This is a genomic window from Kineothrix sp. IPX-CK, assembly GCF_039134705.1.
Classification (GTDB): domain Bacteria; phylum Bacillota; class Clostridia; order Lachnospirales; family Lachnospiraceae; genus Kineothrix; species Kineothrix sedimenti.
In genome coordinates this window covers 115,343-173,013 of the sequence record NZ_CP146256.1, presented here as the reverse complement: position 1 = coordinate 173,013, position 57,671 = coordinate 115,343, and the positions used below count along the sequence as shown (strand labels likewise).

Here is a 57,671-nt window from a genome sequence, read left to right as displayed (position 1 = left end):
TATCATGAACGACTGCCGGAACGTTTCCAACCAACAGCTTCTGGATATTGTTTGTGATTTGCGGGATTATGCCTCTTATCAGTTCTATACCGAAGAAAGTCTCATGGATAAGTACAAATATCCTTATTCTTCCAAAAACAAACAATCTCTCAACGACTTCAAAAACAATATTTTATCCATAGATATGAATGAACTGAGCAAGCGCCCGAAAAAAACTCTTACTCAGTTGAAGGAAGATTTGCAGTCGTTCCTATTTAATCACATTTTGGTGGAAGCTCTGGATTTATGTAAATTTCTGAATTCACGCGGTGTATATTAACAAGTATTAAGTCCCTCAGGGACTTTTTTTATCGCTATTTTTCTATTTTCAGACTTCTATATCGGTTAAAGCAGGCGAATACCTCCTGCCTTCTGGGAAGTGCCAGCCCTGATGGCAGGTATCCTCCCTGCACTACGGCTGCAAGGCCCTTTTCCTCCACTAGTGTCATCAGCTTATTCACGATATCCCTAAGGTTCTCTTTTCCATCGAACATGTTCTGCTCCGCGTAGGCAAGCAAATAGCCTAGCGCCAAGGCCTGCTCTGAATCGGCAAGCTGCTCTACATAATGGAGATGAATCGTTTCTTTATTGAGAACAACTCCTTCTTTTCCCATTCCTTTAATTTTTATGCGCTCCGACTCTCTCACACTGCCTTCATCGCTTTCCCCATATCTATTCTTTCCTCCGCGGCCGTATTTCTCTGCATAGCGGTTACTCCCTCTGTGCTCCTTCACAGTTTTGGCGGCGCGGATAGGAATCCTCTCAAAATCCGGCATGAAGGGGGTATCCTTTGGAAAGGATACGGGAGGAAAAGCCTTCGCCTCTTCCTTTGCGAAGCCCGTGATTTCCTCCGGCCTATAATGATCCATCTGAATAATGCAGTCCGCGATATTGAAATAGGAGCCTGAACTTCCCGCCACGATGACACAGGATATACCATTTTCTTCATACAGGAACCTTGCCCTCTCTATAAAAGGGGTAATGGGCTCCTTATCCCTGTGAACGACACGCTGCATCAGTTCATCCCTCACCATGAAGTTCGTCGCACAGGTATCCTCGTCTATCAGTAAAAGTGTGGCTCCGCTTTCTATGGCTTCCACCACGTTCGCTGCCTGAGAGGTGCTTCCGCTGGCGTCTTCTGTATGGAACCGCTTGGTATCCTTACCCCCGGGAAGGTTATTTACAAATAAAGAAATGTCGTCCCCGGTCACGCTGCGTCCGTCCTCCGCGCGTATTTTTACCGCATCGGACTCCGTAACGACATATTCTCTGCCATCGTCTGCGATATGGTCGTACACCCCAAGCTCCAGGGCCTTTAACAGAGTGGACTTCCCATGATAGCCTCCTCCTACAATGAGGGTTATTCCTTTTTTGATTCCCATACCGGATATTTCGCCTTTATGAGGTAGCTTCATGGTCACTTCCATAGATTTGGGGGAAACGAAAAGTATGCTGTTTTTCATGGGCCTGTCCGAAATGCCGGATTCTCTTGGGAGTACAGAACCGTTGGCAACGAACGCCGCAAGTTCCATTTTCTCTAATTGCTCTCTGATGTAGTGCCTGTCATCCGCAAGAAAAAGAGTTTTTTTCACTTCCTCTTTATTTAACATTGGGTAAAATAAAACGCCTTGTATACATCTTGGGAGAAAATCGAATAGGATTTTTTCCAGCTCCGGAGCACAAATCGTTCTACCGTTGGCAGGAAATCCGATTTCCAGACGCAAGATAATAGATCCGTTTTCGGGCAAAATAACACATGCCGTTCTCTCAAGCACCTCCTGCCCGCAGCGGGTCACCGATAAAAGGCCGCTTTTGCCGGAGCCCTTCGCTTTAAAATTATATTTATCTACTTCCTTGCCGAACAGGCGAAGCAGATAATCCTGCATGGCAATTCTGCGTTCCTTTTTCTCGAAGCATTCCTTCGGGAAGCCTGCCGCTTTGCCCTCCACATGTATGCTCACCTTGGAAGGCGATGCAAAGGGGTCTCCCTGTACGTGATCTATGGATAACTCATATTTGCCGAAGGAATAACTCCCCCGCGTATCTTTATAGGCCGGATAGCCTTTTCTGTCTATCGCCTTAAGAATACTTTGCAGGTCTGTTGATGCTTTCATTTTCTGTACCTCTTCTAATCTGTATTATTTCTTATATTATAATCTCATTTACTTTTTATCCGATTATAAACGCAGAGCTTTATTTATACACTATCATATAACCTTTTGTCCTAAATGAAAACTGTAAATTCCCAAATATGGATCCAAGTATTCATTCCTGTTTTATTTCCCATTGAACTAATCTTAATTTTTTATGATATAATATAAAAAAGCAATTCACAACAGATATCCATCATATAGTAATGAACACGATGACATGAAATATAATTAATTAGAAGTAAGAAAGGAAGGATTGTTATTATGGACTTTATGCAGGCAATAGAGAACCGTCATTCCGTACGCGACTATACGGACAAAAAAATTGATAAAGACATTGTCTTAGAGCTTCAAAAGGAAATTGACCGCTGCAATGACGAAGGGGGGCTGCACATACAGCTGGTTACCGACGAACCGGAAGCCTTTGGCGGCATCATGGCCCACTACGGTAAATTTAACAATGTCAAAAACTATATCGCTCTCATAGGAAAAAAGAGCCCCGAACTGGAAGAAAAAATCGGATATTACGGAGAAGAACTGGCCTTAAGAGCACAACAGCTCGGCTTAAATACCTGCTGGGTTGCCTTGACCTTCAGCAAAGGAAAAAGCCGCTGCGAAATAGATAAGGGAGAAAAGCTCATCTGCGTGTTGTCCCTGGGATATGGCAGGACTCAAGGGCTTCCTCACAAAAGCAAGTCTTTACTCGATTTATGCAAAGCAGAGGGAGAAATGCCCGATTGGTTTAAAAGAGGAATGGATGCCGCGCTTTTGGCTCCCACAGCGACGAACCAGCAGAAATTCCTGATTACGCTTTCAGGAAAAAGAGTATCCGCCAAATCGACCGGCGGCTTTTATTCCAAGGTCGATCTGGGGATAGTGAAAAAGCACTTTGAAGTTGGTGCCGGAACGGAAAATTTTAGTTGGGAGTAGCGCGCAAATTCACTTCATCATCCCTGCCAGTATAACGCTAAGAACCACCCCCACTAAGGTACTGATAAGTGCGCCTGGCAGGGTATATTTCGTCTTTGTTACTTTCGCCGCCATATAATACACGGACATCGTGTAGAAAATGGTCTCCGTGCAGCTCATCATGATAGACGTTATCATGCCGATGTAGGAGTCCGGGCCGTAAGTCTTGAAAATATCCAGCACCAGGCCAGTGGCTGCCGACGATGAGAACATTTTGATAAAAATCAGCGGAACGAGCTCCGAGGGGAAACCGATCATGTCTGTCACTCCCTTAAAAAGCTTTCCGATGAAGCCGAGAAACCCGGAAGCTCGCAGCACTCCCACCGCCACCATCAGTCCCACCAAGGTGGGCATAATATCTATTACCGTATGGAAACCATCTTTTGCCCCCTTGATGAATTCCTCATAGACGTTCTGCTTATTTATGACACCATAGGCGACGATATAGAATATTACCACCGGAATAATGATATTTGAAATATTGGATAATACGTTTAAGATAGCCTATTCCCCATTTTACCATGTTAACGAAGTTAACTTTGTTAACTCATTCTATTCAAAAAGTGAAGTTCCTATGACTGCCAACCTCCTTCGGTTCCAGCCTTTAATGGCTATTTCTTACCTATCCAATCGTTGAGGAAATTGACACCCTTTGCCCTATTGATGATATCCGTAGCATTATCTTGCAAATAGGCAGTAAGCATATCGACTTCTTCTTTCGTAAACCCGGAAGATTTTTCAATTACCCCTCTCGGTACGATGCCCTCCGCATAAGCGCCTTTGCCGCGCTCGAAGCTGACGCGCACCATCTTCTCGCCATCCTTCATCAGCAATCCTGAATATGTCATTCGGAGTTCTTCATTTCTTCCCATTCTTCACCCTCTTATTCTGTCTTGAATTTCCTTATTTCACCGTTTACTTTCTGTACCCTGTCATTAGCCTCCTGAACCGCTTTCGTCATCTGCCCGGTCTGTATTACCACCGAGCTGACTCTTCCGGCAATATCCGTAGTTCCTTCGGCTCCTTCGCCCGATGCATTTCCTACCTCTTCGATAGCTTCCATAATACCGGTGATGGAATCCAATAAACGTGACGCTTCTTTACTGAATTCGGTTATCAGGCCGTCCACGAACTGAGCGTCCTCTTCGTATGCCTGCGCCGTTTCTTCAAAGCTGTTGTAGCTCTCTGAAACATCCGTAGATACGAAATCCAGCAATTGCTTTGCATATAGCGAAAGGGCCGAGACCGCTTCTTTGACCTGTCCGGTTATCGTCTGTATATTGGCCACTGCTTGTCTGGACTGCTCTGCCAGCACTCGGATCTGCTCAGCGACCACAGCAAATCCTTTTCCTGCTTCACCTGCCCTTGCAGCCTCTATCGACGCGTTCAGGGCGAGCATATTCGTCTGCGAAGTAATTCCCATGATAGAATCAGTTAAAACGCTTATTTCCTCCACCACTCTTATATTCTCCAGCGCTTGTCCCAGTTCGGCTTTCATTCGATTGTTTATCTTTCTCGCCGCCTCGTGGTCCTGTTTCGTATCCTCCATAGCCTTCTCAGCTCTCATGCGGATATCTGCCACTCTTTGCGCTCCATCCTCAGATTTTCCGGCGATATTTTTCGCGGAAGCTTCTATTTCCTGCGACATTGCGGAAATCTCCTGTGCGGAGGCTGCAGTCTCCTCCATACTCGCAGCCAGTTCCTGCGTGGTGGCAGACACCGTCTCCATCTCCTGATTTACCTCCAATACCTTTTCATTGATATTGGAAGTCATTTCCTTTATTACATGGATATCACCGTGGATCTCCACAATCAACCCCTTAAGGTTGTTCTTCATCCTATCCATGACCCTGGACAGCAAACCGAAATCATCTCTTCTGGCAAGAAAATTGTCCGGCAAAGTGACGGTAAAGTCTCCGTCCCCCAAAACCTCATTATAAGCCAAAGCCGTTTTCAGCGCTTTGATGATTTCCATCGCTATAATAAAGGTAAATAAAGCTACAACAACAAGAACCGCTGCAGTAACGGAAAACAATCTGGCAAGGCTTTCCGTTGCAAAAGCTTTCTGCTCCTGCTGAGTCTCATCCAGTGCTTTATTTATATCATCGATATAATTTCCCGTTCCGATCACCCAGCCGAAAGGCTCGAAGGCTTTACTGTAAGAACGTTTCGGAAACGCCTCCGTGCCTCCCTCTCTCGGAAAATAGTAATCGGTATATCCGCCCTCCGGCTCCCGCCCTACACGAATAATTTCTTTCACCATCTGGAAGCCGTTGGCGTCCTTGGTTTCCATTCGATTCGTTCCTTCCGTCTCATTGCCTAACAGTACGACATTATCGCCCTCATAGGTATCCGCCCAGAAATATCCGCTTTCTCCATAGCGTATTTCTCTAAGAAGGTCAGCGCCCAGGGTTTCTGCCTCTTCTAACGTATATTCACCGGCCTCATATTTGGCATAGACCGCTTCCAGCATAGATATGGCATTTTCTACCTGCTCTTTGATCTTGCTGTCATAATCCGTCGTCATGACTTCTTCCATCTGAACCAGTGATGCCTCGCTTATCTTACCTATGCTGGTAAGAAAGCCGAAGCATATGCCCGTCATAGCCACGACTACCATTAACCCCAATGCGAGCATTTTTGTTCTCACTTTAAAGTTCCTCAGCTTCATATGTATCCCTCTCCTTTATCCCATAAGTATTTCCTATGACATTGCTGTCATAATTCCTTCATCGTATGAAACCCTCACTTTAAAAACAGCCGTATCGCTTTATCTTTCGTATCGGAGTACGGATGGTAGCGAAACGGTACGTCCGGATGATAACCACTTTTCAACACACTTTTACTATGGCTGAAGGTTTCAAATCCCACCTTTCCATGATAGCTTCCCATACCGCTTCCTCCCACTCCGCCGAACGGAAGATGGGAGGAAGCCAGATGCACCAATGTATCATTGATACATCCACCCCCGAAAGAAAACGTTCCAAGTGCCCATTGCTCCATATCCTTATCTTCAGTAAAAAGATAAAATGCCAGAGGCTTTTCAAAGGATAACACAAGTTTCTTTATTTCATCCCTCGTTTCAAATGTGAGTACCGGCAGTATCGGACCGAATATTTCTTCCTTCATAACAGCGCTGTCCAGCGTCACCCCATCCAATAAAATGGGAGCAATTTGCCTCGTCTCCGCATTATAGGTTCCTCCTGTTATTATTTTTTCTCCTTCTGTCAAATGCAGCAGGCGTTCAAAATGCTTTTGATTGATTATCTTCGGATAATCAGAGTTTTCGAGAGGCTCCTCTCCAAGCATCCTTCTCCATTCGGCGCATATACCTTTTAACAGTTCTTCCTTTACATCCTTATGAACCAAGAGGTAATCAGGAGCCACACAGGTCTGTCCTGCATTCAGTATCTTTCCAAAAGCGATTCTTTTTGCCGCCGTCTCCACATTCGCCGTCTTGTCTACGATGCAAGGGCTTTTTCCTCCCAGTTCCAAAGTGACCGGAGTCAGATGCTTCGCCGCTTTCTCCAAAACCATCCTTCCAACCGTCACTCCTCCGGTAAAGAAAATGTAATCGAACCGCTGCTCTAAAAGCTCTGCGTTTTCCTCTCTTCCTCCCTCCACTACGGCTACGAATTTTTCCGGGTATATGGCCTTCAGCATTTTTTTCAAGGCTGACGAAACCGCCGGAGCATAGGCAGAGGGCTTTAACACTACGCAGTTCCCCGCCGCTATCGCATCGATAAGGGGCTCCAGGCAAAGGAGAACGGGGTAGTTCCACGGCGCCATGATGAGCGCAATGCCGTAAGGCTCCTGCAGGATAAAGCTGTCCGCAGGAAACTGCGCAATAGGAGTCGGAACCTTTTTAGGCCCCATCCACCGGTGAAGATTCTTTTTTACATAGGAAAGCTCCGATTTTGTCAATCCTATTTCCGCCATATAGCTTTCGGAAAGAGATTTATTCAAATCTGCCTTCAGCGCCAGCTTCAGCTCTTCTTCGTATTCTTGAAGTGCATTCTCAAGCCTTTCAAGCGCTCTTATACGAAATCTGTATTGCTTCGTCACTCCGGTTTCGTAAAACATTCTCTGCATTTTCATTATCTGTTTAATATCTCTGTTCATTTTTATACCATGCTCCTCTCAGCTTTCCCTCGTTCAGATGTTTGCTAATCTCGTCAAGAATATATTAAATATAATGACTTAATATCTGTTATGAACCCTTTCCGCAAAGCACATCATATTCTTCACAGCAAGCGCCGTGCCATCGTCTAACACCACTCTTCCCGACATGCGCCCGAATACCTGATGCTGGTCGGAGGCAATAATGAGTGCATTCAACTTGGCTGCCCTATCGATGACCGGCACGAAATCCATCTCGAACCTGTCGTCACTTGAAGTGAATTTCCACGGCTTCAGATAATCGTCCTGCGGAATGTGAAAGGTAACATCCTCCAGCTTGTGCGCTTTATAATCGTAAAATATAACATTTTCAGAAGCCGAACCAGTATCTCCAAAGCCGTAGCCTATATTGAAGCCGAAAGCATGCCCCTCCAAATTACAGTTCCCGCTTCCCCAAAACCATACATTATTGTAAGTCCATACGCCCCGTCCCCAATCCAGCGTACCGAAGTCGGTGTCCGGATGAAATTCATATCTTTCACCGCCTGATTCCATCCATCCCTTGGCACGCATGCAGTTGATTTTCTGGTTATAATAAAAGGCCTTCTTCTTTCCCTTCCACGGGGTAGCTATTGCTATCGTATCCATATCCGGCTGTTCTAATTCAATATGACACGCGAAATCTCTACCTTCATAAAAATTATGAAAGAGGCAGTCTATGATCCTCTTTTCCTCTTCCAAGCAAAAAGATATCCTAAGGCGTTTATCCTCATACCGTACGTCTCCCTCACGGGAGCTTGCCGGCATATGCAGTCTTCCCATTGGCAGAAAGTTTAAAATGGTCTCCGTATGCTCCCACTTCTTCTTAAAATCCAGCAATGAGACGGACTGCAACCCGATATATCCGTCATCGGATACGGTAAAGGCGGCACCATAGTCTTCGTTCATCACCAGATAATAGTCCCATTCTTTTATGCGGAACTTCGGGGCCTTTATATCCTCGCGGCGATAGGTCTGGAGCTGCTGTCTGGACCAGCCCCTTTCAGCTATGGAGCCGTCGGCACTAAGAAGTTTCTGTGCCGCTGTAACTTCATGATTTCTTGCTTTCATGACATCCCCCCTTTTTGTATTATTATACCAGTTTCTATGCCAAATACATAGATATATATTACATAATGAACAAAAAAAGATTAAGCAGACCCTGTGCGACCTGCTTAATCTCCTTTTATGCAACATACTTCCCCTTATTCCATATATCCACCCTTCATAGGTGATACAGCTTTTTCTTTAAATAACTCGAGTACTTTGGAGTCTGACTTCTTCGCCTTCTGCTTCCACGTTCTCCTTCTGTTCTCAAGAACCCTTTTTATTTCCTCTTCTTTCATCTCTACTCCGTCTATTCCTATTATTTCCAACCTTCTGGCAGGAATATCAACCAGTATGATGTCGTTCTCTTCCACCAATGCGATCGGGCCTCCCTGTGCAGCCTCAGGGGAAACGTGTCCGATCGCAGGTCCCTTGGAGGCACCGGAAAATCTTCCGTCCGTAATAAGTGCAATGGTCTTGCCCAGCTTTTCATCGGAGGCTATCGCTTCCGTCGTGTAAAACATCTCCGGCATGCCGCTGCCTTTCGGCCCTTCGTAGCGGATAATCACAGCATCTCCCGGTACTATCCTGCGTGCGAGCACCGCTTCTATGGCCTCTTCTTCACTATCGAAAGGTCTTGCACGAAGCACGGCATCGAACATTTCCTCAGGTACTGCGGAATGTTTTACTACTGCGCCGTCAGGGGCCAGATTTCCCGTTAAGACCGCTATGGTACCGTCCGTTCCTATGGGCGTGATGAAATCTCTTATGATGTCCGTTCTCTTTCTGCCCACCTTGCTAAGATGCTCCTCACATTTGTCATAGAAACCGTTTTGCTTTAACTCCTCCAGATTCTCTCCCAGAGTTTTCCCTGTTACCGTCATTACATCAAGATGAAGTCTGTCCTTGATTTCCTCCATTATCCTCGGCACGCCTCCGGCATAATAAAAGTACTGAGCCGGCCATTGCCCTGAGGGTCGGATATCTAACAAATAGTGTGCTCCGCGATGCAATCTGTCGAACAGGTCCGCGTCCATCTCATAGCCGAATTCATGAGCGATAGCTGGAATATGCAGCAGAGAATTGCTGGAGCCCGATATTGCGGCATGAACCATTATTGCATTTTCAAAGGACTTCATCGTCACGATATCCGATGCCTTCCTTCCCTCTTCTGCCAACCCTACCGCCCGGATTCCTGCCTTATATGCCATTTCCTTAAGATCTGCGTCTGTTGCTGGCATAAGCGCACTTCCGGGAATCATAAGTCCTAACGCTTCCGCCATGACCTGCATGGTAGAGGCCGTTCCCATGAAGGAACAGGCACCGCAGGAGGGGCAGGCGTGCTGTTTATAGTAGGTAAGCTCCTCCTCGGATATCTCTCCTCTTTTATACTTGGCGCTGTAAGCACCGATCTGTTCCAGTGTGAGCAGATCCGGCCCTGCATCCATAACGCCTCCGGTAACAACTATGGAGGGAATATTCAGTCTTCCTATTGCCATAAGGTGAGCAGGCACCCCCTTATCGCAGCTTGCGATAAATACCCCTGCGTCGAAAACCGTGGCTCTGGCATGGACTTCAATCAGATTGGCGATGGCGTCTCTGGAGGGCAGGGAATAATTCATGCCGTCGTGTCCCTGAGCCATACCGTCACAGATGTCGGTGGCGAAATACCTTGCAGCCTTTCCGCCGGTCTCATTCACACCCTTTCTCGCTTCTTCCACGAGGCCGAACAGATGAGCACTTCCGGGATGACTGTCCCCGAAGGTGCTTTCTATCAAAATCTGAGGCTTTTCCAAATCCTCCGCAGTCCATCCCATTCCCATTCTAAGAGGATCCATTTCGGGAGCCGATTTTCTGATTTTCTGACTTTCGTATTCCATATCTGAGCCGCCTTCCTTATGTGCTTTTTCTTCTCAATTATAGCACAATTTCCGCCCGGTTTTCTGTTATTGTCACTTTTGCTTCCGGATGGCCTGCCGCTTCCACAAAGAAGCTCTTTCTTCCCTCGGATTGCAATGTATAAAGAACACTTAAAGAGATTTTGCCCTTTTTCGCCGAAACGGAAACCTTCAATGTTTCCTTGCCGTCAATATCAGGTACCATTGTATGAATCTTTGCTCCATCCTGAATCTGGAACAGCTTTAATGTGGTGCCATCCGTATAATCGTAATCCGGCCTTTCATTATTATTTCCTATCGCCAGAACGGTATTTTCCCTTACCATTAGCGGAAGGTGGAAATAGTCAAATATTTCCTTATACCATTTACCTCCTTCTTTCACATCTCCGGTAAGATAATTAGTCCACTTTCCTTCCGGCAGATAGTAAGAAACTTCTCCTGTTTCCTTCAAAACAGGAGCTACCAGCAAGGAATCTCCCAACATATACTGTTTATCCAAGGTCTCGCATGTTAAATCCTCCGGAAATTCCAGGAACATAGGGCGCATCATAGGAATTCCTTCTTTATGTGCTTTTACTGCTTGTGCGTAGATATAAGGCATGAGGGAACATTTCAGCTTCACAAACTTTCTTAAGATATCGCATGCTTCCTCATCGAACAGCCACGGCACCCGATAGGAATCAGAACCATGCAGCCTGCTGTGGGAACTTAACAGTCCGAAGGCACACCAGCGTTTATACACATCGGCTGAAGCCGTTTGTTCAAAGCCTCCTATGTCATGACTCCAAAAACCATAGCCTCCAAGCGCCAGGGACAGTCCGCCTCTAAGATCCTCCGCCATGGAGGGGTAAGTAGCCGTACAGTCACCGCCCCAGTGGACAGGGTATTTCTGTCCTCCTGCTGCCGTAGATCTTGCAAAGACAAGAGCCTTACCCTTTCCGAGCTTTCTTTCTAACAGTTCGAACACCACTTTATTATATAGGTAGGTATAATAATTGTGCATCTTCACCGTATCGGAGCCGTCGAAATACTGCACTCCGGTCACCGGAATCCTTTCCCCGAAATCCGTCTTGAAGCAGTCTACCCCCATATCGATCAGTCTCTCCAGCTTATCCTCATACCACTTGCAGGCCTGCGGATTAGTGAAATCCACCAGCGCCATTCCCGCCTGCCATCTGTCGCACTGCCATACCGATCCGTCAGCATTCTTAACGAAGTATCCATGCTCCATCCCCTCATCAAATAGCGCCGATTTCTGCCCGATATAGCTGTTGATCCATACGCAGATATGAAGTCCTCTTTCTTTATAACGCCCAAGCATTCCTTCCGGATCCGGGAAGGTGTCTTTGTCCCACTCAAAATTACACCATTCATAACCCTTCATCCAAAAGCAGTCAAAATGAAAGGTGTGGAGAGGAATATCTCTGTCAGCCATGCCCTGAATAAAACTCGTTGTCGTTTTCTCGTCATAGTTTGTAGTAAAAGATGTGGTCAGCCACAGCCCAAAAGACCAAGAAGGCACAAGCGCCGGCTTTCCCATGAGCTGCGCATATAACTGCACAGTTCCTTTTGGCGTATGGCCGTTTAAAATATAATATTCCAGCTGTTCGGTCCGCACGCTGAACTGTACTCTTTCTACCTTTTCACTGCCTACTTCAAAATGAACATCTCCGGCATGTCCTACGAATACTCCATAACCTTTATTTGTAATATAAAAGGGAATATTTTTGTATGTCTGTTCAGAAGCCGTTCCTCCGTCTTCATTCCAGATTTCTACAACCTGCCCGTTTTTTATAAAAGGTGTATAACGCTCTCCCATGCCGTATACGTATTCATCCACGTCCAAAAGGAGCTGCTCCGCCATGTAATTTTGCTTTGTTTCTTTATTCTTCATGTAAGCGAGGTTACGGTAACTGCTCTCGGTAAGAAGTCTGTTCCCATCTTTGAATTCCACCTTCCAGGCGTTTGCAGTTTTATAAATAACAGCACTGGTTTTTCCCGAGGTATATGTAATTTTTTCTTTCGTTTCGGAAATGGAAATAAAATCGCCGCTTTGCTCATTTACTTCGTAATCAGGACCCTTATTTAAGGCACCTTTGAAGTGTACCGCAGAAACTTTGATCACATCTTCCATAGGGCTGGAAAAGGTTACCGTAAGCATCGGCTGATTCAGCGTATCACCTCGATCCCCCATATGCCTGGTTGCCGCATATACGGTCAATTTATTGTCTTTTACCTCGCAGTCATAATATTCAACGGCATAAACAGGATCTATCTCTTCCCTGATACGCCAATACCCATTTGTAAATTTCATAATTATTCCCATCTGCGCGTTACAACGCGCACTCAAATCAACAGTTGAATACGTTTTTTATTCAACGTTTTCTCCTATCATCCTATGATGATCTTGCCCTGACTACGCATAGCTGCGTCTCCCAATACCATATTCAGTTCTTCCAAGGACAGCTTTTTATAGATCATGGATCTGACATCAATTTTTCCCGATTCTATCAGGGAAATAGCACGCTGCTGCGTGTAGGGATTAATGAAAGATGCTTTTAATGTAATCTCTTTTCTAAAAAGCTCAAAGGGTTTGATCGCAAGCTCCTCCTCCGGCCTTGTAAGTCCGAACAGCATTATAACCGATTTCTTTCCTGCAATCTCCAATGCCTGTTTCATGCTGTCAATCCTTCCGACACACTCGATTACCGTATGGATGCGGGTAACTTGATTCTCCAAAAGCATTTGCTTTATATCCTGCTTTATCGGATCTATTACAATATCTGCGCCCAGCTTCAGAGCCTGTTCACGCTTGACCTCTACGGGCTCTATGGCAATGATCCTCGCCGCTCCGCTGATGCGCGCAAGCTGCAGCATAAGAAGTCCGATCATCCCCATTCCGAATATCGCCACCGTATCCCCTGGATGTATCTCACACATATCGATTCCATGCAGACAGCATGCTACCGGCTCCGCCATTGCAGCTTCCTCAAAAGTAAGCGCCTCGGAAATAATGTATGCCTGTTCTTCAGGTACCGTACAATATTCTGCGAATCCCCCGTTCACCGTCGTTCCGATACCGATCATGTTTTCACAGAAATGACCGATACCATTCCTGCAATATTCGCATTTGCCGCATAGCTTATTGGGATCCACACATACCCTGTCCCCAGCCTTTATTCTCTTTACTCCTTTTCCTATTTCCTTCACTTCACCGGAAAATTCATGTCCCAGGATAGTTCCGGCAGGACTTTTCGCGGCGCCCTCGTCTCCTTCATAAATATGTACATCAGTTCCGCACACCCCGCAGGCATGCACCTTGATGAGTATCTCTCCATACCCGGGAACAGGCTTTTTCACTTCTTCTATCCTTAGATCTTTCTTACCGTAAAATACCGCAGCTTTCATCATTATACCAATGCTCCTTTCAACCTTACCTCGTGTCTGCGTTCGTCGACGGGAAATCAACAGTTGAAAATATTCATTAACCTAATTACACCTTGTAAATACCGGAAGCTGCGCAAGAGGAGCATCCACTTCGATAGAGCTTCCTCCATCAAACGTTTCTCCGGTCCAATAGCTTTTCCATTTACTGCCGCTTGGCAGATAGACTTCTCTCTTCCTCATATCCGCATACAGGATAGGTGCGACAAGAAAATCCGGGCCAAACATATATTCATCTTCAATTTCCCATGCTTTTGCATCTTCGGAGAAATCATAAAATAACGGTCTCATAACCGGCGTTCCTTTTTCATGGGCCTCTTTCATCAATTCTGTGATATAAGGCTTCATATTCTCCCGAAGCTGTAAATAAGTCTTGCAGATTTCATAGGCTTCATCTCCAAAGGACCATACCTCATTATCCGCACCGGAAACGCAGGCTGCCCCTCCCTCTGTTCCCATAGGCTCTTTCAGCGGTTCTCTATAACCGTGCAAACGCATAACCGGGCAGAAAGTTCCATACTCAAACCATCTTATCAATAACTCCTGAAATGCAGGGTCTTCTGGATCTCCACCGTGAAATCCTCCGATATCGGTAGTCCACCATGGAATTCCTGCAATTCCCATATTCAATCCTGCTGCCAGCTGATTGCGCAGGCTCCCAAAACTGGAATGAATATCTCCCGACCACACGAGCGCTCCATATTTCTGGGAGCCTGCCCATGCACAGCGGAGCAGATTGATGATATTCTCCTGTCCCTGCGCTTTCATGCCGTCAAAAAAGGTTTTCGCATACATAGCAGGATAAATATTTCCAATTTGTACGTTGGGCCCCATATAATAACGGTAGTTGTCGAAATCATAAATACTGTATTCCGGCTCTGCCTCATCCAGCCAGAACACTTTTATACCTTTATCATAATAGTTCTTCTTCGCTTTCTGCCATACATATTCCCTGGCTTCAGGATTAGTCGCATCGAAATGAACAGTATTTCCCTGAAAATCCATAACCATACGAAATCCCCTGTCGGCACGGATTAAGTATCCCTTTTCCTTCATCTCATTAAAATTCTCACTGCGATAATCCACAGTGGGCCATATGGAGACCATTAGCTCGATACCCATATCTTTCAATTCTTTAATCATGGCATCCGGATCCGGCCAATACTCAGGATCAAATCTCCAGTCGCCCTGCAGCGGCCAGTGGAAGTAATCAATAACAATAACGGAAATAGGGAGTTCCCTTCTTTTGTATTCCCTTGCTACCTCCAAAAGCTCCTCCTGCGTCTGGTAACGAAGCTTACACTGCCAGAATCCCATAGCGTAATCCGGCATCATAGGCACCGTGCCCGCCACCCCGGCATATGCCTCTTCTATTTTGGAAGGAGTATCCTCCGCCGTAATCCAATAATCCAGTGCTTTGGTGGAATATGCTTCCCAGGTTGTAATATTCTTGCCGAATATAGTCCTTCCAACTGCCGGATTATTCCAAAGAAATCCATATCCCAGGGAGGAAATAGCAAACGGTACACTGGCCTGTGAATTTCTCTGTGCCAGTTCGAGATCCGCACCCTTAAGATTCAGATAAGGCTGCTGATATTGTCCCATGCCATATATTTTTTCCTCAGGATTGGAAACAAAACGCATCGACAGATGATAATCCCCTCCCGGAATGGGCTTGAATTCTCTGGCTTCAACCTCAAGTGCGCTGCAGTAATCCGCGAATACGTCCAATCTGTTCCGCAAATATTCATCTAACAGCACTTCCCCTTTCTGGTTATAAAATGTGAGCTTTCCATAACGGGAAATCCTGGCCTCAATTTTACCGTTTTTAATTGCCGCATAATCCTTTTCTATTCTTATTTCAGGTACTGTCCTCTCCGGCTCCATCTCAAGCGCCCAACGCTCATCAGGCATTTTAGCCATTTTCGAAGCACGGACACGAAAGCTGTTGGGCCCCCATGGTTGGATCCAAAGCTCCTCTGCGTCATAATGAAATTTCAAACAATTCTCTTCCTGCCTAAATACATTCATCTTACTAATTCTCCTTTCAACAATTTTATGTGCCATTTCATAACTTAGCTAAAACTTTCCACGGTGTGTTTGTTTTTGCCTCCTTTAGTTAGCGGCTTGCATTTTCTTAAGGAAACCGACGCTCTCAGGGGAAACGCCGCAAGGATGCGGCGTTTAGGCAGCGGCGCACATGGAGGTGCTTTGCTGCCGACCCGTCCGGTTATGACTGCTTTGAGGTTTCCTTTAAAAATACAGCCGCAAACGCCGGAGAAAAAAACAAATCCACCGTGGAAAGTTTCCGATAAATTTAATATTTATCCTTTTACGGAACCGCTCGTCATACCTTCCACGATATGTTTCTGCATAGTGACAAAGATGATGCAGCTTGGAAGAATCAACAGGACTCCATATGCCATAATACTGTTCCATTTTGTGCCGTATTGATTCATAAATGTATAGATGGCCGATGTCATCGGGCGCATCACTTCTTTTGTGTTAAAGGTCATGGAATATGCCAGATCATTCCAGGCAAATACGAAGCTGAAGCATGCCGCGGTAATTACCGTAGGCTTTGAAATAGGAATCGCAATGCGGAAAAAGGCGGTAAGTGCATTACAGCCGTCTATTTTTGCGGCATCTTCCAGTTCTTTCGGCATACTAAGGAAACCCGGCCGGAGCATCAGGACAATAAACGGTATGGATATGGTCGCCGTGGACAAAATAGGCGCCCAATAGGAATTCAAGATTCCCAGCTTTGAAAAAATCAAAAATAATGGTGTCAGAACCAGAGAGGCGGGAAGCATCTGCGTAATGAGGAATATCAATACGAACACTTTCATTCCTCTCACTTTGTATCTTGCCAGACCATATGCCGCCGGAACCGACAGGCATAAGGACAAAAGCATAGAACCGGCCGCTATGATGACCGAATTCTTCATTGTGACAGACAGGCTTCCCAATTGGTCTTTATATGCTTTTAAAGTAAAATCTTCAGGCCACAACGTCGGCGTACCGGCAAAGATTTCGCTGTCCAGCTTAAAGGAATTAACTACAATCCAGTATAGCGGAAACAGGAAAATACAAGCGATGATTACGGCTGCCGCACTGAGTAAAATGTTTTTATGTCTATAAGTAAGGTGTGTATTTTTCATATGATAGCTGTTCTCCTTTCTTCCTGTACTTCGCTTATATCACTTCATCCTTTGAAATTGTTTTCAGGTATACTAACGCTACCAGAAACAAGCAGACAAACAATACATTGGCGACTGCCGCTCCTTCTCCGAAATGAAACAGCTGGAAGGACAGCTTGTAAGAATAAGTCGACAATACTTCCGTCGCATCCACCGGCCCTCCCCCGGTCATTACATATACCAGATCAAATACTTTGAAGGTAAGAACAAAGCCAAGAACCAATACGGACATAATTGTCGGTTTCAGAAGAGGAATCGTAATTTTGAAAAACTTCTGTGTTCCGCTCGCTCCGTCGATGGAGGCAGCTTCATATATGTCCCCCGGAATGTTATTCAATCCCGTAGTAAGCAGCAGCATATTGAAAGGAATCCCTACCCATGAATTAGCGATTATGAGTCCGAGCATTGCCGTATTTCCTTGAAGAAGCCATCCGATCGGCTGCTTGATTATATGTAAATTCATCAAAATAGTGTTGATGATACCATTGCTTTCTGCAAACATAAACTTAAATACAAGTGCGGTTACCGTGACCGGAAGCATCCAACTGATAACAATAAACCCTCTGATTGCCTTTGAAAGTGCAAACTTCTTAGCAAAAAACATCGCAAATAAAAATCCCAGCGAAAATTGAATTACCAGGCATCCGATCGTATAAACAAATGTGTGTAATAACGCTTTTCTAAAGGTTAAATCCATAAAAATTAACTTATAATTATTAAGCCCTACAAAGTCTCTTGCTGCGCTGCCCAATGTTTTTGCAGTCACGTCCTGAAGACTGATCATCCAGTTGTATGCAATCGGGTATCCTATAAATGTCAGCATATAAATAACCGCCGGTACAATAAAAAAATATCCGAGTATCTGTTCTCTTCTCTCCCGCTTATTTGACTGCATATTCAACCTTCCTTTCCAATGAGTGTTTTACAGTACAAAAAGTCCCATCACATCACAATTTATTATTGTACATGCGATGGGACTTTATCTTTTTATTTTGAACCTATAGCATCTATCTTAGCCTGAGCATCCGTCATTGCGGTATCCACATCTTTTTGTCCTGTGAACACTTCCTGCTGTGCGGTGTAAATTGCTGCGGAGATTTCCGGCCAATCAGGTGAAGGACCTCTGGACTGCGCACTCGGCATTACCTCCGCAAACACGGAATTAAGAGGATCGTCCGCAAACATTTCCTGTACATTTACATCGGCTCTCGGTGAAAAACGTCCGATGGATTTGCAAATATCCTGTGACTTTTCTTTGCTCGTAATCCAGGTTAAGAATTTCCATGATGCCTCTACATTAGCGCCGGTACAGATAGCAACATTCTCACCTCCGAGTACGGAAGCATATTCTCCGTTATCTGCCTTCGGAACTTTTGCAACGCCGTAAGCAAGGTCCGGAGCATCATCTGCAAGTCCCGAGAACTGCCAGGGACCGTTGATCATCATAGCTGCCTGTCCTGCTGCAAATTGCTTTTCAGCATCTGCCTGCGTCCAGTTCACGCATTCTCTGCTGATATAACCTTTTTCAATTAAGCCATATAAATATGACATGGATTCTTTAGAGCCTTCGGAAGCTAAATCGGTCACGCTTCCGCCTGAAGACAATAACCAGGGCATATACTGGAAGGTGCCTTCCTCATTACCGATTGCCGAAATAGCCAGTCCTTTACATGTATCTGTTGTCAATTTTTCACAAGCTGCTTCCAGTTCAGACCAGGTGGTGGGTACCTCTATCCCTGCCGCATCCAGCATTTCCTTGTTATAGAAAAGGCCCAGGCAATTGTTTCCCCACGGAAGTCCGTATAATTTACCTTCATAATAGCAGGAGTTAATAGAACCCTCCATGAAACTTGCATCTTCCCATGAATTGTAAAGGTCTGTGATATCCTCGAAAACACCCATGGACGCATAAGAATTATGATCCGGGTTATCCACCATGCCGCAATCCGGCAATTCTCCCGATACCACACCGATCGTGTATTGCTTCATGAGCTCATCTCTCGGTAAATATTGCGCTGTTACATAGATTTCATCCTGTGCATTGTTGAATTCTTCTACAGCCTGGTTCACATATTTTCCTTCTTTGTCTTCCGACATATAGTGCCAGAAAGTAATCTCCGTTCTTCCGTCTGCAGATGTCTTGTCGGTACCGGAATCGGTACCCTCGGTATTTTCATTTTCTACTGCCGTATTGTCCGCTGCTTCTGTTACCTTCTCCCCGGAAGCTGATTCCGTGCTGCTCCCGCATGCCATAAGTGTTCCGGCAACCATTGCCATTGCCGTTAATAATGCTATACTCTTTTTCATCTGTTACCCTCCTTCGTTTCTTTGTAACTTTAGTATAATCGCTGGAAAGCAAACAAAAAATTCCAATATTTTAAAAAAAGTGTATAAAATCTTTCTATTTTCTTTTATTTTTTTGTACATCTATTGCAAACTGCTTAGCTGAAACTCCTGTATATTCCTTAAATACTTTGGAAAAATATTTCTGATCCGAATACCCTACACTGCATGCCACTTCATAAATCTTCATATCAGTAGACAAAATAAGCTCCTTGGCTTTTTCTATCCGGACTTTTTTTAAATAGTTGGAAAATGTCATTTTTGTTTCTTTGGCAAACAAATTACTTATATATTCAGGCGTCAGTCTGAATTTATCGGCAAAAGTATCGAGCCCCAGACGCATGCCGTAACTTTCCTCCATAATCGCGATCATTTCCTTCACCATCCCCGAATATTCTTCTTCCGGCCGGCAGGCTTCTTCCTCTCCGTTTCCCGCCAGCTTGATCAGTAATTCCTTGACACTGGATATCGTTGCCGGCTTTAACAGATATTCTTTTACACCAAGCCGTATTCCTCTTCTCGCATATTCGAAATCGGCATAACCGCTCAGTATTACAAATGTACAGACTGCTCCCATTTCCTTTGCCTGCTCAATCATTTGCAGACCGTCAATCTTGGGCATCTGGATATCGGTGATCACAATATCAGGCTCCAAATCCTGAATCATTTTAAGGCCCTCATATCCGTTTTCAGCTTCCCCTATTACCTTACACCCCATATCCACTTTATTAATAAGGCTTCCAAGGCCCTGTCTGATTCTGAATTCATCTTCTACGATAACAATCGTTTTCATCGCCTATCTCCTTCTCTCGTCTTGTCTGTTCGGTATGATCAGAATAAATTCGCTGCCTTCACTAAGCTTACTGTTAACAATAATCTCCGCTTCTTCCTGATAATATATCCTCAGCCTGTGGATGACATTGCTGATCCCTATACGCTTGCTGTTAAGAGGGCCTTTCTCCTCTATTTCTTGTGTAATCTCAGCAACGACCTCGTTCTCCATGCCGCAGCCATTGTCCTTGATACGGATTTCGAGTTTTTCATCCTGGCGGACAAAAGCTTTCACATAGATCATTCCGCCTTCCTTTACCTCTTCAAAAGCATGCAATATCGTATTTTCAATGATAGGCTGCAAGAGCATTTTATAAATAGGAAATTCCATCGCTTGCTCAGTAATATCATAGCTGCAGTCAAATGAATCATGAAAACGGTCTCTTTGGAGAAAAATGTATTTTTTCAACCAGCTGATCTCCGCTTCCAGCACTACTTCCATATCGATGTTGGAAACACTGTATCTCAAAAGGCTTCCTAATGTTCCCAGCATATCGCTGATTTCCACCTCATCATGTTCAATAGCTCTCCAGTTAATGGAATCCAGTGTATTGAAAAGGAAATGAGGGTTGATCTGAGCTTCAAGGGCCTTTATCTCCGCATGCTTCTGGCTGATTGCTGCCGCCTTGATCTCCTCATTTCTCTGACGGAGCATTTCTACAAGGGAATTAACCCTTTCCGTCATCTTATTGAACTGTCTGACGATTACATATAGCTCATCCTTTTCATTCACATCCACATCGATCTTATCTTCGCCTATCCCTTCATAATCATGGATACCCTGTGCTATCTTCTGGACAGTTCCTATATACTTTCTCGATGCAAAAAACACAATCAAAAAAAAGAAACAGGTAACCGTTATCATGAGAATAAAGACCACACTTACCAGATGATAGATATCTTTTCTGTATACGGCGGTATCAATAATATTTACAATTGTCCAATCAGTTCCCTCTATCTTTTTTCTATTCTCCGATATTCTTTTGATATTACCGAATTCATCATCCAGATAGTCGTTATAATTCTTATTTAAGTAAGAGTTTTGAACCCCGGCAATGATTCTGTCCTCACCATTCAATATTACCGTAGTAATTCCGTTTGCTTCTTTTCCGTTCTCCCTGCTCTCATCGCCTTCATCAAACAAAAGTACATCATCATCCAGCGCCATAACCAACACGCCTTTTTGCTCTTTTGTCTTGAGATGTTTTACCGGGTAACCCATCATTATAACATAATCATCTCTTCCTTCCGTATTGCTTAAATTAACGGAAGCTATAAAAGATAATTTCTGTTCTTTATTGATTTTATCGTAAATTTCTTCTCTTTGCTCCGGATCCGCCCAAATACTTTCGTTCATACTGCCATACCATTTTGAATAGGTTACATACTGCCCGTTATCCGCGACAAAAGCGGCGCTCCGGATGCTCTGGTAGGTATAAACGCTCCTTCGAAGCAAGGTCTCCATAGCGGCTCCATTTACCAGAAGGTCCTCTTCATCTCCTTTATTAATGCTGTCAGCCAGCTTAATGCATTCGTTATTGATGAGTAGTTCATACAAAACGCCCTTCAGGGCGTCCATCCTTTCCTGAACAACAACCTCATGCTGTCTTGTATTCTGCTCTACAAGACTGTAGGCACCTTTTAAAATGCTGTTGTAGTACATGATGCTTGCAGAAAAGGTTATGATGATGATCGGAAGTACAGCCATAAGCAAGTACACGATGATAACCTTTCTTTGTATGCTGGATTTCCTTCCAAAAAGACCTTCCATGTATTCTTTCATGCTTATTATATCCCTCTCAGCCTTTGTTGCTTTTACATATTTGCATAATAAACCTTTGTCTATTTTCAGTCTATTATACACTATCTCCTTCTATTTGCGAATTATTTGACTGGTGACACGTCAACTAAAATAATTTTAGTTTATTAAATATAAATTGAATTTTTATGGTAAAGTATGTATATTAAACATAATGAACTGATTTATGTTTAAGAAATAATGTAATTAAAATGCGGAGGTTAGATATGGCTGTTATGAAAGATGTTGCAAAACTTGCAGGAGTATCCGTATCAACAGTAAGTTTTGTGTTAAACGGGACAGCAAAAGAGCATAAGGTGGCGGACGGTACTGCCCTGAAAGTAGTAAAAGCCGCAAAACAACTTGGGTATAAAATAAATTCCTCAGCTTGTGACACAAATGGAGTACATGTATGGCAGCCTACAATTACCTTTTTTATGCCTGTGGATTCTGTATGGATGGATATGAATGTCATTATTGCAAGCATCAATAAGCACAGAAAGCAAATAGGACGCGATTATAATCTTTTACTGTGTCCGTATGAAAAAAATCACTTGAAGGATAAGCTCGAAACAGTGCAGCGGTCGGCCTATGATTCGGCGGTAATCAGTATCGAAAGTGAGACTGATTTGAAAACTCTGGAAGAGCAGGCAGAAGACTTGCCCTTTGTAATATATAACTATATAAGTAAGAAATATCCCAGCGTTTCCTATCTGGCTGATGAAGCAATTGAGAAAGCAGTAAAAATGATCGTTGCAAAAGGTTATCGTAATCTGCTGGTCCTTTCAGGCAGTGACAGCTGGCAGCACGGAGACGAGTATCTCAATATGTTCATACGGTGCTGTAAGAACAGTGGGATCTATCTTCTAGAAGAGAACTTTATTGCTACGGAAAATACTATGATCGGAGGAGCCATCGGTGCACGCCATATTTTAAATATGGAAACAAAACCGGAAGTTATCATATGTATGAACAGCACATTGGCTTTTGGCGCCATACCACTTCTGGCGCGCAATCACTTTCTGATTCCCAGAGACGCCGAATTACTTTGCTTCGGCTCATCCGGAGACGCAGATCATATCGTGAATTATATTCCTTCCTTATCTATGATAGCAAGACCGATTGATGAAATAACAATGAAGGCCTTTGATATTGCACTTCATCTGATGGAAGGCAATGGTGCAGAACCGGTACACTATACGTGTTCTTGCGACTTATTGCTACACGACAGTTTTTCTTTATAAGGTATACGGTATATTGACGGAAAAAATTGCTATTAAAAATATTTTAATAAACTTTAGCTTTTAGTTGACAGAATTCTCCTCATAAAGTATAATCCATTCTAAGTTAGGCGCATCTAACCATGAATGGATTATATTTTATATAAAGGAGAGCAAATATGTATATGCGACAAAAAAAAATCAGATTAGGCCTTATGGCACTTTTAGCTATTACTACCGTTTTTACAGCCTGCGGCAGCAAGGCAACCGTTAATGAAATAACAGAAGAAACAGGCGATAAGGCAGCAGTCGAAGAAGCCGCTGTTGAAGAAACTGCCGGAGAGGATACCTCTAAAGATGCTGCTTCAAAGGACGCTGCCGTTACATATCCTGTTACTATCACACATGCTTTTGGTGAAACCGTTATCGAAAGCCAGCCGGAACGTATTGCGACCATATCCTGGGGCAATCAGGATGTTCCCCTCGCTTTGGGAGTTGTTCCCGTCGGAGTTTCAAAAGCGAATTTCGGAGCAGTTGATGAAAACGGCCTTCTTTTCTGGACAGCAGATAAGTATAAAGAACTCGGAACAGAAGAGCCGGTGGTCTTTGATGATACCGACGGTCTGGATTATGAAGCGATCAGTGATACGGCACCGGACGTAATTTTAGCGGCATATTCCGGAATAACGCAGGAAGAATATGACTTGTTAAGTCAGATAGCTCCTGTTATTGCATACCCTGAATACCCTTGGCAGACCTATTGGAGAGAGCAGACTCTTCTGGATGCCAGAGGTATGGGAAAAGAAGCGGAAGCAGAAGTGTTGATTGCCGAAACGGAAGATTTAATCAACACGAAAGTTGCTGAGTATGAAAGCTTACAGGGCAAAACAGCTGCCTTCTTCTATTTTAATGCTTCCGACTTAGGTACGTTTTATATTTATCTGCCTACAGATCCGCGCGCATCCTATTTAATGGACCTTGGGTTTGAATTCCCTGAAAGTGTACTTCAGTTAGCGGATGACCCCAGCGCATTTACTGTTACTATTAGTGCAGAGAATATTGATGCCTTAAAAGATATCGACATGATTGTAACATACGGTGACGATTCCGTACTTCAAGCCTTACAGGCAGACAGTCTGGTAGGACAAATACCGGCAGTTGCAGACGGAGCTTTGGTAATGCTCGATTCAACGACAGCACTTACAGCATCTACTACTCCTTCCGTATTATCAATTCCGGCTACTATTGATGAGTACCTTGCATTGTTAAATGAGGCGGCAGAAAAGGTAAATGAAAATATCCAAGAATAAAATTGTTATTTTTTTAAGTTCCATAGGTATCGTGTTATGCGGCCTGCTTTCTCTGGCGGCAGGCTCTCGAAATGTTCCGGTAAGCGATGTTCTTGCGGCACTTACCGGCGCAGGCGGAGATTCTTTTACGGTCAGTGTAGTGCAGGCAAGAATTCCAAGAATGGTCTTTGGCATAATAGCAGGAGGGGCACTCGGCGTATCGGGTGCCCTTATGCAGTCTATCACGAGAAACCCGATAGCAGATCCAAGCATACTGGGCGTAAATACCGGCGCTTCTTTATTTGTTGTATGCGGTATTGCATTTTTTAATATCAATCTGCCGAATCAGTACATCTGGCTGGCGTTAATCGGAGCAGGAGCTACGGCTGTGTTTGTGTATGCAATCGCCGCTGTCGGAAACGGAGAGATTACACCAATTAAACTGGCCTTATCAGGGACTGCCACAAGCATTGCATTATCTTCTCTGGTCAATACGGTTATGCTGCCCAAATCACTTGTTATGGACGCTTTTAGATTTTGGCAGGTCGGAAGCATCGGCGGTACCGGCTGGGATGATATAAAGATTATGGCCCCATATCTGGCAATAGGTTTCCTGATTGCCATCCTATTGATTCCCTCTTTGAATTCTCTCGCTCTTGGAGATGAAATAGCAACAAGTCTGGGAACCAATATAAAACTGACTCGAGGATTAGGCGCTTTCGCAGGAGTACTGCTATGCGGTGCAACAACAGCTTTGGCAGGCCCCATTGGCTTTGTGGGCCTAATGATTCCCCATTTCATGCGGATCATATTCGGTCCTGACTTAAAGTACATTATTCCTATGTCTGCAATCGGCGGAGCAGGCCTCTTAATTGTGTCCGATGTAATAGGGCGGGTAATCGGAAGCCCCGGCGAACTTGAAGTAGGAATCATAACAGCCTTTTTGGGTGCCCCCTTCTTTATTATGATTGCCCGGAAAGCGAAGGTGAACTCTATATGATATCGAATTCTACAAAAAATTTAATAATGAGCGGGTACCATAAGAGACGCCGCCAGCATATTGTGGCAGTTATTGTACTGCTTGTTCTTATTTTTCTCCTGTCAATATTCATGCTTATATACGGAAATACGATTTATTCTCCCGATGTGATATACAGGGTATTAAGAGGAGAAGAAATAGAAGGTGCGGTATTTACGATAAAAACACTGCGGCTGCCCAGAATGCTCACCGGCATTTTAGCTGGTATGGCATTTGGCATGGCTGGAAATACTTTTCAGACTTTACTCAGAAACGATTTGGCGAGTCCTGATATTATAGGTGTCACCGCCGGTTCCGGTTTTGCAGCCGTTTTCTGTATTTTAGTGCTGCATATGAGCGGTGAAACTGTATCAATTATATCACTTATAGCGGGGCTTGCCGTAGCCGTCAGTATCTACTTGCTGTCACAGGGAAAAAGCTTTTCCAAGGTCCGTTTGATTCTTATCGGGATAGGAATTCAGGCAATGCTGAGGGCCGGAATATCCTTTGTATTACTGAAAGGAGCCCAATATGACGTAGCCACAGCTCTCCGCTGGCTGAACGGGAGCTTAAACGGCGTTCAGATGGACGGAGTACCGAGCCTATTTGCGGTAGTTATCATTGGGGGCTTTGTGCTCACATTATTTGGAAGGCATCTGAAAGTGATGCAGCTGGGAGATGAATCTGCCGCCACTATGGGAGTAAAAGTAAATATAATGTATCTGGTACTTATATTGGGAGCCGTATTCTTAGTTGCATTTGCCACTTCTATCACAGGCCCCATTGCATCTGTAGCATTTTTGTCAGGTCCTATTGCATCCAGATTGGTCGGAAAAAGCGGAGTAAATACGATATCTGCCGGTCTGGTAGGCGCATTGCTCGTACTTGCCGCAGATTTGGTCGGGCAGTATGCTTTAGGAACAAGATATCCGGCAGGTGTTATCACGGGCGTATTGGGCGCTCCTTATATGCTGTTTTTATTGGTACGGGTTAATAGCAAAGGAGGAAATGGATCATGAAAGAACATTTATTGTCGGCAGAAAAGGTGATTGCCGGTTATGACAAAAAAATTATTATAGATGGGATAGATATTTGCGTTCCAAGCAATAAAATCAGCGTTATAATCGGAGGGAACGGCAGCGGAAAATCTACGTTACTGAAGACTCTGTCAAGACTGATCAAACCGGAAGGAGGGAATATTGTATTGGACGGCAAAAAGATAGAATCCTATCCATCAAAGCTGCTGGCACAAACCCTGGGGCTGCTGCCTCAGTCTCCGGTAGTTCCGGAAGGTATTACGGTATTTGATTTGGTTTGCCGGGGAAGGTTTCCTTACCGTACTATAATGAAAAGTATGAGTAAAAGTGATTACGATGCTGCCTTAGAAGCTCTTGAAGTTATGGGAATCGCGGAACTTGCTAACCATAGTGTAGATAAGCTTTCAGGAGGACAACGGCAAAGAGTGTGGATTGCACTGGCGCTGGCCCAGCAGACGGATATTCTGCTCTTGGATGAACCGACCACATTCCTGGATATCGCCTATCAGGTGGAAATTCTGGACTTGCTGACAGAGCTGAACAGGACAAGAGGGATTACTATCGTAATGGTATTGCACGATATCAATCTGTCTGCACGATATGCGGATTATCTGTTTGCAATCCGTCAGGGAAGGCTGATCGTAGAGGGAACTCCGGCCAAGGTCATTTCACCCGAACTAATAAAAGATATTTTTGGACTCGACTGCTGCGTAATAAATGATCCGGTTTCAAATTCCCCCTTGTTATTCCAATCGGAAAGTATCACCGCTGAATACGAAAATATTCGGACACATATTGCTTGGTTTTCTCGTTCCAAGATCCACTGCAGACCACCTTTCCACCATCCATGAAAATGAAATAATCGCAACAGGAGCTACCTTTTCCGTCTAAACGGTTGATGTCTTTTTGTTTTTTCATTTTGCATAGTTCCTTTCTGAAAAGAGACTTCTTAATTGTTCAGACTGTTTTAACTGCCCATGTCATGCTCTCGTTTTGCAGCGCATATAGCCGATGATATAACCCTTTTTTCTCCATAAGCTTATCATGTGTTCCTTCTTCCAGTAAACGGCCCTCTTTAAGCACAATAATATTATCGCATTCCACAATGGACCTCAGTTTATGGGCAATAATCAGTACTGTTTTATTTTCAATCAGTGTTCCGATTGCTTCCTGAATTTTTGTCTCATTTTCAGGATCGATGGATGCAGTGCTTTCGTCCAGAAGAATAATGGGAGCATCCTTCAAAAATGCACGAGCAATGGACAACCGCTGACGTTCGCCGCCTGACAGCGTTTTTCCATTCTCACCGATTACGGTATCGTACCCCTGCGGCAACCGCTCGATAAACTCGTCGCAGCGAGCCAGCTTTGCTGCGGCAACGATCTCTTCTTTTGTAGCATTCTCCTTGCCGATCCTGATATTGTTAAAGATGGTATCATTGAATAAAACTACATCCTGGAAAACAATGGAATAATTCTTTAGCAGAGCTTCCGGAGAAACAGAATTGACATTAACGCCGCCGATGGATATGCTTCCGCGCTGTATATCCCAAAAGCGTGCAGCCAATTTGCACAGGGTGCTTTTCCCGCAGCCGGACGGTCCTACAAGAGCTGTGATCTCGCCCTGTCTGGCAGTAAAGGAAACGTCGTGGATCACATCTTCTTGATTGTAGCCAAAGCTGACATGGTCAAAGGAAATGTCAAATTGCGACAGATTTATATTTTCGTTTCCGTTCTGCTCGGGATAGTCCAGCAGAGTGCGAATCCTCCCTGCGCTGACCAGCGAATAAATCAATTCGCCAAGCATTTCACACGCTCTTGTCAGCGGCTCATAGATTCTTGCAGCGATGAACAGGAAAAACAAAAATGTGAGTATACTGATCTCACGCGAAATCAACAGCGCCGAGCCGGTGATAATGACAAATCCCAGTCCAATGCGCATAACATTATAGGAAATGGAAATCGATAGCCCTGCCAGAAGCTCATGCAGGACAAGGCCGGGAATAATTCGCTTGATTTTGTATGCCATCCCCTTTTGATAGTCACCCATTTTCTGCGAAGTCCGAAGCACCTTTATATTTTCAAGATATTCCTGCAAACCGTCGCTGATATTCAGCTTCTTTTGTTTGTTCCTCTTATTTGCGCCCTCAGAAATCGCTTTGGACATCGACATAGAGATGGCGGCAAGGGGCAGGCAGGCGGCAAGGCTTAGTGCCAGGCGCCAGTCATAAATAAAAAGGATACCGATAGTGATAAATCCGGAAAGCAAGCCGCTGATCAGCTCTGTCATAACCGTGGCAAGCGTATTTGCAGTAACCGCGACATCATCCATAATGACTGAGGTCAAATCGCTTAAATCCCTCTTACCAAGATAAGAAAGGGGAAGCCGCCGTATTTTATCAGCCAGTTCCATGCGTAGGCGCATGTCCTCTCTGCCGGAGGTGGAATACTTTTTGCGATAGGTGATCTTATAGGTTACAAAGATTACGCCCATGAGGACAAAGGCAGCGATCGAATAACCCCAAAGCGGAATAGCACCCTGTGTATACCCAAAGTAACGGCTCACCATCTCATTTGTCACAAGTGCCAATAGGATTACCGGCAGCAAGGCCGCCAGATTGAAAAGAGTCATGAAAAAACTGGCTTTTAAAATAGACCGATTTGCACCGGCGCTTAAACGATAAATATTCTTAAACATATTTTTTCCCTCCAATCCGCCAGGAAATGCTGCTTTGATACTCTTCATACATATGGGTGTAAACGCCTCCCGCTTTCAGCAGCTCGGCATGGGTTCCTCGTTCTGTAATTTTCCCGTGCTCCAGCACACAAATTTGGTCAGCGTGGATAACGGTAGACAGGCGGTGTGCAATCATAAGCACTGTCTTTCCCCGAAGCAGCTCGTCCAACGCCATTTGGATCAGATACTCGTTTTCCGCATCGGCAAATGCCGTTGCCTCGTCGAGCAGCACTACAGGAGCATCCTTCAAAATTGCGCGTGCCAATGCGACACGCTGCATTTCTCCCCCGGAAAGGTAGACACCTTTCGTACCGATTACCGTATCGGCACTATGGGGAAGCTTCTCTAAAATGTCATCGCATTGAGCCAAATGAAGTGCGCGCAGTACATCCTCCCGCGAAACTTCGGGCGTATAAAAAGCCACATTGTCCAGAATAGACATTTTAAAAAGACTGGTATCCTGAAATACAATGCTTACCTGTTTCATCCACTCATCATAGTCCATATTTCTGACATCTACACCGCCAACTTTGAGGGAGCCGCCCTGTACATCCCAGAATCGAGCAATGAGATTGGCTATCGTGCTTTTGCCACCGCCGGATTCGCCTACCAAGGCAGTAATCGTTCCTGGTTCTATGGTAAGGGACACATCATCCAGTGCTTTTTCTGCGCCATCCTCGTAGGCAAAGGATACATGATCCAGTGTAATGTCATAGTTTAATGGTATTCGGGGTTCCCGGGTTTGCGGCAGAGATTTCTCATTCATAATTTTATCGATGGCATCCAGAGATGATTTTGCAACCATCAGATTGGATGCACTTTTCATAATCCTATTTAAGATCGTAACAACGGCGGGAATCAACACGGCAAAGAAAATAAAGCTCAGAATCATACGTTCGGTATTTCCGCCAAAATTAAAGAGAATAATCCCTCCCGGTATTAAAAAAAAGAAAATTCCGTTAATGACCGTATTGTATGCGCTGTCACTATTCTCCATAGACAGCGCATATTTGATTATATAATCGCTGTATTCTTTTACAGATGCTTTATAACGCCGGAAGGAATCGGCCGTCTGTCCGAAAGCCTTTACAACCGAGATCCCCCGTACATACTCCGTCGCTGCGTTACTGATATCTTCTGCTGATTTTTGGTATTGCTTTGCCAGACCCTCACTTGCGCCTTTAAGCATAGAAGCAAGAATCCCAAAGCCGATCAAAATGGGAAGCAGGCAAACTACAGACAAACGCCAATCATATATAAACATAAACACCAGAAAAGCAACAGGCAAAACCAACGACTGAACAAAATCCGGTATTTGATGCGCAATAAGAGTTTCCAGATTATCTGTATTCTTTTCAATGATTTTCCTTTGCTTTCCACTCGGATTAATGGAGTGGTATCCCAAGTGGAGCGCTCCTGTATGATCGATCAGCTTGATTCGAAGCCCCGCCACTGTGTTATATGCTGTGATGTGGGAAAACAGCAGTGCCATACCATACAACCCGAACGACATAGAAATCAGGAAAACAGCCTGCCATCCCAGTTGCGCCAGTCCGGCCTGATCCAATTTTGAAAAATCTCCCAATGACTGCACAATTTCCTTTGCAACATTATAAACACAAACAAATGCACTTAAATTTACTACAGCAGCAATTGCAGCCATAAGCGCAGAAACCGCCATCGTTATTTTGTACTTTCCCATATAACTGAACAAGCGAAAAAACACACTCTTTTCTTTCATTACGTTACGTCCCTCCTAATCTCCGTTCAAGTTAGCTAAGACTAACTGTTGCCGTAAAAGCAAATGCCCTTAAGCGGCATTTGTTTTCTAGTGAAGAATATCAGCCCATCCGGCATTAAAGAAATATTGAAGCTGTTCTGTATATATTCGGGCATCTTCACGGCTCATATTGTGAATAACAGGTTCGAAAAGTCCATTTAAATGCGCGGTAATCAGTATATGGATAATTTCAGGTGTCACTTTTTTTCCTAAGATAATCGCTTCACGGTTCGTTTCTTTAATGAACCGCATGGTAGACGCCACGAGAATATCCACTAATTCGTGCAGATAGTTCTCATAAGAGGAGCCCCTCGAGGACTCTATCAGTAACTTAAATACATCAAAATTCCGGTAAACAAAATCAATAAAATTCACAAAATCATTGGTCTGCGATTTGGGAGCAAACGCAGCATTATTTTTTTCGTTATCCGGCAAATTATGAAAGTCGTCATTGACACCTTTGAGCAATTCCTTAAATTGATCTGCCACCGGAGAAACCAACGCACAAAACAACTCATCTTTTCCTGAATATCTTTTATATAATGCTCCGGAGGTCACTCCTGCGTTTTTACATATTACATTCGTAGAAGCTTTTTCATAACCACAAGATAGAAATTCATTTTTCGCGGATTGCAAGATACGCGGGTCAATACTTGTATCGGGCTTTGACATATATGATTTTTCTCCTTGGATATTACCACTATCGATAGTACTGCTATCAGTATAATGTTTTATCTCTATTTTGTCAACAACTTCTACTTCTTATCCATAATCTTGCAATATATTACCGCTGCTACCGTACTTAAACAAGTGGCTACAAGTGCCGGCGCAATTACGGCAGTCGGATTAGCGCTTCCGTACTGGCTTCTGTATACGATCATATTTACCGGTATTAATTGCAGAGAAGAGATGTTTAGTATGAGAAAGGTGCACATTTCCCTGCTTGCCGAGCGGATTTTTTTATCTCCGGTATATTCCGGATTCCCTCTCTCTCTTTCCAGCTGCGCCAATGCTTCCATGGCCTTGAGCCCTGCCGGAGTGCAGGCCCATCCCAGCCCCAATACATTTGCTATAATATTCGTGGATATATATTCCCTTGCCGCATGTTCCTTGGGTATGCGCGGAAACATAAAGGACATGAACGGTTGGATGCCGTCGGTCATCTTCCGAATCAGTCCGGAGGTTTGAGCAATCTGCATCAGACCGACCCACAAAGACATAACGCCCATCATCGTAATACATAACGACACCGCCTCGCCTGCAGAGTTCAGGGCTGCGTTGCTCACAGCCTTTATATTTCCCGTAAGCGCTCCGTAAATCACTCCAATAATAATCATAATCGCCCAGATATAGTTTAACATATGAATCACCATCTATTTGTTTGACTAAACTATATTCGCGCCCCCGTTCATATATTCCGGCAAAGATTACATATCCGCTTCTTTGTGCATCCGCGCAGCTCTATCATATTTTATTCTACGTTCCTATGCCTGCTTTCCATATCCTCATGAGAAATCTGAAGCTTTTCTTCCAATAGCATAACAATGATATCGAACAGCATGAATAAATGCTGTTCAAAAAGATTTCCCATCGGCTGAATGGAATGAACCGCCCGATCGTCCGTTCCGTTAAACACGCTTGCCGGAACGAAAAGAATATAATCTGCCAAACGAGGGGTTATTTCATTCGGCGATCCTGTTACGACTGCAATTTCTGCTCCCGTTTTTTTCGCTTGTTCCACAACATAATGGATATGTCCTATTTTACCCGATCCATTAGTCGCTATAAATAAGTCTCCCTTCATCATTCCGGGAGTTGTATCATCCCATATCCAATGTACTTCTTTGCCCAAATGCATTAACCGCATTGCAAAAGCCCTGCTGGCTGTGCCTTCCCGTCCTACTCCCATTACAAAAATGCGATTTGCTCTTTCAATCGCATTCATTAAGTCAACTACTTCCTTCAAGTCCTGCTTTTCAAATGCCAGCCTGTGTTCGTCTAATATAGCCTTGCTTAATTCGTCATATCGTATTGCTGCATCCATGTATTTTTCTCCTTTCACCAATTACACCATATGTACTTCATCTTGTACTTAATATCTGTTATGCTTTCGCCTTCATGCTCATCTTAAGTTTTTTGTATTCACTGTATTTACCGATAATATGATTCAATCCGAGTACGCAGACTAACATGATTCCCCAGATCAACTTCTTTGTATAAGGCGATAAAGACATGATTGTAAATGCGCTGGACATTACCTGCATCAGCAAAATAGCGATTACAACTCCCTGAACCTTTCCTTTTCCGCCGTTCGGATCAATTCCTCCCACTACGCACACAATCATAGTCTGCAATAAATAGGAATCTCCATATCCCACTTTCGCAGAATTTACACGGCTCAATATAATAATACCGGCAATACCGGCAAGCAGTCCCGTCAATAGAAAAGTGCTGATACACATTTTTTCATTATGAATCCCACTAAATCTGGCCGCTACCGGATTTCCTCCGTACAGGTAAAAGTTCCTGCCAAAGGATGTATAGGTAAGCACCAGGCCCACGATAACCGCCGCTCCAAGGAATATCCAAAAAATAACGGGCAGCTCCAGCAATTTAGCCTTTGCTATCAGCGAAAATTCCGGGATTAAGTCGCCGACACTCGCGCCGCCGGTTACTGCCATTCCTATACCCTGAAATAAAGTCATGGTCCCCAGCGTTGCTATCAGCGGAGGTGCAGAAGTTTTCGATATCAATATCCCGTTGAATGACCCGAATAAGAGGCTGCATACTATCGCAAAGATAAGTGCTAAAATGATTCTTGCTGCCCCGTCCGTTCCAAACGACAATTGTCCGTTTAGCACATACGCCGTAAAAATAGCTACTGTATTGGCATTCGCTATAATAGACAAGTCAATGCCACCCACCATATTCGATAACATCATTGCTAATGCTAAAAAGCCAAATTCAGGCACTTGAAACAGCATGGACTGAATATTATTAAGCGATAGCAAAGACGGACCGATAATTATCCGAAGCGTAATGAATATCACAAATGTCAATGTCACTAAAATACTCAAGTTCAAATCACGGTTCATATATTCTCTTATTTTTTTCATCATATGCCTCCTATTCCGTAAATATCAAATGGCTTCTGTTTTTGATTCTTTCCTGATAGGAAGTTATCGCAACAGAAACTACTAATATTGCTCCTACAAACAGATTGTTCCATGAGGAAGACAAGCCGATCAATATTAGCGTAGAGTTCAAAAGGTAAATAATAGTAACTCCCAGAATTGTGCCGAATATTTTACCCTGACCGCCCGTTATCTTAGTTCCTCCAATTACCACAGCCGCTACGACCATCAATTCATTGCCAACCAGCTTATTCGGATATAACGCATTGATCTGCGCTACATAGATAATGCCCATAATGCCTGCTAAGAATCCCGAATACGCATATACGAACAACCGGATTTTAAAAGGATTAAATCCTGCTCTCCTTGCAGACTCCTCATCATTTCCGATAGCAACGATACCTCTTCCTATCATCGTCTTATAGAGGATCAGCCACGTTGCAATTCCTATTAACAAAACAGGAACAAGCGATATTGTTAATCCTACCGCTCCATCCTCCGTTACGATCTTGAATATGGTTCCCTGTCCGAATTCATGCAGGCACTCCGGCAAGACTCCGGCACCAAATGATTTATCGCTGATAAAAGTCGTCATAACACCATGATATAAATTTTGTGTACCTAATGTAATAATAAACGGCGGCAGCTTCAGCCAGTTAATCAAAAGAGCGTTTATTAAGCCCAGCCCTATTCCGATCATTCCTGAAAAAAGAAAAGCAATTCCTAAGTTATCAATTCCCAATGCAATCATGACATTAATGGTCGTATAACTGCCAAACAGTGCGATTGCCATAAAAGAAACATCGATTCCTCCGGATATCATTACTACCAGCAAACCGATAGCAACAATCATCGTTGTGGAAGATGTTCTTATAATGTCAAATATCGTTTCAAAATGAAGAAATGCCGGATTTTTAATACTAACTAATATACTGTATATAATAATAATTAAGAGAAGTATTTTCTGAAATTGATCCACTTTCTTGGTCTTCATTACATTGCCTCCTTTATTTCCGTATTTTCCCCGCTGCTGATCAGATCGCTTATCTTCTGTGCGGCATCCTTTTGATTCAAGTCATCTTCATTTAATGTCACAACGCATTTTCCTTCCGCCAGTACAACGATCTTATTGCAATTTGCCATGAGCTCCTGAATCTCATCGGAAATAAAAATAATCGCCATGCCGTCATCGGCAAACTTATGTATCTGTTCATAAATTTCTGCTTTGGAGCCGATATCGATACCCACAGTGGGCGTATCCATGATGAATACCTTCGGTTTGGTCGCAATCCATTTTCCGATTACTACCTTCTGCTGATTTCCCCCGGAAAGTGTTCCTATTATCGTATCGATAGAAGGAGTTCTGACCTTTAATTCCTTTACACATTCCTCCGCTAATTTTTCTTCCTTTTTTCTGTTCAGAATCCCTCGGTTCGATAAGGCATTTACTAAGGCGGAAGACACATTTTCTTTAATTTTTCTTTCGATAAACAAGCCTTGATGGAAACGGTCTTCCGGAAGCAATGCAATGCCGAATTCCTTCGCCTTCATCGGAGAGTTGATCTTAACCTCTTTTCCCTCCACCTTAATACGTCCGCTCTGGGTTCTGTTCAGACCGAATAATGACATAGCCAGTTCGGTTCTGCCGGAGCCTAACAACCCCGTAAGGCCGATAATATCTCCCTTTCTTATTGAGATGCTAATATCTTCATATTGATTCTTACGCGTCAAATGTTCAATTTCCATAATCGGCTGATTATCCTTGCACTTTCTATGATACCTCGGATATTCTACCTCACGTCCTGTCATATAATGCGACAGGCTCTTCTCGTCCAAGTCCTTACTGCTGAAATCACCAATCTTTTCACCGTTTCGAAAAATAGTGATCGTATCTGCCACCGAAAATATTTCATCCAGTTTGTGGCTGATAAATACGATTGCCAATCCTTTTTTCTTCAGCTCGACAATAATTTTCAGCAGCCTTTCTACTTCCTTCTTGGTCAATGCTGTGGTAGGCTCGTCCATAAAGAGGATTTTTGCATCCTGTGCCAGCGCCCTGCAGATTGCCGTCAGCTGCCTGTTTGCCATAGAAAGCTCTCCGACTGTCTGATTCATATCAATAGATACACCTATTCTATCCAATTGTTCCTTTGCAATTTTTTTTATTTCTTTCCAGTTCACGACCTTTTTCTTCTCAAAGCTCAATTTGCTTATCGCAATATTTTCAGCAACAGTCATATGTTGGAACAAGGACAAATCCTGATAAATAACTTGAACCCCTTCCTTCATTGCCTGATAAGGAGTTAATGCATGGTAAGTATTCCCATTTAATATGATCTCTCCTTCATCCGGGGTATGAACTCCTGAAATATTCTTTACCAGCGTCGATTTTCCGCATCCGTTTTCTCCTGCAAGGCAGTGGATCTCTCCTTTGTTTATGGATAAGTTTATTTCCTTGAGTGCCTTTACGCCGATAAAAGATTTGCTTAGATTCTTCACGCACAGTATTTGTTCCATTCTATTACCTCCATCTCTTCTTTCCTTTTACAAAAAAACAGAGAACGGCTACCACGCCGTTCTCCATTTCTACCTTATCATGTGATAGCAACCTGTCATATGGTGTGTTTAGAAATTATAATCATCTACATTCTCTGCCGTAAATTCTAACGGTGCAAAGCCATAAGCAATATTGTTCTCAACATTAACACTTTCATAGCCTGTAATTTTTAAGTCTGTCCCTGTTTCTACTCCCTGACCGGAAGCTAACAGATAAGCCGCATAGCAGGTTGCATAACCTGCATCCGCCGGTCTCCATGCTAATCCGTGTGCCATAGAACCATCTTTTAAATAGGTAGAGGACATGGAAGGCAGTGCCAGAGAGACAACAGGAATTGTCGTCGCCTTATCTTTTTCCAGCAACGCTTCACATATTCCGCCGCCCTGTGCGGAGCAATCAAAGAATCCGTTAATATCTGGATAAGCCTTTAGAATTTCAAGAGTCTTATCATGGGCTCCTTCTACACTGTTTCCGTCTTCATAAGGTTCCTCCGTAACACATTCCATATCCGGATAATTTGCTTCGATGTATTCTACTGCCGCCTTATACCATGCCATATGTGTTTCCATAGTAAGTCCGCCGACAAAACCGGCATATTTGCCCTTACCGCCCATAGCTTCCGCTAAGCTTTTTCCGAATAACTGTCCGAACTCTTCATTAATAAAAGCTTCTACATCCAAATCAACTTTGTCTGCCGTACCCGGTGCTTCATGAGTTACTACTACAATTCCGGCTTCTCTCGCTTTTTCAATCGTCGGCACTAACGCCTCCGGATCATTGGGTACAACGCATATCGCATCTACTCCTTGCGCTATTAAATCTTCCATAATAGCGATCTGGCTGGCAGCATCACCTGTTTCAGGCACCTGAACCGATACGTTGAGTCCCGTATCCTTTTGCAGCTGTTCAACGCCCGTTACCATATCATCAAACCAGGAATCACTTTGTTTTACTACCATAACAACTTTGTAATCCGCCGGATCGGCCGATTTATCCACCGCCTCAGCCGGTGCTTCTGCCGTTTCAGCCGTTGCTTCCGCCGTCGTATTATCTGCGGCTGCGTTGTCTGCAGCTGCCGGCTGATTACTGCTTCCGCATCCTGCTAACATAGATGCAAACATTGTCATGCACATGAGCATTGCCATCATCTTTTTCATTTCATTTTCCTCCTTGTTGTAAGCTTTGCTTTATATATACATTATACGAAATTCTTCCGTTTTTCCTATTCAATTATCCGTTGTCGTTTTTCAAATTTCCGACCTGTTTTTTCAACTTTGGAAATAACCTTGTAATAAAAAATGGGATAGATTATAATCTGTCCATACAGGGTATTATACCATCGTTTGACAAGGGCATGTAAGACCTTGTCAAACGATGGTAACGTATCCTAACTAGTGAAAGGCTTGGAATTATGAGGAGAATCTTACAAAATCTGGAGCACAAATTAAGTTATTTATCGCTTAATACCAAAATTATTTTTATTATTTTCGTAGTATTATTTATTAATGTAGCCGCTTCCCTCGTAAGTATCGATATGGTTTTAAAATCCAGCAACCGTTTATTGTATGAATCGTTGCAGGGCTCATTAAATTATACTGCCGAAGATATTTCTTTTAAATTATCCAATGTAGAGTCGATGTCAAGTTCTATTCTATCGAATCAAAATATACGCAAGAATCTAATCGCATTAGATGAAGAAACCTCTGAAATCGGAATACGGAACATTAATAACACTTTAAAATATTTAATCAGCGATTATTACCAGACATATAAATTAAATAATATCAGTTACATTAATTTATATAATCCATGTTTTGTTACTTATAGTTATGAGAGCAAAAGTACTTCCACACCGGATGATATTCATCAGGCAGTTATCCAAAAAGCCAATCAAAATTCAGGCTATCCTTGCTGGGTAACCGATTACTGCAATACCTATGGTCTCTTCCTCGGACGAGATTCAAGAAAGATCAATAACCTGAAATATGAAACGATAGGCACCTTGGTTGTTTCTATCGACATGGAAAGAATGATTAAATCTTCGACCCAGTCGTTATTGGATACGGATTTTGCCCAGTACATTATATATGACGGGGAACACGAAATCTTCCATTCCAAATCCCTGGATACCTCCACCGTGGCATCGATTCAAACATCCCTCTCTGAAAATTACGATGTGCTTAAGATCGGAAAAAACAAATACTTTTGCGTACGCGGAACTATTTCTAATCCGGCATGGGATTATATTTGTTTAATTCCATATGATTATATTTCAGACACCATCAATATGTCCATGTTTCTTTCTTTAGGCGTTATACTTTTCAGTGTAGCGATGTCCTTAATCCTTTCCAGATTATTGATTCGCTCTATTATGAAAGATTTTTATCTCCTTATACAGAAAATGGATGCCTTTGGAAAGGATGAATCGAAATTACCCGATATAGGCGGTCATTATGAACACCGCAAAGATGAAGTCGGAATGCTTCATAATCAATTCGATCAAATGACTATCAAGCTTCAGCTTCTGATCCAGGAAAACTATGTGAATGAAATTCTAAGAAAAGATGCTAAAATAAAGGCTTTGGAAAGTCAAATCAATCCACATTTTCTATACAATACTTTGGAATCGGTAAATTGGAGGGCAAAAGCGATTGGGGAAAAAGAAATCTCACTTATGATCGAGTCGCTCGGTTCCCTGTTGCGCGTTACACTCAGCAATAAGGATACCCAGCATACCGTTGCTGACGACTTAGATATTGTAAAATGCTATATGAATATTCAAAAAATACGTTTCCCTGACAGATTATCCTTTACAGAAAATATAGATCCTTCCATTCTTTCAGTTGAAATTCCACTGCTTATTTTGCAGCCCCTGGTAGAAAATGCTATTAACTATGGTATGGAAGAAAGTATCGATGTATGTCATATTGAAATAGAAGGACACGTTTACGACGAAACGGTATTTATAAGTATCATCAACAGCGGTTCACAATTCGAGGAACGCCTTTTGGAAAAGCTAAATAATCAGGAAGTAATCCCACATGGTTTTGGAATCGGACTTCTGAATATCCATCAGCGAATTCAGCTTACCTACGGTTCCTCATACGGATTGAATTTATACAATAAGGATGAGGATACTGCCGTCGCTCAGGTAACCATTCCGGTGGATAAAATATAAAAAATAGGAGTATAAGTTTATATGTTAAAACTATTAATTGCAGATGATGAAAAAATAATACGGGAAACTATCTCAAAATTAATTGATTGGAAAAGTCTGGGGATCTCATTGATGGGAACTGCTAAAGACGGAATAGAGGCATATAATATGATTCTGGACGAATATCCGGACATTGTACTTACAGATATCAAAATGCCCGGCCTATCCGGGCTGGAGTTGATTCAAAAAATTTATGCAGTCAACAAGGATACCCAATTTATTATTTTGACCGGATATAGTGATTTTGAATATGCAAAAAAAGCGATGCAGTATGGAGTGCGCTATTACCTTCTTAAACCCTGCAATGAGGATCAGATTATATCCAGCTTAAAGGATGTGATACACGACCACTATGACAAGCTTGCGACCAGAAGAAATGCGCAGGATAATTTGCCGCTCCTTAACCAATTCAGGCAAAATCTGCTCATTAATCTAATCAATGATGGTCTTACCTCTCAAGTATCCTTATCCAAGGACAGCTACGTTCCTTTTCATAAAAATTACAGCAAATATTTGGATTTCTATACCACTCCATATGAGGTATGCTATTTTTATTATCTTTTAGAGGAGAATATGCAGAATGCGATTCAATTAATTGAAAACTATCGTGAAATGAATTCTCCCGGCATTCCTTTTCATTATCTTTATGTGCATAATACTCTTGTATACTTTTTTCCTTCGTTCAGTCCTGCATATGAAGAAATGGACACATTTATGTCCGTGCTTAAACTCCCTGAACAAGACACTGAAATCCTATACCGGAGAACTTCCTTTGATAACTTTGAATTAGCTCTAAACAAACTCATTCATCATATACGCCTTTATGAACAAATTATATATGCCGACGGCACAACATTAACAAGAATCAGCAATTATCAAAATATTATCCGCGAAGTCCAAAACTATACTGCACAAATTTATGTAAATGATCGGGAAGAATCCGCAAAGGCTATTCATTCATTGCTCAGTGTTCTGCAGGCCATAACTGACATTAATTTTTTAAAGCAGTTGGTTTCTTCCGTTATCGTTATATCTTCTTCTAAGAATATATCTTACCACGCGCTTTCCGCTGCTGAATTCCTGGTAGGAGTAGGTTCTTCCGCCGACTGTCAGGAAATTACAGGCTCTCTCGAACAGTTATTGAAGAATCTTTATCACAAATATCATTCTTATACTGCTGCCGGTACTATTAGTGCCAAAATACAGACTTATGTACAAGATCATTTATCCGATCCGGATCTTTCCTTAAAGTGGATTGCCGATAATTATCTTTATATGAATGTAGATTATGTAAGCAAAAAATTCATTAAAGAAACGGGAGAAACTTTCTCTAAGTATTTAACCGATGAGAAGGTTAAAAAGGCCAAAGAACTTCTGGCGGAAAAGAGGCCTGCAAAAATTCAGGAAATTGCAGAGCTTGTCGGCTGCGGAAATAATCCGCCGTATTTTAATCAGATATTTAAAAAAAGTACGGGATTATCGCCAAGTGTTTATATGAAAAAAATTCATGGCGATATATAGAATGGGAAAATCCTTTTTCCTTACCATTCGATTACGGCGGTTCCCCACGTAAGCCCGGCTCCAAAGCCAGACATGACTATCTTGTCTCCCGGGCGGAGCATTCCCTTCTGATTCATCTCATCCAAAAGAATGGGCACGCTTGCCGCGGATATGTTTCCGCAATGGTCCAGACTCAACGGGAATTTATCTTCACTCACCTTCAGGCGCTTTGCCACGGACTGAATGATTCTGATATTCGCCTGATGAAGTACAAAATATTTAATATCCTCTGTTTTCAGCTGCGACATTTCAAGCACCTTTATAATAGATGAAGGCACCGTACTCACTGCGAACTTATATACTTCCTGACCATCCATTGATACATAACCAAGTTCATAGGGATTCTGAATCAGTGGATTATTATTTACACGATCCCTGCACGCAAGAACACTTCCCTTCGCTCCATCAGATCCCTGAGTAAAGGCAAGCAAGCCCCCCCTGCCTCTTCCTTCCATTTCTCTCTCTCCCGACTCTCCGTCCGCATATGTACGCACTACGGCTGCTCCCGCTCCGTCACCAAAAAGGACACAGGTGCTTCTGTCGTTCCAGTCCATAATCTTCGACAGTGTCTCCGCTCCAACGATAAGCGCCGTTTTATAAATGCCTGACTGCAAGTAAACGTAAGCAGTATGGAGCGCGAACATAAAGCCCGAGCAGGCAGCATTCACATCGAACGCCACCGCATTTGCCGCCCCAAGTTTTGCCTGCACTTCGCAGGAGGTAGATGGAGTTACATAGTCCCCGGTAATTGTCCCTACAATAATCAAATCGATTTCATCCGCACCGACTCCTGCATTCTTAAGCGCTTTTTGCGAAGCTTCCGCCGCCATGGAAGCCGTGGTCTCTTCCTTAGCCAGTCTTCTCTCCTTTATACCCGTACGGCTGGAAATCCATTCATCGGAGGTATCCATAATTTTTGATAAATCGTCGTTAGTTACCACATTTAAAGGGAGACAGCTTCCCGTCCCTATTATTCTCATCATACCAATAACCCTGCCTTTCTCACAAACTGCAAACTTTGGGCCGCAGGCACAAATTTGCGTGTGAAAATTCATTTTTCACACTGTTCTCCGTCTACATCAAATTCTTTCATAATATCCTTTACATGTTCCAGCTTCCTGGCTCTGCAGGCATTTGCTCCACAGAAGAGAAGTCCGTCCTTTACATTCCCGTTTACCGCGTTTATGAGAGCCTGCGTGATACAATATGGTGTCTCTGCCGGGTTGCAGGTTATAATACAATTGAAGCACTTCCTTGGAGGTATCCTTCCTTCTGAAGTTCTTCTAGTAAACTCGTTGGAGATAGCCCGTGCCGGCATTCCCACCGGGCTTTTTACGATTATAATGTCATCCTCTGTGGCATCTATATATGCCTGTTTATAAGCCTGTGAAGCGTCACATTCATAAGTCGTTACAAACCGGGTCGCTAACTGAACACCGGATGCTCCAAGCGTGAAAGCGTGCTCCGCATCTTCTCTCGTATAGATTCCTCCTGCGACCACCACCGGGATTTCTTTGCCATGTTCGCTCGCACATTCCGCTACATGCCCGATAATCCTACGGATTTCTCCATCATAATCCAGCTCTTCCATATGGGTAAGCTGTTCGTTCTTAAAACCCAGATGCCCTCCGGCAAGCGGGCCTTCTATCACGACCATATCCGGCAGTCTGTCATATTTCTTCATCCAATATTTTATGATAATCTGTGCCGACTTAAGGCTTGAAACGATAGGCGCAATCTTTGTCCTGGCCTTTCCCACCAGCTCCGGCAAAGCCATTGGCAGTCCCGCTCCCGATATGATGATGTCCACGCCTGCCTCTATTGCTGCTTTTACGTATTCCTCATATCGTTTTGTCGCTACCATGATGTTAACGCCGATAATTCCGCTTCCGGCAATCCTTCTCGCGTTATCTATCTCGTCCTTTATGGCACGCAGATTACACCCTATCGGGTCCTTGCTGAAGCTTTCGCTTTTATATCCGATTTGTGCGGTGGAAATAACGCCTACACCGCCCTGAGCCGCTACCGCTCCGGCCAGCCCGGACAGACTGATGCCTACACCCATTCCTCCCTGAACTACCGGAATCTTCGCCGTAAGGTCTCCTATTTTTAAGGGTTTTAATAAACTATTGCTCATGCTTCCTCCAGGCTGCCTATGGCAAAAGTAAGCTCTGCCTGCACTGCCAGCTTTCCATCCACATACGCCTTTGCGCTGCCTATGCCGATAGGGCCTTTCATTTTAATAATTTCCGTTTCCAGCAAAAGAACATCTCCGGGCACGATTTTTTTCTTGAATTTCGCCGAATTAATTGCTCCGAAATACGCAGTCTTTCCCTTGAAGTCCGGATGAGCGAGCAGCGCCACAGCCCCTACCTGCGCCAGAGCCTCTACTACAAGCACTCCCGGCATGACAGGCTCCCCCGGAAAATGTCCTGCAAAAAACGGCTCGTTATAAGTTACACATTTTTTCCCCTTTGCCTTTATACCCGGCTCCAGTTCCTCTATAGTGTCTACGAGCAGAAACGGGTGCCTGTGGGGAATAATTTCCATAATTTCCTTTGTCGTTAAAACGGACATTTCTCTCTCCTAATGAGTGTTTTTACACATTTCTGATTTATTTTTTTTGATATCAAGTCGAAAATGAACATCTTATTCTGCATACTTTTTTACGATTATAGTGGCATTATGCCCGCCGAATCCAAGAGAATTGGAAAGTGCGTAAGTAAATGTCTCCTCCGCCGCTTCCTTGCAGTAATCCAGATCACACTCTTCATCCGGTACTTGATAACCCACCGTGCGGTGAATATAACCCTCCTCCAATTCCTTTACACAGGTCACGAATTCAAGAGCTCCTGCTGCTCCTAGCAAATGTCCCACCATCGATTTCGTCGAATTGATTTTTATTTTCTTTGCATGACTGCCAAAGGTCTTCTTGATTGCTCTCGTCTCGAATAAATCGTTGTGATGGGTGCTCGTTCCATGAGCGTTAATATAGGTAATATCCTCCGGCAGGATTCCCGCATCCTCTATGGCGAATTCCATAGCCTTTGCCGCACCTTCCCCATCCTCTGCGGGAGAGGTGATGTGATAAGCATCCGCTGTACAGCCGTAGCCTACGACCTCCGCGTAAATCTTCGCTCCTCTTTTCTTTGCATGCTCCAATTCCTCCAAGATGACCGCCGCAGAGCCTTCTCCCATAACAAATCCGCTTCTTTCCTTATCGAAGGGAATGGAGCATCTATCCTTATTCTCCGAAGAGGTAAGCGCTGTCAGCGCCGTAAAACCGGCAACTCCTACGGGCGTGATACTGCTTTCCGTCCCTCCGGCTACCATTATATCCGCATCTTTGTACTGAATGGAGCGGTATGCTTCCCCGATAGAGTTGGTTCCCGTAGCGCAGGCTGTAACAACATTAATATTTTTTCCTTTTAGTCCGAACTGAATGGATACATTGCCCGCCGCCATATTGCTGATCATAAGTGGTACCAGCAGGGGATTGACGCGTCCCGGCCCTTTCTCCAGGAGCTTGGTATGCTCTCTTTCCATAGCCTGCAGAGAACCGATCCCTGATCCCATGGATACTCCTATCTTAAATTTGTCTTCTTTTTCCATATCGATTCCGGCATCCTCAAGTGCTTCTTTGGTCGCAGCTACCGCATACTGACCGAACAGTTCCATTCTTTTGGCCGCCTTAACATCCATGTAGTCCTTCGCTTCAAAACCCTTTACTTCCGCAGCCAGCTTACATTTATACTCGGAAGCATCGAACTTTGTAATCTTATCGAATCCTACTTTTCCTTCCTTCACGCCGGCCCAAAATTCATCCACGCTAAGCCCTATGGGCGTAATAGCCCCCAAACCGGTAACAACTACTCTCCTGCTCATTTCCTTCTCCTTTTTATATTACTTGTTTATAGGTAATTGCGAAACTCGTTACCTTCACCAATTTTATGTGCCATTTCATAACTTAGCTAAAACTTTCCACAGTGTGTCTGTTTTTGCCTCCTTTAGTGAGCGGCTTGTATTTTCTTAAGGAAACCGACCCGTCCGGTTATGACTGCTTCAAGGTTTCCTTTAAAAATACAGCCGCAAACGCCGGAGAAAAAAACAAATCCACCGTGGAAAGTTGTCGATAAATATAATCTGGCACATAAAATTTGCATAATATAATAGTTTCGCAATTACCTAATTACTTATATCGCCATACCACCATCTACCGAGATTACCTGACCGGTAATATATCCGGCCTTGTCACTGGCCAAAAATGCCACCATTTCCGCAATATCCTTCGGCTGTCCGGCACGTTTAAGCGGTATCTGCGCAATAACTGCCTCTCTGGCGGTCTCGCTCATGGACTGTGTCATATCCGTATCGATATATCCCGGAGCTACTGCGTTTACTGTAATGTTTCTACTTGCAAGTTCCTTTGCCATGCTCTTTGTAAGGCCTATCACTCCCGCTTTGGAAGCTGCGTAATTCGACTGTCCGGGATTGCCCAGCACTCCGGATACGGAGGATAGATTTATGATCCTTCCGCTCCTTTGCTTGATAAATGCTCGATACATATGCTTTATCGTGTTAAAGGTTCCTTTTAAATTGGTATCTATTACTGCATCAAAATCTTCTTCGGTCATCTTGATCATGAGGTTATCTTTCGTAATTCCGGCGTTGTTTACAAGAACGTCAATATGTCCGAACAACTCCAGCATATCCGTTATCATTCTTCCGCAGGCTTCATAATCTGCAACAGAACACTGTACCGGCACCGCTCTTCTTCCCATGGCCTCAATTTCTTTCACCACCGCATTTGCTTTGTCCTCACTGCCGTTGTAGTTAACGATGACATCTGCCCCATAGCTCGCCAGCGTAAGAGCGATCTCACGGCCGATTCCTCGGCTGGCGCCAGTTACAAGCGCTACTTTTCCCTCTAACATTCCCATACTTAAATCCTCTCCAAATCATCTATCTTTTCAATATTGACTGCTTTTACATCTTTGCTGATTTTCCGTATGAATCCGCTAAGCGTCTTGCCCGGTCCGATTTCAATAAATGTATCGACTCCATCCTCTAACATACGCTCCACGCTCTGCTGCCATTTCACGGATGAGGATACCTGACGGACTAAGAGCGATTTCACCTGCTCCTTAGCCGTTACGTAATCCCCCGTTACATTGGAAAGATACGAAACCTTTATATCGTGTACCTCGACATCTCTTAGCTCTTCACTCAGCTTTTCTCCCGCGCCTGCAAGAAGAGGGGAGTGGAAAGGTCCACTGACATTCAAAGGAATACATCTTTTCGCTCCTTCCGTCAGCAACTGCGAAGCTGCTTTCTCTACCGCTTCCGCTTCTCCGGTAATTACGATCTGTCCCGGGCAGTTATAGTTGGCTATACTTACAGAACCTTCTATCTTTTCACACGTTTTTTCTATTATGTCCGCCGGGAGGCCGAGTACTGCCGTCATAGCTCCTCCCCGGGGCACGGCTTCCTGCATGTAAATGCCTCTTTTTCTCACTATCCTGAATATATTCTCCGGACTCATGATACCTGCCGCTGCAAGTGCACCGTATTCTCCCAAACTTAAGCCCGCTGTAACATCAGGCCTATATCCTTTTTCCTCTATCGCTTTTAAAATAGCTACCTCAGTCGCGAGCATCGCTATCTGTGTATACTCCGTAATATGAATTCTTTCATTCTCTTCAAAGCAAAGAGAAGCCACATCCAGGCCAGCCGCTTTCTCTGCCAGTTCAAACATCTCTCTGCTTACTGTGAATTGCTCGTAAAAGTCCTTTCCCATCCCAATATATTGCGCTCCCTGACCGGGAAAAATAAAAGCTGTTTTACCCATAATAAAACCTTGCCTTTCCATTTGTCGTTTTATTTTGAATATCAAAGTATTATGTTAAAAAAAGGAGTCTGCCCGTACTGTTCACTCAGCAGCTTAACAGCAAGTGTTAAGCTGCATACCTCATCCCTTACAATTTTAATAATTTTTCCGCCTGCGACATGATTTCCTGAATGATTTCACTGCAGCTCTTTTCTTCTTTTATCAGGCCGGCTATCTGTCCTGCCATAATCGTTCCGTTTACTACATCGCCATCTATCACGGCCTTTCTTAAAGAACCCAGAGTCAGATATTCCAGCTCCTCGAAGGAAGCGCCTTCTTCTTCCATCTTCAAGTATTCCCTCGTCATTTTATTTCTAAGGGAACGTACCGGATGACCCGTGCTTCTTCCTGTCACCTCCGAATCGATATCCTTGGCGGCGAATATTTTCTGCTTGTAGCTGTCATGTACGATAGATTCCTTCGCCGTTGCGAATATCGTACCCATTTGCACAGCCTCCGCTCCCAGCATCATAGCCGCCGCAAAGCCTCTTCCATCGGCGATTCCGCCCGCTCCTATCACTGGAATACTCACGGCATCCGCCACCTGAGGAAGCAAAGACATGGTGGTGGACTCTCCTATATGCCCCCCTGCCTCGGTTCCTTCCGCAACTACCGCATCGGCGCCTGCGCGCTCCATCATTCTAGCCATAGCTACACTGGCAACTACAGGAAACACTTTTACACCTGCATTTTTCCACAGCTCCATATACTTGCCCGGATTGCCGGCTCCGGTGGTGACTACCTTTACGTCTTCCTCTACAATGAGCTTTGCCACCTCTTCGGCATTAGGATTCAACAGCATGATATTCACACCCACCGGTTTATCCGTCAGCTTCTTCGCTTCGCGAATCTGCTGTCTCACGATTTGGGCAGGGGCACTGGCTGCTCCAATCAGCCCCAGGCCTCCCGCCTCGGATACTGCTGCCGCAAGGTGATACTCCGCAACCCATGCCATACCGCCTTGTATAATCGGATATTCGATTCCCAGTAATTTGGTTATTCTCGTCTCCATCTTATGCTTCTACGCCTTTGTTCTTCATATATTCTATTACAGCTCCAACCGTTGTAATCTTCTCAAGATCTTCGGAAGGAATCTCAATACCGTATTCTTCTTCAAAAGCCATGACCAATTCGAATAAATCGAGGGAATCCGCTCCCAAATCTTCTTTAAAGGAGGATTCTTCCGTAATTTCAACACCGTCTAAGCTCAATTGTTCCTGGATAATTTCTTTTACTCTTTCTAACATTTTAATATCTCCTTTTATAATACTTATCTTTTTTTAAATTAGTTTGATATTCAAAGTATATTGTCTTCATATCAATTTGTCAACTGGTTTTTTTACCATCGTTTGACAGGCACACTTCTTAGAGCAAAGAACTCTTTGGCTCATGATATCTGAGTAAAGCTCCATTCCCTCAGTCCTTACCACATGAATCACATCGGCATTCACACCACATCCTTCTCCGATTATGTCACAGGCAATGTTCTCAGCCTCTAATAACTTTTCCTCATTCAGGACGACATTTTCCCTGCCGTCGAAAAGAGCCACATAGAAGACTCCTGACTCTACCAAGTCCTGGAAGAAATGGCTCCCGTAAGATAATTCGGGCATAATTCCTTTTTCGCTATAGGCTATTTCACAGACTGCCAACATATTCATGAGCTCCGTAAAATGCACAGGCACTCCCAGCGAGGGAGTCGTTGTTCCCCATCTTCCCGGCCCCATCAGCATGGCATTTTTCCCCTTAAGCGCCCGGTTAAGCAAGCCGACCTGCCTTGCGATATCGTACTTGTCCTGCTCCTTCAGCTCTAAATATTCCTTGACACTTACATAAACAATGTAATCGATGGGAAGTCTCACATTACCACCCATGAAATTACCGTGAGAGTAGAACAAACATTTTTTCTCATCCACCGTCTCCGGTATATCCACCGTTTTTCCCAGCCCTCGCGTCTGGAGCGGCCGACACTGCAAAAGGTTGACGCGAAATTCGCCTTCCCTGTTAAAATTTGCCGTAAATTCTATATCTACCGGATAATTGTACTTTTCGGCGAGAAGAGTAAGCATCCTTTTCATTACCTCCGGAAATTTAGTTTCCTTCAGTAATTTTCTGAAATTCAGGATAGGCGGAACTCCGGAAACGTCCCTTCCGATTTCGCTAAGCCTTCTCTCCGTCTCGAAATCCCGCACCCAGAACAGGTTTTTATCCGCCTTAATATCGGAGCCTGTAACCTTATTCACGCTTATGGATTCCTGAGTATTTTCCTTCAGGTTCAGCACATCCATATTGTGCTGGGAATATTTCTGAGCTTCCCCGTAACCTATTAACGGCTGCCGCATGGGGTCGTCCAATGTTACAATCTTCACATAATCGCCGATCACCCTGTCCACTGCCCGGGTACCAAGGCCGAACACAAGGCGAAGCATCCCAGCTTCCATATCCACCTCTTTATCCCATACATATAGATTTGAGGAGTTGCCCACTCCTGCCGTATGAGGAAAGAAATAGTCTCCGTAATAGTCTCCCGAAACCCTTTGCACCAGAATCGCCATCTGCTCGTCTCTGTCGGCCAGCCCTCTGTTTTTTCTATAATGCAGGGCATCCTCATTCATGGTACTGGCGTAAACCACCCGGACCGCATCCATAAAATCGTTCAGACGCTTTTCAGGGTCCCCTTGATTCACACAGAATACACTCTCGTATTTTCCCGCAAAGGCATTGCCGAAATTATCCTCTAACAGCGAGCTGGAACGCACGATAATAGGGGACTGTCCATAATATTCCAACATCTGCATGAATTCATCCCTTACAATTCTTGGAAACTTCCCTCCGCGCAGCTTTTCTTTAAGCTCCGGCGCATATGCGAAATACCCTTCTTCGGTTTTCTGCTTCGTCCGAAGCTGCCACCATCCATTTTCCACTATGTAGGTATAATAGATATCCGAGCCGAGATAAAACGAATCATGAGATTCCAGAAGAGGCTTAAAATATGCCTTATCTTCATCACTCCTCGTAATGATCCTCCTCGCCAAAAGCATGCCTACGCTTTTTCCTCCGATAAATCCCGTGCCTATCTCCCTTCCGGCAATCTTAACAATATCGGACAGCTTGAAAAAGCTCATGCACATATCACGCATGCGGGATTCCTTGCCGATGAGAAGGTCGATGAGAAGTCCCTTCATCTCTTCTTTCTCCTTCTCTTCTCCCTCCAGAGCCTCTCTCGCCCTATTTATGGTCACGTGCCAGTAATCCAGCCGTTCCTCCGTCCAGTTGAAGTTAGAAAAAAGCTCCGCCGCCTGAGCGCTGGCTGTAATCGGCTCTACCTCGTCGCCATCGATGTAATGGGGAAAAAACATTGTAGGAGAATACCTCTGCCATACCTTCAGTGGATGAATATAAAACCGGTCGTTTATCTTATATACGTCCAGAAGAAGCTGCGTCGTTTCACGAATGGTCGCAATCGTATCATAGGTATGCACATTTCGCTTAATAGCAAAATAAGCAATAGTATCCAGCTCATACAGATAAGGGCAGGTTACCCTGAAAAAGTTGCCCGTCATCAAATCAGAGTACCAGAAAGCCAACAGCTCCGTCAGACAATCGAAAACATAAAAGGCTTTCACTCCCTCTTCCCCGATAATGCGGTGAATCATGGTAGCAAAGCCTTCAAAGCCCATGGCTGGATTGAGCTCATAGATCTTGATACCGGTCAGGTCCTCCACCACTTGTCTGTGTGTTCCAAAACGAAAATAGATAATATTACGGTTATCCTTTCTCGCCTGTTCGATATAGGGCGCAACTACATAACAGTAATCCTCGATAGAGTCTACCTGCCATACTACATTATCTCCCAGACGAAGCATATCTATGGCCTTGTCGAAGCCCTTCATTCCCGTACTGACACTATCCAATATTCCCATAGCGGTCCCTCCTGCATTATCTGTTTCCAGTGTATAAGCCAAAGTTACTGTTCACTCCGTTCACAGTAACGCATGATTTCTGCATGTAGATTCGCTACGCGAAGCAGAAATCATCTCTTGCATCACATTCTTACGTAGCTTAACAGCAAGTGTTAAGCTACTGTGTGAACAGTAGCAGCCGAATTCTTATTCTGTTTTTTCTAAAAGCATATTGTATACATCACGCTTTCCAATTCCTCTGTCTTTTGCAACGAGCTTCATAGATTCCTTTCTCTCTATTCCTTGATCTTCATAATACCTCATATGCTCTTCTACAGGCATTTCCTTCCAGGAAAGCGCGGCTTCCTCTTTCTTCTCCTCCAGACTCTTTCCCTGAATGACCAGTACATATTCACCCCGAGGTTCGTTCTCCTCATAAAAGGTAAGTGCCTTTTCGATGGTCATAGGCAGGATGGTCTCGAATTTTTTCGTAAGCTCCCTGCATATGGTGATTTTACGCTCTCCCAACGCTTCATAAAGCTCTTCCAGCGTCTTTCTTAAATGATGGGGAGCTTCGTAGATAATCATCGTCCGGCTCTCCGCCGACAGCTCCTTAAGTACAGCTTTTTTTTCCTTCTTATTATCGGGCAGAAATCCCTCAAAACAAAACCGCCTGGTGCTTAAACCCGATAGGGTAAGCGCGGTAATACACGCCGCAGCCCCCGGAAGAGAAGTTACGACGATTCCTGCCTCCTGGCAAAGCGCTACCAAAGTTTCCCCCGGATCTGAAATTGCAGGTGTCCCTGCATCGGTAATGAGCGCTACCGTTTTTCCCTCTTGCATCTGTCCGATAAGATAATGCGCCTTTTCCACCCGGTTGTACTCATGATAGCTAGTCATCGGTGTTTTTACACCGAAATGATTTAACAGCTTAATGCTGTTTCTCGTATCCTCCGCCGCAATCAGATCCACACTCTTTAGGGTATCTATTACCCGAAGCGTTATATCGTCCAGATTTCCGATCGGCGTAGCACACAAATATAATATTCCCGCCATATTGATAACCGTGCCTTTCTCATAACCTCCTAATATCCGTAAATATCATATATTTCCGGCATATAAACTCCAGGCTCCTTGTATACAATCAGAGGCTTTTCTACCGTGATCCTCGGCCTGCCGCCACGGTTCGCTTCTATGAGAACCATATTCGGCTCCTTATCCACATACGGATATACAAGCTGCATACGCTTCGGCTCCAGCTTATACTCATGAAGGAGCACCATAATTTCCGCCAGCCGAAAAGGTCTGTGCACCATGAAAAAATTACCGCCGGGCTTAAGAAGTCCTGCTGCCTGCGATACCACATCCTCTAAGGTGCACAATATCTCATGGCGTGCAATCGCTTTGGGCTCCCCAGGATTCTGCAACCCATGGTTAGAGGTCATGTACGGAGGATTACATGTAACAACATCAAAAGAAGCAGCTCCGAATAACGTCCCTGCCTCCTTTAAATCTCCCTGCACAATAACAATCTTATCCTGAAGATTATTAAGCGCCACACTCCGCATCGCCATATCGGCACTTTCTTCCTGAATCTCCAGCCCTGTTAAATGGGCGGCCCTGGTCTTTGCCTCCATGAGTATAGGTATAATCCCAGTTCCCGTACCCAGATCGAGAACCCTGTCACCCTCTCCCGCACGGGCAAAACCGGACAAAAGAACAGCGTCCATCCCAAAGCAGAACTTCTCAGGATTCTGAATAATCTTATAGCCGTTTCTTTGCAGTTCATCCAGCCTTTCCTTTTCTTTCAGATTAATTGTCATCCAGTTTAGATTTTCCTTCCTGCTTTTCCAATTTCTCCAATTCCTTAAGCTGTTCGTCGCTCACTTCCACCTTCGTATTCTTATGCTTCTTCTTAAACCTGAGCTGATTTACTTTATATTCCTGAATTTCTTTCTCATCGTCCTTTTCTATGATTACCTTCACAAGCTGCCTTAAGACATTTACGCTCTGTACCTCGCCCTTGTAACCATCTTCAGTAGTCACATAATCGCCTACGTTAGGAAGCTTGCGGTTCAAATCCTCATATGTTTCCTCTTCATTTTTCAAGCAGCACATCAAACGCCCGCAAACGCCCGATATTTTAGTAGGATTCAGGGAAAGATTCTGCTCCTTCGCCATCTTGATGGATACCGGTACGAACTCGGACAGATAGGAATGGCAGCAAAGCGCACGCCCGCATATGCCAACTCCTCCCACGATTTTCGTCTCGTCTCTGACACCGATCTGACGGAGCTCGATCCTCGTCTTGAATACCGCTGCCAGATCCTTTACAAGCTCACGAAAATCTATGCGTCCATCCGCCGTAAAATAAAACAATACCTTATTATTATCGAAGGTATATTCCGCGTCGATGAGCTTCATATCCAGTTCATGCTTTCTTATCTTCTCGAGGCATATTTTGAATGCCTCTTTTTCCTTAATCTTGTTCGCCGCCTCTTGTTCGCCGTCTTTTGCCGTAGCGACGCGCAGTACAGGCTTCAAAGGCTGAATCACCTTCTCCTCCTCCACCTCTCTGGGATCGCCTACCACCGTTCCGTATTCGATTCCTCTGGCGGTTTCCACGATAACATGCTCGCCTCTTTTTATACTCAAATGGCCGGGATCAAAAAAATAAATCTTTCCTGCCGTCCTAAAACGTACACCTATTACCTTTACCATTTAACAGCTATCCTCCTTTTCCCATGAGTGTCTTTTACTCTTATGAGTGTCTTTTACTCTTATGAGTGTCTTTTACTCATTAATATCAGGAATTCTCCTTGACCGTCAGGAGCAGAAGCTCCATGGTCAGATCGAAGTTTACATTTGCATTCAAGCGGTTCTTTGCTTTTTCAAGCGCACTTATTACCAGCTCAATCCCTTCGTAAGTGCTTCTGTCCGCTACCTTTCTAATATACTGTATTTCCTCCCTGAAAATCAAGTGATTTGCATCGTTTGTCGCCTTGAACATGAGTACGTCTCTATACCAAATGGACAAAATATCCATATAATCGTTCACATCCAGTTTATATTCGCCAATTTTCTTGATTGCCGCAACAATTTCGTTTATTTCCATATCATTAATATATTTTAAAAGTGTAATCGCTTCTTCCTTTACGTGCTCGAAATCTTCACTGGAAGCTAAAAGCTTCGCCTTTCCGATATTGCCTCTGGCAAAAGCCACACAGATATCCGCCTTATAATCCGGCACCTGCATCGTTTCCATCAAAAAACGCTTTACCTGCATATCCTTCACCGGCTTCATATTCAGCGCTACACACCGGCTCTGAATCGTAGAAAGCAACGACTCCATATTTGTTGTCAAAATTAAAATTACCGTATACTCCGGCGGTTCCTCCAAGGTCTTCAGCAGAGCATTCTGTGCCTGAACTGTCATCTTCTCGCCTTCATTTATTATATATATTTTACGGGGGCTGCTATAGGGCTTAATTGCAACACTTCCGTTAATTTGTCCTCGAATATCCTCCACGCCTATCGTTCCCGGTTTCTCATGCGTCACATAGATGACGTCCGGTTGATTTCCCGTAGCCATCTGCTTGCAGGAACGGCACACACCGCAGGGCTCCACATTCCCTGAAGGAATATCATTATCCTGAGTCTGTGTTTTTTCACACTGCAAAGCCGCCGCAAATATCCCGGCAATAAATTCCTTCCCGGAACTTCTTTCCCCATTGATGATATACGCATGGGATACCTTATTTAATTTAAGGGCATTCTGCAAATGCTCCTTCAGCTGTTCCTGCCCGATAATATCCGTAAATCTCGCCATCCCGAACCTCCGTTTTATCACAATGTCTATTTTAATTATAGCTTTTTTAAAAAATACTGCATCAAGTAAATATATCCAAAAGTAATCCCCTGATTTCACCGATTTTACTCAGGATACTCAGATTGTCCTTTTCCTCTTTTACCAGCTCCTGCGCCAACTCATCCAGTTTCTCATCGATTAAGCGTATGATACCGTATACCCGGTGACGTCCCCGCTTGTCCAAAAAGTTCTCTCTTGTAAAAGAATGTGAATGACTGACTACCTCATTCATAAACTCTTTAATCAGACCGCGGTACTTCTTCATATCCTTTACATCGCGCCGCTTGGAAAGCTTATCGCCCTGCATGGTAATCTCCTCCATAAGAGAGGTAAGTCTTGCCTGCAGTTCTTTCTCCTCGATATGGCTGACAAGAGTAAACTTAAAAGTACCGTCCGCAGACTGCTGTTTTTCCACCGGCTCTGCCGGAACCGGATTCATAACCTGATTTACTTTTATATCCATATCTGCCTCCTTACGTAAGCATTTGCTTATAGTATTTCCTCGATGTACTCTTTAATCTCTTTTAAGCAGCGTTCCAAATCGTCGTTGTAAAAGCGCCTGTCTATGCCCGCTTCCTTTACCTTCTCTTCGCTGAAATCTTCACAGTCTGCAAGGTATCTGCGGCACAACTCCTCATAACCCGGATTCTCCTGCTTTTTTTCCCGTTCAAGAGCTCTGGCAAGTCTGACTCCGTCGTCCACCTCTATGAGTACCGGAACAATATTATCCTTCCCCAAAAACTCGCACAGCTTGTTATAAGCCTCCAGCGTTCCTATCACTGCATAGTTTTGATGCTTTAAGTCAATTTTTCCGTCATCCACCGTAAAATAACGCCACGGACCATAATACGTATCATAGGTTCTCTCCTCTATGATCTTTCTGTCCCTCGATAACTTACGGTAACCCTCTTCATCGGTAAAAAAGTATTCCACACCGTTTACTTCTCCTCCGCGGATAGGCCGGGTGGTATAAGGAACAAGGGTTTTAAGGCCCAATTCCTTATCCTCCAGAATCTTTTGAAAAATTGTATCCTTCCCCGTAGAACTTTTCCCCATAAAACAGATAAATTTACCCATTGAAATTTTATACCTCGATGACGCGAATCATATTTGTCCTGCCCGAAATACCCAGCGGCACTCCTGCGGTAAGCACGACAATGTCTCCCCTCTTCACATAGCCCGCTCTTTCTACGGCATGGGTAGCTTCTTCGAACAAATCGTCCGCTTTTTCCTCTTTTTGGATCAATACGGGAATCACACCCCATGACAGATTGAGCTGTCTGCACACTCTCGGATTTACTGCGCATGCGATAACCGGGCATTTCGGCTTATATCTGGAAATCATGCCTGCCGTAAAGCCCGACATCGTTACTGTGATAATGGCCGATGCATTCAATTCGGAGGCAGTAGTGCATGTAGCGTGGGAAATCGCTGTGGTGATATCAGGGTTTTCACACCTGTTTCTTCTCATCCGGGAATCATAATCAATGTCTTTTTCCGTACGCTCTGCAATTCTTGCCATGGTCTTTACCGCTTCTACCGGATATAAACCTGCAGCGGTTTCTCCGGAAAGCATGATTGCTGTAGTTCCGTCATAAATAGCGTTGGCGATGTCCGTGGTCTCCGCACGGGTAGGCCTGGGATTCTTGATCATGGATTCCAGCATCTGCGTCGCTGTAATTACGTGCTTGCCCTGTGCCACGGCCATTTTAATCATCCGCTTCTGCAATACGGGAACCTCCTCGATAGGTACCTCAACGCCCATATCGCCTCTGGCTACCATAATACCGTCAGACACTGACAGAATCTCTTCTAAGTTCTGAATTCCCTGCATATTTTCTATTTTGGAAATAACCTTCATCGTACTGTGGTGCTCGTCCAAAATCTTTCTTATTTCTAATACATCTTCTTTTGATCTGACAAAGGAAGCTGCAATAAAATCATAACCAACCTCACATCCGAAAATGATATCCGCCCTGTCGGTGTCACTGATATAAGGCATGGACAAAATGGCGTTAGGTACGTTGACCCCCTTATGATTGGAGACCGGACCGCCGTTTACTACGGTACAGATTATGTCCTCACCCTTAATATCGGTTACTGTCATTTCAATCAGGCCATCGTCGATCAAGATAGACATACCGACAGAAACGTCCTTTTTCAAGTTCTTATATGTAATGGAAGCTCTCTTGGAATCTCCCAGCACATCCTCGGTGGTTAGGGCAAATAGTTGTCCGGTTACGAGCTCCGTTCTGCCGTCCTTGAAATCGCAAAGGCGGATTTCCGGGCCCTTTGTATCCAAAAGCGTGGCTACCGGAAGCTTCAGTTCCTCGCTTAATCTTATTACTCTGGCTAATTTCTCCTTATGTTGCTTATGCGTTCCATGGGAAAAGTTAAAACGGGCAACGTTCATGCCTGCTAACATCAACTCTTTCAATTTTTTTTCGCTCTCGCTGGAAGGTCCTATCGTGCAAATTATTTTAGTTTTTCTCATGTTACATTTATCTCCTTTTATTCAACTTTTTCTTTGATTCGTTAACACTTTCCAGTACCTTAAGCATTCCATCCTGCGCGCCTTGTACATGCAAT

The 57,671-nt window shown here is 44.0% G+C and carries 50 protein-coding genes (2 of these 50 running past the window's edge); 9 read left to right on the top strand and 41 right to left on the bottom strand.

What is annotated here, in order from left to right:
* On the top strand, positions 1-319 hold the 3' portion of the coding sequence (locus V6984_RS00850; protein ID WP_342757938.1) for a hemerythrin family protein. The gene continues 107 nt to the left of window position 1, outside the view; only the last 319 of its 426 coding nucleotides appear in the window; its start codon lies off the left edge, out of view; the stop codon is at positions 317-319.
* 34 nt (positions 320-353) lie between these two features.
* On the opposite strand, the gene V6984_RS00845 is transcribed toward V6984_RS00850, so the two are convergent.
* Complete coding sequence (locus tag V6984_RS00845; protein ID WP_342757937.1) at positions 354-2,153, bottom strand: ABC-ATPase domain-containing protein; 1,800 nt, start codon at positions 2,151-2,153, stop codon at positions 354-356.
* A 300-nt stretch (positions 2,154-2,453) separates the two neighbouring features.
* Between V6984_RS00845 and V6984_RS00840 the strand changes: the two genes are divergently transcribed.
* Positions 2,454-3,119, top strand: coding sequence for a nitroreductase family protein (locus V6984_RS00840; protein ID WP_342757936.1), 666 nt, complete (start codon positions 2,454-2,456; stop codon positions 3,117-3,119).
* 9 nt (positions 3,120-3,128) lie between these two features.
* Here V6984_RS00840 and V6984_RS00835 read toward each other — a convergent pair whose 3' ends face one another.
* The 14 genes from V6984_RS00835 to V6984_RS00770 form a co-directional block, all read right to left on the bottom strand.
* Positions 3,129-3,617 carry a spore maturation protein gene (locus V6984_RS00835; protein ID WP_342757935.1) on the bottom strand — a complete coding sequence of 163 codons (489 nt, stop codon included), beginning with the start codon at positions 3,615-3,617 and terminating at the stop codon, positions 3,129-3,131.
* 152 nt (positions 3,618-3,769) lie between these two features.
* On the bottom strand, positions 3,770-4,030 hold the full coding sequence (locus tag V6984_RS00830; protein ID WP_342757934.1) for a hypothetical protein: 261 nt from the start codon (positions 4,028-4,030) through the stop codon (positions 3,770-3,772).
* An 11-nt stretch (positions 4,031-4,041) separates the two neighbouring features.
* Complete coding sequence (locus tag V6984_RS00825; RefSeq protein WP_342757933.1) at positions 4,042-5,829, bottom strand: methyl-accepting chemotaxis protein; 1,788 nt, start codon at positions 5,827-5,829, stop codon at positions 4,042-4,044.
* 74 nt (positions 5,830-5,903) lie between these two features.
* Complete coding sequence (locus tag V6984_RS00820) at positions 5,904-7,280, bottom strand: aldehyde dehydrogenase (RefSeq protein WP_342757932.1); 1,377 nt, start codon at positions 7,278-7,280, stop codon at positions 5,904-5,906.
* 78 nt (positions 7,281-7,358) lie between these two features.
* A complete protein-coding gene (locus tag V6984_RS00815) occupies positions 7,359-8,387 on the bottom strand; it encodes a DUF2804 domain-containing protein (protein ID WP_342757931.1) in 1,029 nt (342 codons plus the stop codon).
* A 134-nt stretch (positions 8,388-8,521) separates the two neighbouring features.
* A complete protein-coding gene (gene ilvD / locus V6984_RS00810; protein WP_342757930.1) occupies positions 8,522-10,243 on the bottom strand; it encodes a dihydroxy-acid dehydratase in 1,722 nt (573 codons plus the stop codon).
* 37 nt (positions 10,244-10,280) lie between these two features.
* Positions 10,281-12,575 (bottom strand): alpha-xylosidase, encoded by a 2,295-nt coding sequence (gene yicI / locus V6984_RS00805; protein ID WP_342757929.1) that lies wholly within the window; start codon positions 12,573-12,575, stop codon positions 10,281-10,283.
* A 77-nt stretch (positions 12,576-12,652) separates the two neighbouring features.
* Positions 12,653-13,672 (bottom strand): zinc-dependent alcohol dehydrogenase family protein, encoded by a 1,020-nt coding sequence (locus V6984_RS00800; protein ID WP_342757928.1) that lies wholly within the window; start codon positions 13,670-13,672, stop codon positions 12,653-12,655.
* Between the two features lie 78 nt (positions 13,673-13,750).
* Positions 13,751-15,736 carry a TIM-barrel domain-containing protein gene (locus V6984_RS00795; RefSeq protein ID WP_342757927.1) on the bottom strand — a complete coding sequence of 662 codons (1,986 nt, stop codon included), beginning with the start codon at positions 15,734-15,736 and terminating at the stop codon, positions 13,751-13,753.
* Between the two features lie 293 nt (positions 15,737-16,029).
* Positions 16,030-16,866, bottom strand: a complete 837-nt coding sequence (locus V6984_RS00790; RefSeq protein WP_342757926.1) for a carbohydrate ABC transporter permease — start codon at positions 16,864-16,866, stop codon at positions 16,030-16,032.
* Positions 16,867-16,900: 34 nt separating this feature from the next.
* Positions 16,901-17,800 (bottom strand): sugar ABC transporter permease, encoded by a 900-nt coding sequence (locus V6984_RS00785; RefSeq protein WP_342757925.1) that lies wholly within the window; start codon positions 17,798-17,800, stop codon positions 16,901-16,903.
* 92 nt (positions 17,801-17,892) lie between these two features.
* Positions 17,893-19,212 carry an ABC transporter substrate-binding protein gene (locus V6984_RS00780; protein WP_342757924.1) on the bottom strand — a complete coding sequence of 440 codons (1,320 nt, stop codon included), beginning with the start codon at positions 19,210-19,212 and terminating at the stop codon, positions 17,893-17,895.
* 94 nt (positions 19,213-19,306) lie between these two features.
* Positions 19,307-20,041: a response regulator transcription factor gene (locus tag V6984_RS00775; RefSeq protein ID WP_342757923.1), complete on the bottom strand. Its 735-nt coding sequence runs from the start codon at positions 20,039-20,041 to the stop codon at positions 19,307-19,309.
* A gap of 3 nt (positions 20,042-20,044) precedes the next feature.
* A complete protein-coding gene (locus V6984_RS00770) occupies positions 20,045-21,862 on the bottom strand; it encodes a sensor histidine kinase (RefSeq protein WP_342757922.1) in 1,818 nt (605 codons plus the stop codon).
* Between the two features lie 242 nt (positions 21,863-22,104).
* Between V6984_RS00770 and V6984_RS00765 the strand changes: the two genes are divergently transcribed.
* The 5 genes from V6984_RS00765 to V6984_RS00745 all read left to right on the top strand — a co-directional run bounded on the left by V6984_RS00765 (position 22,105) and on the right by V6984_RS00745 (position 27,292).
* The gene (locus V6984_RS00765) at positions 22,105-23,121 is read left to right on the top strand and encodes a LacI family DNA-binding transcriptional regulator (RefSeq protein ID WP_342757921.1); all 1,017 of its coding nucleotides are present in this window, start codon (positions 22,105-22,107) and stop codon (positions 23,119-23,121) included.
* 155 nt (positions 23,122-23,276) lie between these two features.
* Positions 23,277-24,407: an iron-siderophore ABC transporter substrate-binding protein gene (locus V6984_RS00760; protein WP_342757920.1), complete on the top strand. Its 1,131-nt coding sequence runs from the start codon at positions 23,277-23,279 to the stop codon at positions 24,405-24,407.
* Positions 24,388-25,386, top strand: coding sequence for a FecCD family ABC transporter permease (locus tag V6984_RS00755; protein WP_342757919.1), 999 nt, complete (start codon positions 24,388-24,390; stop codon positions 25,384-25,386). Before V6984_RS00760 ends, V6984_RS00755 begins: the two co-directional genes overlap by 20 nt.
* 26 nt (positions 25,387-25,412) lie before the next feature.
* Positions 25,413-26,423 carry an iron ABC transporter permease gene (locus tag V6984_RS00750; RefSeq protein ID WP_342757918.1) on the top strand — a complete coding sequence of 337 codons (1,011 nt, stop codon included), beginning with the start codon at positions 25,413-25,415 and terminating at the stop codon, positions 26,421-26,423.
* Positions 26,420-27,292 (top strand): ABC transporter ATP-binding protein, encoded by an 873-nt coding sequence (locus V6984_RS00745; protein ID WP_342757917.1) that lies wholly within the window; start codon positions 26,420-26,422, stop codon positions 27,290-27,292. The genes V6984_RS00750 and V6984_RS00745 overlap by 4 nt, the downstream gene beginning before the upstream one ends.
* A 106-nt stretch (positions 27,293-27,398) precedes the next feature.
* On the opposite strand, the gene V6984_RS00740 is transcribed toward V6984_RS00745, so the two are convergent.
* From V6984_RS00740 to V6984_RS00700, 9 genes are all read right to left on the bottom strand, one after another.
* Positions 27,399-29,138, bottom strand: coding sequence for an ABC transporter ATP-binding protein (locus V6984_RS00740; protein WP_342757916.1), 1,740 nt, complete (start codon positions 29,136-29,138; stop codon positions 27,399-27,401).
* A complete protein-coding gene (locus V6984_RS00735) occupies positions 29,131-30,918 on the bottom strand; it encodes an ABC transporter ATP-binding protein (protein ID WP_342757915.1) in 1,788 nt (595 codons plus the stop codon). The genes V6984_RS00740 and V6984_RS00735 overlap by 8 nt, the downstream gene beginning before the upstream one ends.
* A gap of 87 nt (positions 30,919-31,005) precedes the next feature.
* Complete coding sequence (locus V6984_RS00730; protein ID WP_342757914.1) at positions 31,006-31,629, bottom strand: TetR/AcrR family transcriptional regulator; 624 nt, start codon at positions 31,627-31,629, stop codon at positions 31,006-31,008.
* Positions 31,630-31,712: 83 nt separating this feature from the next.
* Positions 31,713-32,318, bottom strand: a complete 606-nt coding sequence (locus tag V6984_RS00725; RefSeq protein WP_342757913.1) for a nucleoside recognition protein — start codon at positions 32,316-32,318, stop codon at positions 31,713-31,715.
* 110 nt (positions 32,319-32,428) lie between these two features.
* Positions 32,429-33,001: a 6-phospho-3-hexuloisomerase gene (hxlB, locus tag V6984_RS00720; protein ID WP_342757912.1), complete on the bottom strand. Its 573-nt coding sequence runs from the start codon at positions 32,999-33,001 to the stop codon at positions 32,429-32,431.
* 58 nt (positions 33,002-33,059) lie between these two features.
* Positions 33,060-34,076, bottom strand: coding sequence for an ABC transporter permease (locus V6984_RS00715; protein WP_342757911.1), 1,017 nt, complete (start codon positions 34,074-34,076; stop codon positions 33,060-33,062).
* Between the two features lie 7 nt (positions 34,077-34,083).
* Complete coding sequence (locus V6984_RS00710; protein WP_342757910.1) at positions 34,084-35,085, bottom strand: ABC transporter permease; 1,002 nt, start codon at positions 35,083-35,085, stop codon at positions 34,084-34,086.
* Positions 35,085-36,608 (bottom strand): sugar ABC transporter ATP-binding protein, encoded by a 1,524-nt coding sequence (locus V6984_RS00705; protein WP_342757909.1) that lies wholly within the window; start codon positions 36,606-36,608, stop codon positions 35,085-35,087. Before V6984_RS00705 ends, V6984_RS00710 begins: the two co-directional genes overlap by 1 nt.
* A 108-nt stretch (positions 36,609-36,716) precedes the next feature.
* Positions 36,717-37,805, bottom strand: coding sequence for a substrate-binding domain-containing protein (locus V6984_RS00700; RefSeq protein WP_342757908.1), 1,089 nt, complete (start codon positions 37,803-37,805; stop codon positions 36,717-36,719).
* Between the two features lie 254 nt (positions 37,806-38,059).
* On the opposite strand from V6984_RS00700, the gene V6984_RS00695 reads away from it, so the two are divergent.
* Together V6984_RS00695 and V6984_RS00690 are read left to right on the top strand one after the other, a co-directional pair.
* Positions 38,060-39,826, top strand: a complete 1,767-nt coding sequence (locus V6984_RS00695) for a sensor histidine kinase (protein ID WP_342757907.1) — start codon at positions 38,060-38,062, stop codon at positions 39,824-39,826.
* Between the two features lie 21 nt (positions 39,827-39,847).
* Positions 39,848-41,386, top strand: coding sequence for a response regulator transcription factor (locus tag V6984_RS00690; protein ID WP_342757906.1), 1,539 nt, complete (start codon positions 39,848-39,850; stop codon positions 41,384-41,386).
* A 20-nt stretch (positions 41,387-41,406) separates the two neighbouring features.
* Here the strand turns inward: V6984_RS00690 and V6984_RS00685 are convergent, their stop codons facing one another.
* The 17 genes from V6984_RS00685 to V6984_RS00605 form a co-directional block, all read right to left on the bottom strand.
* A complete protein-coding gene (locus V6984_RS00685; RefSeq protein ID WP_342757905.1) occupies positions 41,407-42,408 on the bottom strand; it encodes a beta-ketoacyl-ACP synthase III in 1,002 nt (333 codons plus the stop codon).
* Positions 42,409-42,476: 68 nt separating this feature from the next.
* A complete protein-coding gene (locus V6984_RS00680; protein ID WP_342757904.1) occupies positions 42,477-43,562 on the bottom strand; it encodes a nitronate monooxygenase in 1,086 nt (361 codons plus the stop codon).
* Positions 43,559-44,002, bottom strand: coding sequence for a 3-hydroxyacyl-ACP dehydratase FabZ (gene fabZ, locus V6984_RS00675; RefSeq protein ID WP_342757903.1), 444 nt, complete (start codon positions 44,000-44,002; stop codon positions 43,559-43,561). The genes V6984_RS00680 and fabZ overlap by 4 nt, the downstream gene beginning before the upstream one ends.
* Before the next feature lie 72 nt (positions 44,003-44,074).
* Positions 44,075-45,310, bottom strand: a complete 1,236-nt coding sequence (fabF, locus tag V6984_RS00670) for a beta-ketoacyl-ACP synthase II (RefSeq protein ID WP_342757902.1) — start codon at positions 45,308-45,310, stop codon at positions 44,075-44,077.
* A gap of 308 nt (positions 45,311-45,618) precedes the next feature.
* Positions 45,619-46,359, bottom strand: a complete 741-nt coding sequence (gene fabG, locus V6984_RS00665; RefSeq protein ID WP_342759916.1) for a 3-oxoacyl-[acyl-carrier-protein] reductase — start codon at positions 46,357-46,359, stop codon at positions 45,619-45,621.
* Between the two features lie 8 nt (positions 46,360-46,367).
* Positions 46,368-47,273 carry an ACP S-malonyltransferase gene (gene fabD / locus V6984_RS00660; protein ID WP_342757901.1) on the bottom strand — a complete coding sequence of 302 codons (906 nt, stop codon included), beginning with the start codon at positions 47,271-47,273 and terminating at the stop codon, positions 46,368-46,370.
* A gap of 127 nt (positions 47,274-47,400) precedes the next feature.
* Positions 47,401-48,324 (bottom strand): enoyl-[acyl-carrier-protein] reductase FabK, encoded by a 924-nt coding sequence (gene fabK, locus V6984_RS00655; RefSeq protein WP_342757900.1) that lies wholly within the window; start codon positions 48,322-48,324, stop codon positions 47,401-47,403.
* 1 nt (position 48,325) lies between these two features.
* On the bottom strand, positions 48,326-48,559 hold the full coding sequence (gene acpP, locus V6984_RS00650; protein WP_342757899.1) for an acyl carrier protein: 234 nt from the start codon (positions 48,557-48,559) through the stop codon (positions 48,326-48,328).
* Between the two features lie 66 nt (positions 48,560-48,625).
* A complete protein-coding gene (locus tag V6984_RS00645) occupies positions 48,626-51,235 on the bottom strand; it encodes a PEP/pyruvate-binding domain-containing protein (RefSeq protein ID WP_342757898.1) in 2,610 nt (869 codons plus the stop codon).
* Positions 51,236-51,421: 186 nt separating this feature from the next.
* Positions 51,422-52,270, bottom strand: a complete 849-nt coding sequence (gene rsmI, locus V6984_RS00640; protein ID WP_342757897.1) for a 16S rRNA (cytidine(1402)-2'-O)-methyltransferase — start codon at positions 52,268-52,270, stop codon at positions 51,422-51,424.
* A gap of 29 nt (positions 52,271-52,299) precedes the next feature.
* The gene (locus V6984_RS00635) at positions 52,300-53,037 is read right to left on the bottom strand and encodes a tRNA1(Val) (adenine(37)-N6)-methyltransferase (RefSeq protein WP_342757896.1); all 738 of its coding nucleotides are present in this window, start codon (positions 53,035-53,037) and stop codon (positions 52,300-52,302) included.
* Positions 53,027-53,935, bottom strand: a complete 909-nt coding sequence (locus tag V6984_RS00630; protein WP_342757895.1) for a stage 0 sporulation family protein — start codon at positions 53,933-53,935, stop codon at positions 53,027-53,029. The genes V6984_RS00635 and V6984_RS00630 overlap by 11 nt, the downstream gene beginning before the upstream one ends.
* 85 nt (positions 53,936-54,020) lie before the next feature.
* Entirely contained in the window at positions 54,021-55,043 is a 1,023-nt protein-coding gene (locus tag V6984_RS00625) for a DNA polymerase III subunit (protein WP_342757894.1), read from the bottom strand.
* Positions 55,044-55,104: 61 nt separating this feature from the next.
* Complete coding sequence (locus V6984_RS00620) at positions 55,105-55,545, bottom strand: YaaR family protein (RefSeq protein ID WP_342757893.1); 441 nt, start codon at positions 55,543-55,545, stop codon at positions 55,105-55,107.
* A gap of 26 nt (positions 55,546-55,571) precedes the next feature.
* A complete protein-coding gene (locus V6984_RS00615; protein WP_342757892.1) occupies positions 55,572-56,159 on the bottom strand; it encodes a guanylate kinase in 588 nt (195 codons plus the stop codon).
* A 7-nt stretch (positions 56,160-56,166) separates the two neighbouring features.
* On the bottom strand, positions 56,167-57,576 hold the full coding sequence (pyk, locus tag V6984_RS00610) for a pyruvate kinase (protein ID WP_342757891.1): 1,410 nt from the start codon (positions 57,574-57,576) through the stop codon (positions 56,167-56,169).
* Between the two features lie 7 nt (positions 57,577-57,583).
* Positions 57,584-57,671, bottom strand: partial view of an aminotransferase class I/II-fold pyridoxal phosphate-dependent enzyme gene (locus V6984_RS00605; protein ID WP_342757890.1) — the end only. The gene runs 1,382 nt beyond the window's last position; the window shows 88 of its 1,470 coding nt (coding positions 1,383-1,470); its start codon lies beyond the right edge, outside the window; the stop codon is at positions 57,584-57,586.

Excerpts from the sequence above, each read along its gene's own strand:
- V6984_RS00845 (WP_342757937.1), bottom strand. The coding sequence starts at position 2,153 with ATGAAAGCATCAACAGACCTGCAAAGTATTCTTAAGGCGATAGACAGA.
- V6984_RS00840 (WP_342757936.1), top strand. The coding sequence starts at position 2,454 with ATGGACTTTATGCAGGCAATAGAGAACCGTCATTCCGTACGCGACTAT.
- V6984_RS00830 (WP_342757934.1), bottom strand. The coding sequence starts at position 4,030 with ATGGGAAGAAATGAAGAACTCCGAATGACATATTCAGGATTGCTGATG.
- V6984_RS00825 (WP_342757933.1), bottom strand. The coding sequence starts at position 5,829 with ATGAAGCTGAGGAACTTTAAAGTGAGAACAAAAATGCTCGCATTGGGG.
- V6984_RS00820 (WP_342757932.1), bottom strand. The coding sequence starts at position 7,280 with ATGAACAGAGATATTAAACAGATAATGAAAATGCAGAGAATGTTTTAC.
- V6984_RS00815 (WP_342757931.1), bottom strand. The coding sequence starts at position 8,387 with ATGAAAGCAAGAAATCATGAAGTTACAGCGGCACAGAAACTTCTTAGT.
- ilvD (WP_342757930.1), bottom strand. The coding sequence starts at position 10,243 with ATGGAATACGAAAGTCAGAAAATCAGAAAATCGGCTCCCGAAATGGAT.
- yicI (WP_342757929.1), bottom strand. The coding sequence starts at position 12,575 with ATGAAATTTACAAATGGGTATTGGCGTATCAGGGAAGAGATAGATCCT.
- V6984_RS00800 (WP_342757928.1), bottom strand. The coding sequence starts at position 13,672 with ATGATGAAAGCTGCGGTATTTTACGGTAAGAAAGATCTAAGGATAGAA.
- V6984_RS00795 (WP_342757927.1), bottom strand. The coding sequence starts at position 15,736 with ATGAATGTATTTAGGCAGGAAGAGAATTGTTTGAAATTTCATTATGAC.
- V6984_RS00790 (WP_342757926.1), bottom strand. The coding sequence starts at position 16,866 with ATGAAAAATACACACCTTACTTATAGACATAAAAACATTTTACTCAGT.
- V6984_RS00785 (WP_342757925.1), bottom strand. The coding sequence starts at position 17,800 with ATGCAGTCAAATAAGCGGGAGAGAAGAGAACAGATACTCGGATATTTT.
- V6984_RS00780 (WP_342757924.1), bottom strand. The coding sequence starts at position 19,212 with ATGAAAAAGAGTATAGCATTATTAACGGCAATGGCAATGGTTGCCGGA.
- V6984_RS00775 (WP_342757923.1), bottom strand. The coding sequence starts at position 20,041 with ATGAAAACGATTGTTATCGTAGAAGATGAATTCAGAATCAGACAGGGC.
- V6984_RS00770 (WP_342757922.1), bottom strand. The coding sequence starts at position 21,862 with ATGAAAGAATACATGGAAGGTCTTTTTGGAAGGAAATCCAGCATACAA.
- V6984_RS00765 (WP_342757921.1), top strand. The coding sequence starts at position 22,105 with ATGGCTGTTATGAAAGATGTTGCAAAACTTGCAGGAGTATCCGTATCA.
- V6984_RS00760 (WP_342757920.1), top strand. The coding sequence starts at position 23,277 with ATGTATATGCGACAAAAAAAAATCAGATTAGGCCTTATGGCACTTTTA.
- V6984_RS00755 (WP_342757919.1), top strand. The coding sequence starts at position 24,388 with ATGAAAATATCCAAGAATAAAATTGTTATTTTTTTAAGTTCCATAGGT.
- V6984_RS00750 (WP_342757918.1), top strand. The coding sequence starts at position 25,413 with ATGAGCGGGTACCATAAGAGACGCCGCCAGCATATTGTGGCAGTTATT.
- V6984_RS00745 (WP_342757917.1), top strand. The coding sequence starts at position 26,420 with ATGAAAGAACATTTATTGTCGGCAGAAAAGGTGATTGCCGGTTATGAC.
- V6984_RS00740 (WP_342757916.1), bottom strand. The coding sequence starts at position 29,138 with ATGTTTAAGAATATTTATCGTTTAAGCGCCGGTGCAAATCGGTCTATT.
- V6984_RS00735 (WP_342757915.1), bottom strand. The coding sequence starts at position 30,918 with ATGAAAGAAAAGAGTGTGTTTTTTCGCTTGTTCAGTTATATGGGAAAG.
- V6984_RS00730 (WP_342757914.1), bottom strand. The coding sequence starts at position 31,629 with ATGTCAAAGCCCGATACAAGTATTGACCCGCGTATCTTGCAATCCGCG.
- V6984_RS00725 (WP_342757913.1), bottom strand. The coding sequence starts at position 32,318 with ATGTTAAACTATATCTGGGCGATTATGATTATTATTGGAGTGATTTAC.
- hxlB (WP_342757912.1), bottom strand. The coding sequence starts at position 33,001 with ATGGATGCAGCAATACGATATGACGAATTAAGCAAGGCTATATTAGAC.
- V6984_RS00715 (WP_342757911.1), bottom strand. The coding sequence starts at position 34,076 with ATGATGAAAAAAATAAGAGAATATATGAACCGTGATTTGAACTTGAGT.
- V6984_RS00710 (WP_342757910.1), bottom strand. The coding sequence starts at position 35,085 with ATGAAGACCAAGAAAGTGGATCAATTTCAGAAAATACTTCTCTTAATT.
- V6984_RS00705 (WP_342757909.1), bottom strand. The coding sequence starts at position 36,608 with ATGGAACAAATACTGTGCGTGAAGAATCTAAGCAAATCTTTTATCGGC.
- V6984_RS00700 (WP_342757908.1), bottom strand. The coding sequence starts at position 37,805 with ATGAAAAAGATGATGGCAATGCTCATGTGCATGACAATGTTTGCATCT.
- V6984_RS00695 (WP_342757907.1), top strand. The coding sequence starts at position 38,060 with ATGAGGAGAATCTTACAAAATCTGGAGCACAAATTAAGTTATTTATCG.
- V6984_RS00690 (WP_342757906.1), top strand. The coding sequence starts at position 39,848 with ATGTTAAAACTATTAATTGCAGATGATGAAAAAATAATACGGGAAACT.
- V6984_RS00685 (WP_342757905.1), bottom strand. The coding sequence starts at position 42,408 with ATGATGAGAATAATAGGGACGGGAAGCTGTCTCCCTTTAAATGTGGTA.
- V6984_RS00680 (WP_342757904.1), bottom strand. The coding sequence starts at position 43,562 with ATGAGCAATAGTTTATTAAAACCCTTAAAAATAGGAGACCTTACGGCG.
- fabZ (WP_342757903.1), bottom strand. The coding sequence starts at position 44,002 with ATGTCCGTTTTAACGACAAAGGAAATTATGGAAATTATTCCCCACAGG.
- fabF (WP_342757902.1), bottom strand. The coding sequence starts at position 45,310 with ATGAGCAGGAGAGTAGTTGTTACCGGTTTGGGGGCTATTACGCCCATA.
- fabG (WP_342759916.1), bottom strand. The coding sequence starts at position 46,359 with ATGTTAGAGGGAAAAGTAGCGCTTGTAACTGGCGCCAGCCGAGGAATC.
- fabD (WP_342757901.1), bottom strand. The coding sequence starts at position 47,273 with ATGGGTAAAACAGCTTTTATTTTTCCCGGTCAGGGAGCGCAATATATT.
- fabK (WP_342757900.1), bottom strand. The coding sequence starts at position 48,324 with ATGGAGACGAGAATAACCAAATTACTGGGAATCGAATATCCGATTATA.
- acpP (WP_342757899.1), bottom strand. The coding sequence starts at position 48,559 with ATGTTAGAAAGAGTAAAAGAAATTATCCAGGAACAATTGAGCTTAGAC.
- V6984_RS00645 (WP_342757898.1), bottom strand. The coding sequence starts at position 51,235 with ATGGGAATATTGGATAGTGTCAGTACGGGAATGAAGGGCTTCGACAAG.
- rsmI (WP_342757897.1), bottom strand. The coding sequence starts at position 52,270 with ATGGCGGGAATATTATATTTGTGTGCTACGCCGATCGGAAATCTGGAC.
- V6984_RS00635 (WP_342757896.1), bottom strand. The coding sequence starts at position 53,037 with ATGACAATTAATCTGAAAGAAAAGGAAAGGCTGGATGAACTGCAAAGA.
- V6984_RS00630 (WP_342757895.1), bottom strand. The coding sequence starts at position 53,935 with ATGGTAAAGGTAATAGGTGTACGTTTTAGGACGGCAGGAAAGATTTAT.
- V6984_RS00625 (WP_342757894.1), bottom strand. The coding sequence starts at position 55,043 with ATGGCGAGATTTACGGATATTATCGGGCAGGAACAGCTGAAGGAGCAT.
- V6984_RS00620 (WP_342757893.1), bottom strand. The coding sequence starts at position 55,545 with ATGGATATAAAAGTAAATCAGGTTATGAATCCGGTTCCGGCAGAGCCG.
- V6984_RS00615 (WP_342757892.1), bottom strand. The coding sequence starts at position 56,159 with ATGGGTAAATTTATCTGTTTTATGGGGAAAAGTTCTACGGGGAAGGAT.
- pyk (WP_342757891.1), bottom strand. The coding sequence starts at position 57,576 with ATGAGAAAAACTAAAATAATTTGCACGATAGGACCTTCCAGCGAGAGC.